Genomic DNA, 55,173 nt, shown 5'->3' on the forward strand with positions numbered 1-55,173 from the left:
CGGTTCCCGTTGACGCGGGACTCGCCTTCGATCGCCTTGCGCCCGATCGCGTTGCGCGGGGACGCCGCAGGCGTCAACCAGCCTGCGTAAACCGCCCCGGCGTGATCCCGAACTGGCGCGCGAACGCACGCGTCAGGTGGCTCTGGTCGGCAAAGCCGGCTTCGGCCGCGGCATCGGCGATCGGCAGGCCGCTGGCGAGCAGCGTGCGCGCCAGCCGCGCACGCGACTGGATCAGGTAGGCGTGCGGTGTGATGCCGAGTTCGCGGGCAAACCCGCGCAGCAACTGAAAGCGGCTGACACCGCTCAGGTCGGCCAGCTCGGCGAGCGAAACGGGGGCGGCCGGTGCAGCGTCGAGCCGCTCCCGGGCGATGCGGATCGCAGGTGCAACGCCTGCCGCCGGCAGTGCGCGGTTCGCGTGCCGGGCGAGCAGCCCGGCGACGAGCATCACGAGCGCCTCGTCGCGGGCGAGCGGCTGGGATTCCCCCGCGACGATGCGCGCATGCAGCCGGCCGACGGCGGCCGAGAGCCGCGCGTCGCGCACCGCCGGATGCGCCAGTTCGACGCCGCCGAGGCCTTCTTCCGCCGCGACGCCCGCGACCAGCGCGGGCGCGAGGTACAGCATCCGCCAGCGCCGGCCTGTGCCGGCCTCGATCGGCGAGCCGTCGTGCACCTCGCCCGGGTTGACCATGATCGCGTCGCCGGCCAGTGCGTCGACCTGCCCGCGGCCGCTCCACGACCGGTGCGCGCCGCTGACGATCACGCCGACCCCGAATTCGTCGTGCGCGTGGCGCGGAAACGCGCGGTCGGATTCGAGGCTGATTGCCTCGATGCCTTCGCCGGTTCGTCGGTAGTGGGTGACGTGGTGCATGTGCGCTCCTCGCGCCGGTCGGGGCGCGGATTTCGTGCACTTTAGCGCGTTCCGGCGCCGCGCGCCCTTCATCCTTTTGGCCGATACCGCGCGTCGCGTGCAGCCCGCACCATGTGCACATGAGCAGCGTACACGGCCCGCCGGGCCTGAAGCTGCGCGGGAGACGGCAGGTGGAACAACAGGATCCGGTATTCATTCAGGTTGGCGCGCTCGCGGACGGCTTCGCGCCGGAAGCGAACATCCTCGCATCCGTCGACGCGCTCGCCGGGCATACGCTTGCGCTCGGCGACGCGTCGGGGGCGTGGCGGGTCTACACGTTCGAGCCGGGCGCGCTGCAGTGGCGCGACGCGGCGACCGATACAGGCGGCCGCGAGCCGTGCCGCGTGACGCGGTTGCGCAACGGGCTGTACTTCGTCGACTACATCGACTCGGCCGCCCGCGCGACGTCGGTCAGTCTCGTGATCGATCTCGACAACGGTGTATGGACGTCGGTCGTCGGGACGCTGCCGACCGAAGCCGACACGCGCATCGACGCATTCACGCGGGTTGCGCGCGGGCTGCCGCTGACGGGCGTCGATGCGAGTTTCCGGCATGGCACGCTCGGCGACCACACGCAGCCGGGGCTGCTGCATGGGCCCACGCACGAGCTGATCGGCAAGCGGACGATGTACCGCTACAGCCCGACTGAATGCTATGAGCACATCTACCTGAACGAGAACTTCTACGCGTGGCAGTGCGTGCAGGGTGTCGAAGGGGGGCTGGCCGATGTCGACCGCTGTCATTACTTCAGGATTGCAGACGAGCTGTATCTGTTCGTGTGGCGCGAAAAGGTGGTGCCGACGCTTGGCGTCGTGCTGATCGACCTCGCACAGCGCAAGACCGACGGCAAGATCTTCGGCTACCAGGGCGGCGATTTCGGCACGCTGTCGAACTTCCCGATCGGCGCGCATGCGCAGGTGCTGAACGACACCGTGCATCCGCTCGACGGCGAGGCGCAGCGATGAAGGCCGTGCCGGGCAGCGGCCGCCTGCGGGCGGATTTCAGCGGGCGCGTCGTGCTTGTCACGGGCGCCGCGCAGGGGATCGGCGCGGCGATCGCGCGCCGTTTCGCGGAATCCGACGCGTTCGTCGCGCTCGCCGACCTGAACGGTGAGGCCGCCGCCGCGCAGGCCGACGCGCTCGCGAGCACGGGCGGCGAGGCGCGCGCCTATCGGGTGGATGCGGCCAGCCGCGACGAACTGGGCGCCCTGGTCGCCGCAGTCGAGCGCGACGGCGGCCGGCTCGATGTCGTCGTCCACAATGCCGCGTATTTTCCGCTGACGCCGTTCACGCAGATCGACGAGGCGACACTCGACCGGACGCTGTCGGTCAACCTGTCGGCGCTGTTCTGGCTCGCGCAGGCCGCGTTGCCAGCCTTCGGGCGTGCGGGCGCGGGGCGGCTGCTCGTCACGTCGTCGGTGACGGGGCCGCGTGTAGCGTATCCGGGGCTCGCGCATTACGCGGCGTCGAAGGCCGGCGTGAACGGCTTCATTCGTGCGGCGGCGCTGGAGCTCGCGCGCCGCAACGTGACGGTGAACGGTGTCGAGCCGGGCATGATCCGCACGCCGGCGGCCGGTAATCTCGGCGACGCGTCAGTCGCGGCGCAGATCGCGCGCGACATTCCGCTCGCGCGGATGGGCGAGCCGGAAGATATCGCGAACGCGATGCTGTTTCTCGCATCGGCCGATGCCGCGTACATCACGGGGCAGACGATCGTCGTCGATGGTGGTGCGACGTTGCCCGAGAGCGGGGCGGTGCTTGGTGGCGAGTGACGGTAGACCGGCTAACGAGCCGCAGAACGGGGCGGCCACGGCGCCCGCTGCGAACTCGTGCTGCAGGCTCGGTATGTTCCGTCGGGGGCATCTTCGCGAGCGTCAGTCCGGCATCCCGTCATGGTCCCCGAGCGGCCTGGCGGGCCAGTCCACCCAGCGATCCGCGCGGGTGAACTCGTACGCTTCGTTCTTCGGGTAGCGGATGCGGTTGTCGTCGCGTGGGCGTTCACCGATCACCATCAGCCTGACTTCGTCCTTCGTGTTGTTGATGAAGGTGTGACAGATGCCGGTGCCCGCCGGAAAGGCGACGGAATCGCCTTCGGCAACGGGGTGAAGCACGCCGTCGATCCAGACATCGGGCTTGCCCTCTAGCACGTACACAAACTCCTGTTCGGTGCTTTCGGCATGCGGATATGACGTCCGCCGACCCGGCAGGAGCCTCACGTGGTGAATGCCGATACGCGTGATGCCGAGTTCGGCGGAAAGCGGTGCGTCCAGCGCCATCGGCTCGGTGTCGCCGCGATAGCAATGCGCTTCCGGTTCTTCGAGCTCGGTCCAGTGCTTGATGAAATCGGGGCGGGTCATCGGATGCTCTCCTTTCGGGGGGGTGTCGAGGGTCGTGGTTCAGGCACCGACGTCAGCAGTGATTCGCGCCCCATCTCGGCGAATGGACCTCGGCCGATAACTTACCAGCCAATACGAGATGACGGTTGCTCGTTGCGGCTTCCGGGCGGTGGGATGCATGCCCGGAAGCCGCAGTCGAAGCGATCGGTGACATCCACGGCATTTCGCGACGAACCTTTTTGCGCTGCGCAAATGCCGTGCGCGACGCGCGCGTGCCGACCGCCGCGTATCGCCGCGACTACAGCCAGCCGTTGCGGATGAACTCGACGATCGAATAACGGCGGTGCTCGAGATCGTGCTGCCGGACGGCGTCGACGATGCGCGATACGCCGTCCGCGTAAGGTGTTGTGCCCACCACGCGCGATTCGAACTGCAGGCTGCACGCACCGTCGTCGATGCGGATCCGGTGAATCGCGTGGCGGCCGAGCTGATCGTCGGCGACAGCGAATTCGCTGCGCTGCACGTCCGGGTCGCGCACGGAGCGGATGTCTTCCGGCCGCACGCCGAGCGACTGGCCGATCCCGACGGCCGTGCCCGGGACGGACGTCTTGCCCGCCTGGTGCGACTCCGTCAGGCTGATCCGGCAGTCGTGAAACAGGTGGCCGCTGGTTTCCAGCATGCTCATGAACTTGAGCATCAGGATGTTCGTGTTCGGACACAGCACGATCGGGAAAGCATGCGAGCCGGTTTCGAGCTCGGAGCCGGTCGACAGCTCGACGAGCGGCGATGCGGTGGCCTCGCAGAAGGCGATTACGTCAGCGAGTTCGCGGCCGGAACCGGCATGCACGACGATCGAGCGGGCGTCGATACATCGGGCGTCGTTACGCTGGGCGTCACCACGCCGTGTGTCGTCACGCTGCGCATCGTTGTGCGCGCTGTCCGACCACGCCATCACGCGACAGGTTGACGGGTCGAGCCGGTGCGCGCCGAGCAGTTCGCTGGCCAGCTTGCCGGTTCCTACGACGAGTACTTGCATGGAATTCACGGGTTCAGGATTCGGGACGGGAAATGCGCCGGCCTTCGGGTTGCCCGGCACGGTCGCGGCGCGTGGCGCCGCGGCGGCTGCACGCATTATGCCCGGCCGCCCGCCTGCGCGCCCGCGCGGGCCGCGTGGGGCGCGGGTGGCGATGCGATGCGATGTAATGCGGTGCGATGTAATGCGGTGCGGTGCGGTGCGGTGCGGTGCGTCAGCTCGCCGACACCGTCGGCAGCCACGCGTTCGCCGCGTTCTGCGTGGCGAGCTGCTTTGCGATCGAGCGCGCGAGGCGGTCCGTATCGGAGGCCACCGTGTCGTGCTTCGCTTCCGATACGCCATGCAGGCCGGCGCCGACCGCTGCCGACGTCGCGAGGCGGCCGGCCGCCGCGCCGACCCCGGCGGTTTCCACCATGCCGGGCAGGTGGCCGCTGTTCGCGCTCGACGAGAACGTGCCGAGCGGCTGCGGCGTGCCATGCGCCGGCTGGAACAGCACGGTGACCGATGCCTTCACTTCGCTCTTGCCCGCACCGAGCCCGATCAGGGTGCGGCGGCGGCGGTTGCCCGCGTCGATCGACTCGAACCGGCCTTCGACCACCAGCGCGTCGCGGCCGTCGGGCACCGGGCCCCGCAGCGCGGGGATGCCTTGCGAGCGGAGTTCGCGCACGAGCGCGTCGGCGAGCTGCTCACGGGTCTTCAGCGCGCTCTGCTGGCGCTGCACGTCGGCGGACGAACCGCTCGCGAGGGTCGCGAGCTTGCTGATCATCCCGCCGTCGACCTTGACGTCGGTCGTGTCCACGTCGAACGGGGACACGTAGACGACGTCCGCATGAACCTGCGGCTGCGTGCGGGCCGCGGGCGCGGTGTTCATGGTCGTGGTCGCGGTCGATGCGCAGCCGCCCATCGCGAGCGCGCTGGCGATCAGCGCGGCGCTGGTCAGACGTTTGGTGTGGGTGGCAAGTGCGTGAAGGGAAGTGAACATGTCGATCTCCGTGGCCTGGATGAAGTTGCCGATACTGTCGCGGCATTCAGGAACGCGAACGATCGGAAGCGGGGCGTGATCGCTGGCGAGGGAGAGGTTTCATGCCGTTGCGCAACACGCAGGCGCAAGTATGCGGAGGTCGGGTGTGATGCGCCACGCAGGAATTATGTCGGCGCATGTCACGTGCCGCTGCGCGCGGACACGCTGGGCCGTCGGAGCGCCAGGCAGCAAGTCAGCAAGTCAGCAAGGCAGCAAGGCAGCAAGGCAGCAAGGCAGCAAGGCAGCAAGGCAGCAAGGCAGCAAGGCAACAAGGCAACAAGGCAACAAGGCAACAAGGCAACAAGGCAACAAGGCAACAAGGCAACAAGGCAACAAGGCAACAAGGCAACAAGGCAACAAGGCAACAAGGCAGACGGACAGACGGACAGACGGACAGACGGACAGACGGACAGACGGACAGACGGACAGTCCGTCACCCCGATAGCGCCCGCCGCGCCTGCCCGGACGAATCGAGCGGCAGCGCGACGACGGCCTCCAGCCCGCCGCCATCGCGGTCGCGGAACGTCAGCGAGCCACCGTGCAGGCGGGCGATCCGCTCGACGATCGCAAGGCCCAAGCCCGTGCCGCCCGCGTGGCTGCGTGCGTTCGCTCCCCGGCTGAATGGCGCCTTGAGCCGTTCGAGTTCGGCTGCGCCGATGCCGTTGCCGCGATCGCTGACCACCGCATACGCGATCCCGCGTTCGGTCCAGGTGCGCACACCAAGACCCGTGCGGCCATAGACGACCGCGTTCTGCATCAGGTTCATCAGCAGCCGCATCAGGCTGATCGGACGAAACGCGAACATGGGCACCTCGCCTTCGTCGAATTCGAATTCGTGGCCGAGCCCCGCGAAATCCGCGACGAGCTGGCCGATCAGCGCATTCAGGTCGCCGGTTTGCGGCGTTTCGCGCTCGCCGCTGCCGGCGTAGTCCATGAATTGCTGCAGGATCGTATCGATCTGGTCCAGGTAGTGCTCGGCCGATGCGGTGAGCGCGTCGTGCGTGCCGCGCGGCAGCGCCATCGCGATCGCCAGGCGAAGCTTGGTGAGCGGCGTGCGGATGTCGTGCGACACGCCGGCCAGCATCAGCGAGCGGGTCGCTTCCGCCTGTTGCAGCGCGTCGGCCATCTGGTTGAACGCGCGGCTCACGTCGGCGATTTCGGTCGGGCCGTCGGTGGGCAGCGGCGGCGGGCGCTCGCCCGCGCTCACGCGCTGCGCCGCACGCGCCAGCGCGTCGAGCGGCCGGTTCAGGTGGAGCTGGATCAGGTAGCCGGTCAGCGCCGCGAGCAACGCCAGCCCGACCGACAGCACGAGGGCCGTCGTGATGCCGCTCGCCTGTGCGTCGGCGGCCATCGGCAGCGGCACCCAGACGGGCGAGCCGGCCGCATGCAGCCGGATCCACAGGCGCTCGTCGTCGCCCGACTGCCAGCGCGCCGGGAGGTCCGGCGGCAGGTGGCGTTCGAGCGCCTGCATGAACACGTCGCGCTGCCAGGTGCGGAAGAAGGCCGCCAGGTTCGGCGCTTGCGGCGGTGCGGCGGGCGGCAGCGCGGCCTGGCCGCCGAACTGCGCGACGACCGTGCGGCCGGCGTCGGGCGGCAGGCCGGCGAGCGTGCGGTCGAGCAATTGCACGTAGTCGGAGAAGACGATCGAGGCCCGCTCGATGCGCGGGCGCTGCACGTAGTGCAGCAGCACGGTGAGCGAACAGGCGAGCGACAGCGCGACGAGCGCCACCAGCAGCGCGATGTTGCGCGCGAGCAGCGAGCGCGGCAGCGGGATGCGCATCACGGCTCGATGCCGGCCACCAGCATGTAGCCGATGCCCCAGACGGTCTTGATGAAACGCGGCTTGCCGGGATCGTCCTCGACGATCTGGCGCAGCCGCAGGATCTGTACGTCGACGCTGCGGTCGAGTGCGGCATGGTCGCGGCCGCGCGCACGGGCGAGCAGGTTCTCGCGGCTCACCGCGCGATTCGGCGACGAGCCGAGCGCGTGCAACAACAGCATTTGCGCCGAATGGATCTCGACGGGCGTGCCGTCGCGCATCAGCGCCTGCTGGCCGACGTCGAACGTGAACGCGCCGAAACGCAAGCGCTGTGAAGTGACCGTCGGTTCGCCGGCCGCCATCTTCTGCCGCCGCAGCAGCGCGCGTACGCGGGCCACGAGTTCGTCGGGGAGAAACGGCTTCGCCAGGTAATCGTCGGCGCCCGTCTCGAGGCCGACGACCTTGTCCGCGGCATCGCCTTTCGCGGTGAGCATCAGGATCGGCAGCGTCTGGCCTTCGGCACGCAGGCGCCGGCACACGCTCAGGCCGTCCTCGGGTTCCATCATCAGGTCGAGCACCAGGAGGTCGTACGGTTCGCGCTGCAGCAGGCGGTCGAGCCGCTTGCCGTCGGCGACCGCGCGGACCTGGAAGCCGTGGCCGGTCAGGAAGCGCTGCAGCATGTTGCGCAACTCGGCTTCGTCGTCGAGCACGACGATCCTGCAGGACTGTTCCATCGCTTGCCTCCCGGTGCGTGCGCGGCCGGATCGTCGCGCGGGCTCAACGGGCCGCCATGCGCTGGCGCATGAAGCCGGCGAGCTGCTCGAGCGTGACGTAGCCGTTGTGCTGCGTGTCGATTTCGTCGAAATGCTGCGCGACCATCGGCATGCCCGCGGCGGCCTGCTCGCGGGTGAGCCTGCCGTCATGCGTCGTGTTCGCGCTGGCGAAGCGGGCCTGCAGCTGCATCAGCGCACGTTCGACGCGTGCACCGCCGTTCGCCGCGCCGGGCGGCACCTGCTGGGCCGACGCTGCTGCTGAGACGATACACAAAACGACGACGGCAATCATCTTCTTGATGGACTTCATGGGGTTTCTCCTTGCGTGGCCGACGGTCTGCGCCGGCCGGGTGGTTGATGAAACGGATGGAAAACGAAACAAGACGGAGCGGTGCCGGATCATGCCCAGTGCGCGGGCACCCACATGCGGCCGGCCCAGTGGCCGGGCACCCAGACGACGGCGCGCGGCGGGTGAGCGACATACACGGCGCGCGGGGCGACGTACACGGAGCGCGGCAGCGGCGGCGCGAGGTACAGGACCTTCGGCGGCGGCGGCGCGACGTAGACGACGCGCGGCGCGGGTGCGACCACGACGGCCTTCGGCGGCGCAACATGCACGACCTTCGGCGGCGACGTGACGACGACGGCGGCAGGCGGGGGCGGTGGGGGCGTGACCACGACGGCGGCAGGTGCCGGCGCCGGTGCCACGACAGCGACCGTGGCGGCGGGCGGAGGCGGCACGACGGGCACGGGCACCGGTACAGGAACCGGCACCGCCGCGCCGGCCACGACGACCGCGCCGCCTGCCGCCGTGCTGCCGTGGATCACGGTCGTGCCGCCGGTCGAAACCGTGCCTCCGTGTACGACCGTCGAGCCCCCCGACGTCGTTACGACACCCGGCGCCACGCGCGTCGCGCTGCCGGAATGCGTGACGCTTGCGCCGTCGGTGCCCGTCACGGTGCCCGAGCGCGAGCAGGTCGAGCCCGCGCAATTCGTCGACGCCGTGTGGCTGGCCGTATTGCCGTTCGATCCCGTGATCGTGCCGCTCGACGAATACTGGCCCGCACCGTTGCGCGTCACGCTGCCCGACGTTGTTGCGCTGCGGCCGTCCGAGCCCGTCAGCGAACCGGTATGCGAGCAGGTGCCGTCGGCGCAGCTCGTGTCGCCGCTGTGTTCGACCGAGCGCCCGTTCGGGCCGACGGCCGTGCCGCTGTTCGAGAACTGGCCGGGCGCGGTGCGCGTGACGGTGCCGGTATTGGTCGCGATCCCGCCGCCGGGGCCGATCACGCCGCCTGCATGCGAGCAGCTGCCGCCGCCGCACGAACCGGCGTGTGCGCCGTTGTAGGTGCCGCGCGGCGTGTACGCGGTGCCGTGGCCGGACCAGCCGGCGAAGGCCGGCGTGCAGGTGAGGGCGAGTGCGGCGGCGGTGACGAGGAAGCGGGTTTTCATCGGGTGTCCTTGCGGTTCGTTTCGGTGCACGCAGTGGCGTGGCGACGGGACGAACTTTAGGGCGACGACACGCGCCCGTCGCGTCATAAAAGATGTCGCGGTGTTACACGTGTCGTGCTGTTTCGAGGTACGACGAATGCGTGTGCCGACCGCGCCGATCGCGGGCATGCCGCGCCGGGCAAGGTTTCCGGCGATGCGATCGCGTGAAGGTACGGTGCAGCGGTATCGGGCGGAACGTGTCGTGCGCAGCGCGAAAATGTGTCGAGGCGACACGCGGTGACATATTTGCCGGCCGATCCATGCGTGTGTCGTGTCGAGCCGCATCACGCGAATTGAACGCATCCAGTTGAACGCATGCGGTACGCCACGTGCGACCGGAACCGGCCTCTCCGTAACATGGCGCGGCGGTCGCATACCGTCCGAGGAATCGGTTTCCGGATACCTCCTGACGACCGTGTTCGTATGTCGCGCAGGCTTATCCGTCGGCCAATGTCATGTCATGTTGTGTGCACCGTCTACCGGCTTCATCACGACATGCGGCGACACATTTCCCGCCGGACATGCACATGCGCAGCCGCAAAACGTCCCGGCTTCCGTTCCTTGGAGCCTGTGGCCGCCACGCATCACCTGCATGCCCTTCAGCGCGACATACGGCGACATATTTCCCGCGTGGTCTTTCCATTCCACGCCCACTACAGTGCGTTTCATTCGACGCGATGGCAGCCCGTGCCGCCCGTGACGCGTCCGACTCAACCGAAGGAACGACCCATCATGCTCACGACCACCGGAAAGCTCGCGTACTACGTCACGCTCTTCATCGTCGCCGTCTCGCTCGTCGAGGCGGCCGTGCTCACCTGGCGCTGCGCCCGCGGGCCCGAACCGTTCAACTGGAACGAGGTGTGGCTGTCGCTCGCCGATCTCGCGGGCCGCAAGCTGCTCGCGCTGGTGCCGCTGTCGCTCGCCACGCCGCTGTTCGATTTCGCATGGGCGCACCGGCTCTTCACGATCCCGCTCCACAGCGTCGCGCTCGCGCTGCTCGTGTTCGTCGGCCAGGAGTTCTGCTACTACTGGTATCACCGCGCGTCGCACCGGGTGCGCTTCTTCTGGTCGACCCATGCGGTGCATCACTCGCCGAACCAGTTGACGCTGTCGTCCGCATTTCGCCTCGGCTGGACCGGCAAGATCGCCGGCGCCGCGATGTTCTTCACGCCGCTCGTGTGGCTCGGCGTGCGTCCGGAAGCCGTGCTCGCGATCCTGTCGTTCAACCTGATGTACCAGTTCTGGCTGCACAACACGTGGATGCCGAAGCTCGGCTGGCTCGAATACGTGTTCAACACGCCGTCCGCGCACCGCGTGCACCACGCGTCGAACCTCGACTATCTCGATGCGAACTACGGCGGCGTGCTGATCGTGTTCGACCGGATGTTCGGCACCTATGTCGCCGAACGCGCCGACGAGCCGTGCCGTTTCGGCCTCGTCACGCCGACCCGTTCGCGCAATCCGTTCGTCGTCGAGCTCGAGCACTGGGCGAGCCTCGCCCGCGACGTCGCGACGGCCCGCGACGTGTGGACGGCGATCCGCTTCGTGCTGCTGCCGCCGGGCTGGCGCCCGGACAACCAGGGCGAAACGACGGAGGAACTGCGCCGCCGCAGCCTCGTCGCCGTGCGCACGGATGCGTGAACGCGCTACGCTGTGTCGAATTGCCGGCCGCGCATGCGTGCTGCGGCCGGCATGACCCATGTAACTTGCATCATCAAGCAACCCTCGATCCAGGAGAAAACATCGATGGAACACGATCTCAAAGGCAAGGCAGTCGCAATCACCGGCGGATTCGGCCATCTGGGCGTCGCGACGGCCGCGTGGCTCGGCGAGCGCGGTGCACGCGTCGCGCTGATCGGCCGCGGCGCGGCGCCGGCGGCAGCGGCACTGCCCGGCGTGCCGGCCGACGCGCTGCGCATCGGCGGCATCGATCTCGTCGATCCGCAAGCCGCCGCGCAGGCGCTCGATACCGTGCAGCGCGAATTCGGCCGGGTCGACGCGCTGCTGAACATTGCAGGCGCGTTCGTGTGGCAGACGATCGCCGACGGCGACGCCGCCACCTGGGACCGCATGTACGAACTGAACGTGAAGACCGCGCTGAACGCATCGAAGGCCGCGCTGCCGCACCTGCTGGCGAGCCCGGCCGGGCGCGTCGTCAACATCGGCGCGGGCGCGGCGTTCAAGGCCGGCGCGGGGATGGGCGCCTATGCGGCCGCGAAGGCCGGCGTCGCGCGGCTCACCGAGGCACTGGCGGCCGAACTGCTCGACCGTGGCGTGACGGTGAACGCGATCCTGCCGAGCATCATCGATACGCCGCCGAACCGCGCGGACATGCCGGACGCGGATTTCACGCGCTGGGTGCGGCCGGAACAGATCGCGGCGACGATCGGGTTCCTGCTGTCGGCCGACGCGCAGGCGATCACCGGCGCATTGATTCCGGTGACCGGCCGCGTGGCGTAGCGCGACGGGCAGGGGCTCGCGCCGCGGCCGGCCGTGCGTACAATGTCGCACCGGACACGCGCGAGCCCAGCCTGAGACCATGCATCAACCCAATATCCTGATCGTCGAAGATGAAGTGGCGATCGCGGACACGATCGTCTACGCCCTCGGTACCGACGGCATGCAGACCGTCCACTGCACCCTTGGGCAGGCGGCGCTCGACAGCCTGCGCGATGCGCGCTTCGATCTCGTCGTGCTCGACGTCGGCCTGCCGGACCTCAGCGGCTTCGAAGTGTGCCGGCGGCTGCGCACGTTCTCTGACGTGCCGGTGATCTTCCTCACTGCGCGGCACGATGAAATCGACCGGATCGTCGGGCTCGAAATCGGCGCCGACGATTACGTGGTCAAGCCGTTTTCGCCGCGCGAGCTGGCGGCGCGGGTGCGCGTGATCTTGCGGCGTTTCTACCGGACGGCCGCACCCGAATCGACGCCCGCGCCCGCGCCCGCGCCTGCATCGGCATCGACACCCGCATCGACACCCGCACCGGCACCCGCACCGGCACCGGCCGAGACAACCGCACCGGGCTTCACGCTCGATACCGCTGGCGCGCGCGTGTCGTGGCTCGGCCACGCACTGGATCTCACGCGCTACGAATTCGGGCTGCTGGCGCTGCTGGTCCGGCATCCCGGGCGCATCTATTCGCGCGAGCAGTTGATGGATCTCGTGTGGCACGAGGCATTCGATTCGGCCGACCGTACGGTTGACACGCACATCAAGACGCTGCGCGCCAAGCTGCGCGCGATCGATCCCGAGCGCGACCCGATCCGCACGCATCGCGGGATGGGTTATTCGCTGCAACCGTAACGACCGGCACCGCCCATGCATATCGGCCTGCGCATCTTCTTCGGCTTTTTCCTGATCGTCGGCCTGGCCGCGCTGATCACGCTGCGCGTGTTCGTGCAGGAGGTGAAGCCCGGCGTGCGCGAGGCGATGGAGGACACGCTCGTCGATACCGCGCAGGTGCTCGCGACGCTGGCCGCCGACGACATGGCGAACGGCCATATCGCCGACGGCGCTTTCGCGCGGCAGCTCGCGACGCTGCACGAACGCCCGGTGAGCGCGAACGTGTGGGGCGTGCAGAAGAACGTGATCGGCTACCGTCTCTACATCACCGATGCGCACGGCATCGTGCGCTACGACTCGACCGGCCGCGCGCTCGGGCAGGACTATTCGCGCTGGAACGACGTATACCGGACGCTGCGCGGCGAATACGGCGCGCGCAGCACGCGCAGCGATCCGAACGACGACAGCAGCACCGTGATGCACGTGGCGGCACCGATCCGGCGCGGCAACGAGATCATCGGCGTGCTGACGATCGCGAAGCCGAACCAGACGGTCGCGCCGTTCATCGCGCGCAGCCAGCGCAAGATCATGCTGTACGGCGCGTTGCTGATGGGCGGCGCGATCCTGATCGGCGTCGCGTGCACCTGGTGGCTGGTGGTCGGGCTGCGTCGCCTGCAGCGCTATGCGCGCGCGATTGCGGCGGGCGAGCGGGCCGACATGCCGCTGCAGGGCGCGAGCGAGCTGGCCGAGCTCGGGCGCGCGGTGGAAAGCATGCATCAGCGGCTGGAGGACCGGCAGTACGTCGAGACCTACATCCATACGCTCACGCACGAGATGAAAAGCCCGCTGGCGGCGATCAGCGGCGCGGCCGAACTGCTGCAGGAAGACATGCCGGTTGCGAACCGCCGGCGCTTCACCGAGAACATCCGCCGCCAGGCCGGCCGCCTCGAACAGATGATCCGCAAGCTGCTCGCACTCGCCGAAGTCGAGCAGAAGCAGCGGCTGTCGGTGCGCGAACCGGTCGCGCTGCGGCCGGTGCTCGACCAGCTCGTCGACGATATCGAGCCGCGCGCGCGGCAGCGCGGCGTGAACCTGGCGATCGACGCGAACGACACGGCCGACCCGGCGGTCGTCGAAGGCGATCCGTTCCTGCTGCGCCAGGCGCTCGGCAACCTGCTCGACAACGCGCTTGATTTCGCGCCGCGGGGCAGCACGATCCGCATCGCGCTCGAACGGCAGGCGGCGGGCAGGGCGCATGTCGCGATCGTGCGCGTGGCCGATGACGGCCCCGGCGTGCCCGACTACGCACTGGCGCGCGTGTTCGAGCGTTTCTATTCGCTGCCGCGCCCCGACGGGCAGGATCGCAGCACGGGCCTCGGGCTGTGTTTCGTCCGCGAGGTCGCGATGCTGCACCGCGGCCAGGTCGCGCTCGCGAACCGCGACGAAGGCGGCGCGTGCGCGACGCTCACGCTGCCGTCGGCGGCCTGAGCGCGCTTCACGTTCGCCACACATTCGCTTCACACCGGCTTCAATCGCCCTTCACCGGGCCCGCCCATGCTTGACGGTACTTTTACTCCGGTACCCGTCGGCCATGAATCGAGTCCTGTTGTTCAAATTCGCGATCACCGCGTTTCTCGCGCTGCTGATCCTGATCCCGCTGCACATGGTGCAAAGCATCGTGCAGGAACGCTCCGCGTATCGCATGGATGCGCTGCAGAGCATCTGGTCGAGCTATGCGGGGCCGCAGACGGTGTCGGGGCCCGTGCTCGTCGTGCATTACACGGAAGTCACGCGCGTGCGCGACGACACGCCGGCCGGCGGCGCGACGAAGACGAGCCTGAGAAGCGAGACGAAGCGCCTGCTCGTGTTTCCGAAGACGCTGAACGTCGACGGTACGCTGACGACCAGCGTCCGCTATCGCGGCATCCACAAGGCACTGGTGTACGAGCTGGCGAGCCGGTTGACCGGCACGCTGCCGTTGCCGGACCTGAAGAAGCTGCCGCAGGCGGACGGCCACGTGAGCTTCAAGGTCGACGACGCCTATGTCGCGATCGGCATCGGCGACATTCGCGGGCTGACCGCGCAACCCGACCTGCGCATCGGCGGCGCGCGTTTCGACGTCGAGCAGGGCACGCGGCTGGACAGCCTGCGCCAGGGTGTGCACGCGAACGTCGATCTCGCGGCGCTGGCGGAAGCAAGCGCGGGGGCGGTCGTGCCGTTCAGCATCGACCTGCCGCTGCGGGGCGCGGAGTCCGTCGCGTTCGCGCCGGTGGGCGACCAGAACGATTTCTCGCTGAAGTCGACGTGGCCGCATCCGAGTTTCGACGGCGCGTTCCTGCCGAGCAACCGCACGGTCGATGCGCACGGCTTCACCGGTAACTGGCGCGTGACGTCGTTCAACACGAAGGCGCGCGAGCAAATCGCGACCGGCAACGGGGAAGGCGCGATCGAAATGGCATCGGTGTCGGTGATCGAACCCGTGAACGTCTATCTGCAGGCTGAACGCGCAACGAAGTACGGCGCGCTGTTCGTGATGCTCACGTTCGCGAGCTTCTTCATGTACGAGCTCGTGAAGCGGCTGCGCATTCACCCGATCCAGTACGCGCTGGTCGGCCTGTCGCTCGCGTTGTTCTTCCTGCTGCTGCTGAGCCTGTCGGAACACATCGCGTTCGCGTATGCGTATCTCGCGGCGAGCAGTGCCTGCATCGGGTTGCTCGGCTTCTACCTGAGCTTCGTGCTGCACAGCGTGAAGCGCGGTGCGGTGTTCGCGGCGCTGCTCGCGGTGCTGTATGCGGCGCTCTACGGGCTGCTGCTGTCGGAAGACAACGCGCTGATGCTCGGTTCGCTGCTGCTGTTCGCGATCCTCGCCGGCATCATGACGCTCACGCGTCGCGTCGACTGGTATTCGCTCGGCGCCGCGTGGCAACCGCTGGCCGACAAGGCGGGCGCGGGCGCCGTGAAGCCGGGCGCGCAGGCGAAGTAAGCACGCGGGTGGCGAGAAAGCGCGCCGGTCGGGCATGCCACGGCCGGCGCGTCATGCGGTGCGGGACAGCTGCGATTCACACGCGCGGTGCGGGCCGGCGAAAACGCGCCAGCGGAATTTCGGCGACGGCGGTGATCTCGATCAGCAGATCGGGATGGTAGAGGCGCTCGACCTGGACGGTCGTCGTCACGGGATAGGGCTCGGCGAAATACGTCTTGCGGATGTCGCCGGCCTGCATGAAGGCATCGATGTCGGTCGCGTAGTGGACGAGCGAAATCACGTCCTGCATCTGCCCGCCCATCGTGGCGAGCACGGCGCGGATGTTGTCGAGCGTCTGCCGCACCTGCGTGCGCATGTCGCCGTGGCCGACCACCTGGCCGTCACGGTCGAGCGCCACTTGCCCCTTCAGATGCACGATCCGGCCGTCGCCCTGGATCACGGCCATCGAGAACGCGCCGAACGGCGCCCAGACTTCCGGCGGATTCACTGCTTCGGCCATGACGCAACTCCTGTCGGTCGGTGGGGAAGACGCGGCTGCGCGGTTTGCGGCGAGCGGGCGTGCAACGGTCACGCGCCGTCGACAGCACCGCCCGCTTCGTCGACAATCGCGCCATTATGGATGAACGCGCGGCGACGCATGGGGCGTTGCATCGCGATTCCCGACTTCCCGACGACACACATGGACGACATCCGCGTCATCAAGGATCTTGCGGCGCTCGACGGCACCGCGTACGTCGAACTCATGGGCGGGCCGTATGCGCGCACCTGCTGGAATGCCGGGTCGCTGTTCTTCGACGAGGAAGTGTTCGGGCTGCTCGAGGCGGCCATCGCGCGGCAGATACCCGACTACGACCATTTCGCGTTCAACGGTATCGGCATGGCCGACTGGCTTGCGATCGTCGCCGAACTGGCCGACACGGGCAGGATGCTCGGCAACGCCGCGCAGCGCACCGATGCGCTCGACCGGCTCGGTTTCATTTTCAGCGGATCGCGGCAGGCTTTCGTTGATCGTCTCGACGCAAGCTGCGCCGCACTGGCCGGCGTGATCGCGGAAGTCGACGCGTGGACGCGCGAAGTTCGGCTTCGCCATGACCAGGTGACGATCCTGGGAATGTGACGCGGCGCGTGCCGGGTGTCACCACCGGCAGGCCGGGCGGCATCCCCTTATACTGAACGTTTCCCGCCATTCGATTTTCGCCGTGCCCACGCCTGCCCCCACCGATCCGTCCATCGACGATCCGCGTCCGACCCCGCCCGTACAGCCCGAACTGGAAGACTGCTGCAACAGCGGCTGCTCGCCGTGCGTCTTCGATCTCTACGATGAAGCACTGGCGCGCTATCGCGTCGAGCTGGCCGAGTGGGAAGCGCGGCACGCGCAACGCAAGCCATAACGACAAGGCCGATGCCGGCGAGCGGTGCGCATTGACTGCGCGCGTTTCGAGCCGAGCCGGCGGCGCGCGTCCGGTCCCGCTTCACGCGCCTGCATGCAGCCGCCGATGCAACGGCCCGAGCATGGCCGACAGCGCGACGCACACGAGCAGCACGGCCGTCAGCGCGAACATCGACGTTCTGAAGCCCTGCACGTAATCGAGCGCGGCCGGATGCGCGCCGAGCCGGGCGAAGAACACGCCGCCGAGCGTGGCTGCGCCAACCGCCGCGCCGATCTGCAGCATCGCGGTGACCATGCCGGATGCAACGCCCGCGCGCGCCGTATCGACTTCCGCGAGCACGATCCGCACGACCGACGGCAGCACGAGGCCCTGGCCGATGCCGATCGCTGCGATCCCCACGTAGAAGCCGGCGCCTGGCGCGGCTGCACCGGCAAGCGCGGCGGCCGTCGCGACGCCGGCTGCGAGCATCGCGAAACCGAGCGTGAGCACGCGATAGCCGCCGAACCGGCCGACGAGTCGCGGCATCAGCAGCGGGCTCGACAGGAAGCCGAGCCCGAGCGGCAGGATCGCGAGCCCCGACGCGAGCGGCGACCAGTTCAGGCAGCCCTGCAGGTAGATCCCGTAGCTCAGGAAGAACGCGCTCAGCGTATAAAACAGGAACGCCAGCACGAGCCCGAGCGCGACGACGGGGTTCCGGAACAGGCGCACGTCGAGCAGCGGATCGTGGCCGCTCGCGAGACGGCGCGCCTCGACCGCCAGCAGCGCGCCGAGCATCGGCAGCGCGCCGACGAGGCACGCGACCATCCACAGCGGCCAGCCGGCCTCGCGCCCGTGCGTGAGCGGGTAGACGAGCATCAGCAGGAACAGCGACAGCAGCGCCATGCCTGGCACGTCGATGCGCTGGCCGCGCGGCGGCCGGCTTTCCGGGATGAAGCGCCAGCTGCCGATCAGCGCCAGGATGCCGATCGGCAGATTGACGAGGAAGATTGCGCGCCAGCCGAGCCCGAACGGATGCAGGCTGATCAACGCACCGCCGCCGAGCTGGCCGATTACGGCCGCGAGGCCGAACACGAAACCGTAGAAGCCCATCACGCGTACCTGCTCCTGCGGGCTGAACACGTTGCGGATCGTCGCGAGCACCTGCGGCGCGAGGATCGCGGCGAACAGGCCCTGCAGCACGCGGCCGCCTACCAGCACCGCGCCGCTGCCGGCCAGCCCGCACAGCGTCGACGCGACGACGAAGCCGGCCATCCCGATCATGAACATGCGCTTGCGGCCGTACAGGTCGCCGAGTCGGCCGCCGGTGATCTGCACGACCGCGTTCGCGCACGCGTACGCCGACACGACCAGCTGCAGCTCGGCCGGGCGCGCGCCGATGCCGTCGCGGATGGCCGGTAGGGCGAGATTCACAATGAAGTAGTCGAGCGGCGGCAAAATCGCGCCAACCAGCAGGACCACCAGCGCCCAGCCGTGGTGGCTGCGTGGCGGCGCTGCGGCGGCCGAGCCGGCCGGTACGCAGGGGGCAAGGGTGTCGTGGGTCATGAAAGCAAGTCCGAAGGAATGAGGGCCGGATCCAGGCCGGACCCGCCGCCGGGCGCGCCGGTTCGACCGGGGGCGGGCGATTGACCGACATTCTGGGCGGCGGCAATGAATCGGAAAAGCGGGAATTGGTGGTAGCATCCATCGGGTTACTCGATGGATGGAGAATGGCGATGCGCGGTTTCGACCTGGATCAGTTGCGTACTTTCGCGGCGGTCGCGGACGCCGGCAGCCTGACGGCCGCCGCGCCGCTGCTGCACCTGTCGCAGTCGACGGTCAGTGAGCAGGTGCGCAAGCTCGAATCGCGCGCCGGCGTGCCGCTGTTCGTGCGCAGCAAGCGCGGGGTCGAGCCGACCCCGGCCGGCTCGCGGCTGCTGCAGCACGCGCGGCGCATCGTCGCGCTGAACGAGGCCGCGTTCGACGAAGTGCGCGGGCAGGCGATCAAGGGCGAGCTGCGCGTCGCGATCACCGATTACTACCGGACGAACGAAGTCGCGGGCCTGCTCGCCCGGCTGCGGGAGTGCTACCCGCAACTGAGCCTGCACGTCAGCGCGATGAAGAGCGCGGATATCGAGGCGGCGCACGCGCGGGGGCAGGTCGATCTCGGCGTGGTGATGCACCTGTCGAGCGGGCCGTTCCGGCCGGCGTCGGCCGATACGCGCTGGGTGCTGCGGCGTGAGCCGCTGTCGTGGGTCGCTTCACCCACGCTCGCCGAGCAGTTGCCCGAGCCGTTGCCGCTCGTGCTGCTGCCGGACGACTGCATGATGCATCAGGTCGCGGTGCGCTCGCTCGACGAGCAGCACACGCCGTACCGGCTCGTGCACAGCGCGTCGGGGGTCGCGGGGCTGCAGTCGATGCTGGCGGCGGGGCTCGGTGTGGGCTGTCTGTGCGCGTCTGCGATCGGCGAGGGCATGATGCGGCTCGGCGCGAAATACCGTCTGCCGCCGCTGCCCGACGCGGTGTTTTCTCTGACGCCGCCGATGCCGGGCGAACGCGAAACCGTCACGCAGGCGCGCGAGGTGCTGTCGCGGCAATTGCTGATGTGAAGCGGCTTCGAGCCGGACGACGGTTCAGGCGTGCCGGTTTGAAATGCGAAAGCCCGCACGTCTGGTCCGGCAGGCCGGACATCTACCGCACGCGTTCTTCTCAATGCGCGAGGCGTTGGCAGGGGCCGGTGGCCTGCCGGATTGGGCTGCAACTGCAGTCTGCCACCCGCGTCATTGTGTCTACCCACTCGTATCTTCCTCACCGGATTGACGGGCTACCCCTGAATACAGGGAGGCGAAGTCTGACCCAAGGTCACAATTAACCGGCGAAGATTGACGAATAAAGAAATATGAGATTGTCGAATTGGGTTAATCGCTCGAATGCGACACTGATCTACTCCCACACTTGAATCGACTGCATGTGACGTACGTCGGTCGCATCGACGCAACGGCCCGCACTGTCATTGGCTGCGACCTGATCGACGTCGATCGATTGGAGGCAGTGATCTCAGTCACATCATGTTGTCGAGCAATGCGGGTCCGAAAATTGTTCGAATCCGGATGTCCCATGTTTGCCGTGCCAACCGGTGCGATGCTGTGAGCTGCCGATCAGCTGCCGGTGCGCACCGATTGACACGGGCGGATTTCGAGCCGGAGCATGGCTTGCTTGTGAATATATTGTGATGATTTCACATTCTCCCCTCCATTCTGTCGCTACCTTGTCTTGGCAATATTGAGATGAATGGGAGTGGCGACATGGTAGTGTCGTGCGATTTGACTATTACGGATTTGTCGAATTTTGGGCGTTGCTGTGTCTGGAGGCGCCATGTCGGATATGTTTGTCAAGATTGACGGAATTTCCGGTGAATCGCAGGATGAGTTTCATCGGGACGAGATTCAAGTAGATGGATGGAGATGGAAGATATCTCAGTAATCATCGATGCTTTCCGGGTCGGGTGGTGGGGCTGGTAAAGCAACAATTAACGATCTGGAATTTATTCATCAAATCGATCGGGCAAGTCCTAATCTTATGCGCTATTGTCTGACGGGGCGGCATATTCCCAAGGTGGTGCTGACGGCCAGAAAGTCTGGTGGAACTCCGTTGGATTTCCTGAAAATCACAATGGAAGATGTTGTGATCACGGAGGTACAGTCGATTGTCGCTGAAAGCAGCTATTGTGAGCATGTGAGCCTTTCATTTTCGCGAGTCAAGCAAGAGTACACTTTGCAAGGCAGCTTGGGTGGAGGCGCCGGGACCGTCACGGCAAGCTTTGACATCAAAGAGAACCGAGATCGATGAGGCGACGAAATTATTTTGCGTTGTTGATTGGCGGTGTCCTCGCTCTCGTAACGGCCTACTGTGTAATCTCGAATATTCATTTCCTCTCGACCTCGGAAGTCGCTACCGGAAAGGTGGCTCATTTCGAATTCGGCAAGCACCATCCTGTGATCGCATTCGATGCGCAGGACGGACGGCATTACGAAACTTCAGTGAGCTCATGGTGGAATTTGGAGATCGGTCAATCCACGCAGGTGCGTTACTATCGCGACGACCCGGAAGGGTCGGTAACGATTGACACCTTTGCGGATCACTGGGATTACATATTGCTATTGACGTTTCTGGTGATGGTTACTTTGATCGCGGGATTTCGAGGTGTGCGGTTTAGAGAGGATTTGGGGCAATGATTTTAAGAAGGAGCCGATGGAGGTTCAATACAAGTGCTGGCTCCGGGGTTGGTTATGGTCCATTCAATTCCGAGGCCGGTATGTTTGCGCTCAGTGATGTTCAAGGTGAATCGCATCGATATGTTTACGCTGGATTCGGAATTGGAAGGTCCATTGTCTTGGCTTCACTTGTCAAATTTTCAAAATTATCTCTTCCGAGAATAGTGATAAAGAATAATTCCTTGGGCGGCACGGGGGCTACCACCGAATTTACAAGTGCTGGCGGACTTTTCCTGACGGATTCGTTCAAAGGTGTAGACCTGACGGACCCCAAGAGTCTCGAAGGAGGGACAGTCTACTTCCAAGGGGCCGGAGGTTACCTATTTGGCGGTGCGGGCTCGTTAATGCTGCTCGGCCTCAATCGATCCCTGCTCATGATGGGCATCGCAAAGCCGGGCTTCATTGGTATGGCGATCAGAAGTGCGCCAGCGGCGCTGTGGGTGGCCGGCTTTAATGAAGGGCTGCAAGATGCGGTGGGATATTCGTACATGTTTGGCCACCTTGATTACAAGGGCTTGTACAGCGCCGAATAAGGCAATCGTTGCGTTGACCGCGCACGCGTTCTGCTCAGGCAGCTATGGATTGTCCGAACCGGAGGACGGGGGCCAGTGACGCAGGCGAGAGAGGTGCTGGCGAGGCGGTCGCTGTTGTGCCCCCCCTTCCTGGCGCGCAACGGTCACACTTGCTCGCCGTCGACGTACTCAAGCAACCCCCGCACCAGCGCATCGAACGTCGCCCGGCAGCGCGGGCTCGTGCGCAAGTCCTCATGCATCACGACCCAGGTTTCCAGCTGCATCGCAGGCCCGTCCGGCAGCACGCGCACGAGCCGCGTATCCCGCTTCGCGAGCCCGGTCTGGCAGAAGCCGATCCCGTAGCCGGCGCGGATCATCGCGAGCTGCGCCAGGTTGCTGTCGGTGCGCAGCGCGAACGCCTCGCGCTTCCACAGCGGCATGCCGCGGCCCGCCGAGCGGATGAACGGCGTGACCGTGTCGAAGCCGATCAGCGCGTGATGCGCGAGTTCGTCGATCGTCGCGGGCGTACCGTTGCGTGCCAGGTAGTCGTCGCGCGCATACAGCGCGACATCGATTTCGCCGATGCGCCGCGCAACGAGCGCCTCCTGCGCGGGCGGCGCCATCCGGACCGCGATGTCGGCCTCGCGCTTGAGCACGTCCTGGATGCGGTCGGTCGGCACCAGTTCGATGACGAGCCCCGGATGGTGACGCCGCAATTGCGCGAGAATCGGCGGGAGCACTTCGACGGCGATCACGTCGCTGGCCGAAATCCGCACGATGCCGCGCACGCCGGCGCCGTGGCTCGCGGCCGCGCGCTCGAACGCGGCCGCCGCGCTGCGCAGCGCCTCCGCGTGGCCGCGCAGCGCGAGCGCCGCCTCGGTCGGCAGCAGGCCGGACGGCGAGCGCGTGAACAGTGTCTGGCCGAACCCGGCCTCGAGCGCCGCGACGTGGCGGCCGGCCGTCGGCTGCGTGATGCCGAGCGCGCGCGCCGCACCGGACAGCGAGCCTTCCGTCAGCACGGCAAGGAAGGTGCGGTAGCGTTCCCAGTTCAGATCGGTGGTCATGCATAAATGTATAGCTGATCCATTGGGTTCGGCAATTCCTTGGTAGCCAACGGCGCGCCAGAATGCGTGTCATGACGGTTCATTCAAGGAGAGCGGCAATGACGACCCACGCAGGCGGAACGCAACGACAGGCCCTCGTGCTCGGTGCGAGCGGCGGGATTGGCGGGGAAGTCGCGCGACAGCTGCGCGATGCGGGCTGGCAGGTACGCGCGCTGAAGCGCGGGCTCGACGCCGAGCTCGTGGAGCGCGACGGCATCACCTGGATGCGCGGCGACGCGATGGACCGCGACGCGGTGGTCCGGGCCGCGCGCGGTTGCAGCGTGATCGTGCACGCGGTGAATCCGCCCGGCTACCGGAACTGGGCCGGGCAGGTGCTGCCGATGATCGACAACACGATCGCGGCGGCGAAGGCGGAGCAGGCAACCGTCGTGCTGCCGGGCACGGTGTACAACTACGGCGCCGACGCGTTTCCGGTGCTGCACGAGGATGCGCCGCAGCATCCGTCGACGCGCAAGGGCGCGATCCGCGTCGAGCTGGAGCGCCGGCTGCAGGATGCGGCCGGGCATGGCGTTCGCACGATCATCGTGCGCGCCGGCGATTTCTTCGGGCCGAAGCTCACCGGCAACAGCTGGTTTGCGCAGGGGTTCGTCAAGGCCGGGCAGCCGGTCGCGGCCATCAGCGTGCCGGGGCGGGACGGCATCGGGCATCAATGGTCGTATGTGCCGGACGCCGCGCGCACGATGGTCGAGCTGATCGAGCGGCGCGACACGCTGGAACCGTTCGCGCGCTTTCACCTCGGCGGGCACTGGGACGCGGACGGCACGCAGATGGCGGAGGCCGTGCGCCGCGTCGCGCAGCGGCACGGGCTGCGTCCGACGGTGCGCAAGTTCCCGTGGTGGCTCGTGTGGGCCGCGGCGCCGTTCGTCACGACGCTGCGCGAATTGCTCGAGATGCGCTACCTGTGGCGCGAGCCGATCCGGCTGGACAACACGCGGGTGACCGCGGTGCTCGGCCGCGAGCCGGTCACGCCGCTCGATACCGCGATCGAGGCGACGCTGGCGGGGCTCGGGTGTCTCAAGTGAGCAACGGCGGCGCGCGAACGCAATCGCGTTCTGCTATGATCCGCGCTCCCTTCCTCGACGCTGCTGCAGGAAGGTACCCACGACCGCCGGAAAACCGGAGGTCGCGTCGTACCTTTTTCATTTTCAGCAGCGATGTCTACTTTTCCTCGCTTAAAAAAGGCCTTGCAACGGCAAGGCATCCGTGTCGACTATCACGCCGGCATCTATCACCTGCGCAATGAACTGACGCAGGCGTCCGTCCTGCTGCCCGATTCGCTCCCGCTCGAGGAGAAGGCCGTTCAGCAGTTGCTCGCGTTCGCGGCAGTCCGTTCGCCGGACGGCCATCAGGGCGTGTGCAAGGCGTGCGCGACGCCCGACTTTCATCCGGGCGGGGTCGCGCCCGTCGGCTCGATCGTCGCGACCGACGACGCGTTCGTGATTCCCGCCGCGATCGGCACCGATATCAATTGCGGGATGCGTCTCGTCACCACGGGCCTCAAGCGCTCGGCGCTCGCGCCGTTCGAGACGGCACTCGTCGAGCGGCTGACGCGCGCGATTCTCGCGGACCGGCGCGACGTGCCGGTCGCCAGCGACGCATTCCGCGCGCTGTTCGACGCGGGCCCGGCGGCCTTCGTCGATCGCGTCGCGCGGCAGGGGCTGTGGGCGCACGTCGACCGCGATCGGCTCATCGACGAACTGTCGTCGTGCATCGGCCTCGACCGGTTCGACGGCAGCGCGAAATATGCGCCGGACGCACACGTCGGGTCGCGCGAGGTATTCCGCGATCCTTGCCTCGGCACGCCTGGGTCGGGCAATCACTTCGTCGAACTGCAGGTGGTCGACGAAGTGTTCGATCGGCATGCGGCCTACCGGGCGGGACTCGCAAAGGACGATGTCGTCGTGATGATCCACAGCGGGTCGCGCGACGTCGGCTTCTACGTCGGGCGACGCTGGATGGACCGGGCGCGCGCGGCATGGCCGGCAGGCGTCAGGCATCCGGAAAGCGGCCTGTACGGCCTGTCCGGCGAGCTGGCACGCGAGTATCTCGTCGCGATGGGCACGGCCGCGCGCTATGCGTGGCTTAACCGTGTCGTGCTTGCCGAGATGGTTCGCAAGGAACTGGCGGAGCTCACCGGCGAAACCCGTTCGGCACTCGTGGTCGACGTGCCGCACAACGTCGTGCTGCGCGAAAACGGGATGAACATCCATCGCAAGGGGGCGACACCGGCCCGCGACGGCGATCTCGCGCTGATTCCCGGATCGATGGGCGATGCGTCGTTTCTCGCGACCGGGCTCGGCCATCCCGACTGGCTGTGGTCATGCAGCCACGGCGCCGGCCGCAGCGTGCGCCGGCAGGCGGTGCGGCGGATGCGCACCGAGCAGGCACCGGGCACGTGGCGCTGTGTCACGCTGCGCGACGAGCGCCGCATCGAGGAGGCGCCGGAAGCCTACAAGCCGATCGGGCCCGTGATCGATGCGCAGGAGCAGGCCGGCCTCATTCGCAGCGCGGTTCGGTTGAAGCCGTGGGTCACGTTCAAGGCATGACGGGCGGCGGCGTGGGCCCTGGCCGCCGCCGTGGCTTGCGCCACGGCCGGCGGTACGTCGTCCGTTTTCGCGTGACTTGGGCTGCGCCCGGGCACCGGAAAGCGTCCTGGCGAACCGAAGAACCCGCGGGACAACAATTTTCCACATACCCGGGCGCGTCCGATGAGCATCATGGCGGTCAACGTCGATAAAGCAAAAGCGGGGGCGCAATGTTGCATTTCGGATGGAAAGTGTCGGTTGCGGGGGCAATCATGTTCGGATTGAGCGGGTGCACCAACCTGGTCGGTCTTCTGTATTGCGACAACTCGCAGTTCAACTTCCCGGACTATCACTGCTTTCAGCCGTACTAGCAGGAGCCGGCGCGGCTACAGAAAGCCGTCGCACCCGTGTGCCCCACGATGCCTCATGGCCCGTCACGCGACGACCGGCAACACCTCCACCGCATAGTGGTGCCGAAGGCTGCGCCCGAGCAGCGGATCGTGCAGTTCCATTTCGAACGCATCGCCGTCGCCCATTGCCGCGATCGCGCCGTGCACGGCGACCGTGCCGCCATACATCGCGCAGCGCGCGGGCATCGTGCGGCGGTCGTCGAAGCGATGCCACAGCACGTCGGGCGCGAGCAGGCCGCTGACCGCGCCGTGCTGGTACGCCGTCCGCTCGCCATCGCGCGAGATCAGCCACGCACGCATCTCGATCGCATCCCAGTGATCCGCGACGTCCGCGTAAAGCCACGCGTCGCGGCCGAGCGGCTTTGCGCACACCTGCTTCGACACCGCGACGCCGTATGCCTCGACTTCGCGATCCGTATGATCGGAGCCGACGGTCACGAGCGTGCCGGCCGGGCTGTCGACCAGCACGCATTCGATCTCGCCACCCGAGCGCGCGCCGAGCACGCTTATCGACGGCGCCTGCGTGAGCAGCGCGGCCGACACGCGATAGAAGCAGGGCGTGGTCGACGGCGGCGCAACGCCGAGCGCCGCGAGTTCGTCGATATGCGCGCGGATCGCGGCCGGATCACGCCCGGCCCAGCCGGCGATCACGACGCGCTCGATCTCGACGTCGACCGCGGCCGGTGCGTGTTGCCGGGAAATCACGTTGAACGACAGGGTTTGCATGCGGGTATCCGTTTGAAGTGCGAAGGAATGAAACGACTGACGGCGACGCTCAATCCGCGAGCGGCTGGTGCGCGGTTTCGCGTGCGGCAAGGAGCGCGATCGACGTGACGACGAGCGCGGCGGCGACGTATAGCGAGACGGCCGTCGTTGTGCCGGTCTGCCGGAACAGCGCGGCGATCACGAGCGGCGCGAAGCCGCCGCCGACGATGCCGGCGAGCGTGTACGCGAGCGACGAGCCCGCATAGCGCACGCGGGTCGGAAACTGTTCGGTCACGAACGCGCCCTGCGGGCCGTACATCACCGCGTGGATCACGAGGCCGATCGCGACGGCCGCGACGATCGCGCCCGGGCGTGCCGAATCGAGCATCGCGAAGAACACGAACGCCCACACGATGCCGGCGAGCGCGCCGGCGAGATAGACGGGCCGGCGGCCGAAGCGGTCCGATAGCGCGCCGAAGAACGGCACTGCGAGCGCGTTGCAGGCCGTGCCGATCATCACGGCCGTCAGTGCGACGGGGCGCGACAGGTGCAGCACGGTCGTCACATAGGTCAGCGTGAACACGACGATCAGCGCATACAGCACGTCCGAGCCGATTCGCGAACCGCCCGCGATCAGCAGGCGTTTCCAGTGGTACTTCAGCACGTCCGCGACGGGCACCTCGGCGGTCGCGTGCGATTCGGCGAGCTGTTCGAACTGCGGCGTTTCGTCAACACCGCGCCGCAGCCAGAAACCGAACACGACGAGCAGCGCGCTGGCCGCGAACGGCACGCGCCAGCCCCACGACAGGAAGTCCCCCGACGTGGTCGACAGCGTCACGAGCGCGATGCAGCCGGTGCCGAGCAGCGTGCCGAACGACGGGCCGATCTGCGTCCACGATGCGGACAGCCCGCGCCGCTTCTGGTCGCCGTGCTCGACCGACAGCAGCACCGCGCCCGCCCATTCGCCGCCGAGCGCGACACCCTGGACGAAGCGCAGCGCGACGAGCAGGATCGGGCTCAGGATGCCGGCCTGCGCGTAGGTCGGCAGCGCGCCCATCAGCGCGGTCGTCACGCCCATCAGCACGAGCGTGAGCATCAGCACCGCGCGGCGGCCGATGCGGTCGCCGAGATTGCCGAACACAAAGCCGCCGAGCGGTCGCGATACGTAGCCGACCGCATAGGTCGAGAACGCGAGGATCGTGCCGGCCAGCGGATCGACCGACGGGAAAAACAGGTGGTTGAAGACGAGTGCGGCGAGCGTGTTGTAGATCGTGAAGTCGTACCACTCGAGCGACGTGCCGATCATGCTCGCGGTCGCGAGTCGGCTGTTGCGGACGCGGCGGGGCGCGTGGGCGGCGGGCTGGGCGAGAGTGCTCATGGTGTCGGGCCTGTCGTGACGGGGAACGGGATGAAGTGCCGGGCCGATGCGCGGATATGCATCGCGCAGGCGGTGCGGCCGGTGCGGGCGATCAGGCCGGCAATGCGGCGACGGCGGCGGGCTCGGCGTCGACGTCGCCGCGTGCAGCATGCAGCGGTGCGGCGGCGCGCCACAGCAGGTCGAAGGTGCGCACGTCGTCGTGCCCGGCGAGCGTGGCCGCCACGCGGCGCGTCGTGGCCGCATCGCTGCCTTCGATCAGCACGAGCGCATCGGCGGCCGGGCGGGCGGCCGCGTCGGCGCCGATCGGTGCGGACAGCTCGGGCGCGGTGCGAAAGAGCCGCGCGGCGTGGATGCCCGGTTCGTGCAGCACCTCGTCGAAACGCTCGCGCAGGTGCGGCACGTCGATGCGATCCGGCGGCAGCACGAACAGCGCGAGATGCACGCCTTCGCCGTCGCCGGCCTCGATCGTCAGTTCGCCGACGCGCCGCTGCGTGCCCGTCATGCGCTCGAAGTTCGCGAGCGACCAGGCGGTCTGCTGCGTGAACGCGCGCCGGTAAGCGTCGCCATGGAACACGTCGAGCGCGTCCGTCACGTACAGCGCGAGGTACTTGCGCGGGCCGCCGTCGGTCGCGCGAAAGCGCCGCGCATGCGTGAAGCCCGGAATCGCGACACGTTCCTGCATGTGCTCGCGGTCGTACCACGCGTTGAAATCGACTTCGTGCGCGGGGTCGATATCCGTCCAGACGCAAAGCTGGCCGTGCGGAAGGGGGAAGCGGGTCATTGCGGGTTCCTCGTGACGGGGGTGTCAGGAACCGCAGTGTCCCGAAGACGGGCCGCGCCCGTCCAACAAGAAAACAAATTCGTGGTGAACAGGTTTTCTTATGAGCGGCGCGGGCGGCGTTTCGCGGGGGAGGTGGCGGGCGGTGCGGATTGCGCCGTGCGCTTCGTTTTCGCAGGCGCTTTGGCTTTTGCTTTCGTCGCGGGACGGGCGGGTGTGTCGTCCACGCGATCGGGCGTGACCGCTGCCGCCGGCCTGGCGTGGCTTGCGGCGGCCGACATCGCGCGCGCGACTTCGCTGGCCAGTTCCGCGATGCGCGCGGCCACCGGCAGGCCCTGGCTGCGGTACGTCGCGACGAGCGGCAGCGCGGGGAACTCGGGTTCGACGTCGAGCAGTTCGAGCGCGCCTTCGTGCAGTTCGCGCCCGATGATCGCGGGCGGCAGCGCGGCCACGCCGAAGCCGTCGGCGACGAGGCGGATCATCGCGGCGACCGACGTGATGCAGTTGATGCTGGCCGGCCGCTCGACGGCCGCGAACAGCCGCTCGATCGTCGCGTGCGGCCCCGAGTGGCGCGAGAAGCTGATGATCGGGAATTCGGCCAGGCGCGCGACGTCGAGCGGCTGGCCGCCGAGCCCGAGGCGCGGGCTGGCCGCCCAGCGCACCGGGAATTCGCACAGCGGCAGGTTCGTGAAGTCGGGGCCCGGCACCGGGTCGGTCTGCAGGATCAGGTCGACGCCGTCGGTGCTGAGCAGGCGGATCAGATGCAGCGTGGTGTCGCTCGTGATCTCGACGTCGAGGCGCGGATAGCGCTCGCGCAGTTGCGCCATCAGCGCGGGGAACCAGCTGTGCACGATCGATTCGATCACGCCGATCCGGATCAGGCCCGCGTCGCTCGCCGCGTCGATGTCGCGCCGCATTTCGCCGTCGAGCCGCACGATCCGCTCCGCATAGGCCAGCATGCGCCGGCCCGCGGGCGTGAGCGTGGCCGAGCGCGTGTTGCGGTCGAACAGGCGCACGTCGAACGCTTCCTCGAGCGACGCGATGCGGCTCGACACGGCGGCCTGCGTCGTGTGCAGCTTTTCGGCCGTGAGCCGGAAGTTTTCCAGCTTCGCGAGCCAGACGAAGGTTTCAAGAAACCGGATGTTCATCGAAGTCCGAAACGTGAGGCGGTGCCGGGCGGGGCGGCGGGATCGGTCGATGGTAGCGGATTTTCGGGGCGGGGAAACGAGCGGGCGGCGCGGTGTGTGTCGTGGGTGGGGGGGACGGGCGGCCGCGTGCCGGCGAGCGTGCAGGACACGCCGGGTGTCACGACGCGTTACGCGGGTGGTGTGCCCGCGTGCTTTAGAGCGTGTCGAACTTTTCGGGGCGGGAAACGAGCGGGCGGTGCGGTGCGCGCGTCGTGAGGCCCTGACGGGCGGCGGCGTGCCGGCGAGCGTGCACGACACGCCGGGTGCAACGAAGCGTCACGCGGGCGGTGTGCCCGCGTGCTTCAGAGCGTGTCGAACGCGAGCGTCGGCACGTCGACGACCATCGCGCCGCCGTCCGCGACGAGCGTCGCACCGGTCACGAACGACGCGTCCGGCGACGCGAGGAACGCGCAGACGGCCGCGATCTCGTCCGGATCGGCCGCGCGGCGCAGCGGCACGTCGGCGCTGACGCGCGCATACGCGCCGTCGAGCGTGTCGCCGTGCGCCGCCATCAGCGGTTCCATCTCCGCATCGGCCATCGGCGTGCGGACCCAGCCCGGGCACACCGCATTCGCCCGTACGCCGTGCGGTCCGTAGTCGCGCGCGAGCGACCGCGCGAGCCCGAGCAGCGCGTGCTTGCCGACCGTGTAGCCGCACACGCCGGGCCCGGCCGCGAGCGCCGCGATCGACGCGACCAGCACGATGCTGCCGCGCTGCGCGATCAGGTCGGGCAGGCACGCGCGCGCGCTGACGAACGCGGTGTCGAGGTTCGCGTGCATCGCGTCGCGCCACTGCGCGTCGTCGGTTTCGTCCGCGCGGCCGAGCCCGTGGCCGCCCGCGCATGTGACGAGCGCGTCGACGCGTCCGAAGCGTTCGGCGATATGCGGCAGGAAACGTGCCCAGTCGGTGGCGCTCGCGGCATCGCCGGCAAGCGCGAGGCCGCCCGTTTCGGCGGCCAGCGCGTCGAGCGGCGCCTGACGCCGCCCGATCAGCACGACGCGGTCGCCGCGGCTGGCGAAGCGGCGCGCACACGCGGCGCCGATACCGGTGCCCGCGCCGGTGATCGCGATCGTGCGGGGTTGCGGGTATGTCATGTCGTGCTCCGGAAGGGTGTCGTTCCCGGCCACTTTAGGCGGCGCCGGCGAGCGCCGGTATCAGCCGAAAGGATGAACGCGGGTGGCATCCGGCCGGCAACGTCGGTCGCCGCCAATTTTGCAAAGGCTGACGATGTCCGGCACCGAATCGCTCTATCCTCCACATTTTTGCGATAAGTCACGAAAGCCCGGCAGAATAGCGCGGGCGGGCCGCGTATCGACGCGCGGCGCATCGGTTGTCCGATTCCGTCGTGCGAGCGGAGCGGCGGGCTGGTGGTCTCGGCACGAGCGCACCCCCCATGCGCGGCCCTTGCATCGGCCGAGGATCGTGCCACGACAACATATCGCCCGGTTGCGCGCTCGCGCGCCGGACCATCGACAAGAACAGGGAGGGCCGGCAATGAGGCTGGACGACGAAAGGGAAAGCACGAACGTCGAGGATCGCCGTGGCGCCGGCGGGTTCGGCGGCGGGCGTGGAGCGACGATCGGCATCGGCACGATCGTGGTCGCGTTCGCCGCGTCGTATTTCTTCGGGATCGACCCGCGCGTGATACTCGAAGGCGCATCGGCGCTGCAGGGCCGCCAGCAGCAGGCGCAGCCCGCGCCCGCGCAGCGGCAGGGCGTGCCGTCGAACGAGCCGGGCGTGGTGTTCACGCGCAAGGTGCTCGGCAATATCGAGCGCACGTGGACGGGCGTGTTCAATACCCAGCTGCATGCGCAGTACCAGCCGCCGACGCTCGTGATGTTCACGAATTCGACGCCCACGGCGTGCGGCACGGGCCAGACGGCGATGGGGCCGTTCTATTGCCCGGCCGACCGCAAGGTGTACATCGATCTCGGTTTCTACGACGAGTTGCGCAAGCGTTTCGGCGCGGGCGGCGATTTCGCGCAGGCTTACGTGATCGCGCACGAAGTCGGCCATCACGTGCAGAACCTGCTCGGCATTTCCGACAAGGTCGACGCCGCGCGCCGGCGCGCGAGCCAGGCGCACTCGAACGCGCTGTCGGTACGGATGGAGCTGCAGGCCGACTGCTTTGCCGGCGTGTGGGCGAACAACGCGCAGCGCGCGAACCAGCGCCTGATGGAACCCGGCGATTTCGAGCAGGGGCTGAAGGCGGCCGCCGCGATCGGCGACGACCGGCTGCAGCAGCAAGGGCAGGGCTACGTCGTGCCGGAAAGCTTCACGCACGGCACCAGCGACCAGCGCGTGTACTGGCTGCGGCGCGGGATGGAATCGGGCGAGTTGAGCGCCTGCGATACGTTCGCCGCGAACGCGCGTTGACGCGAGGCGCGCGCGTCAGCGCGCCTGTGTCGTCCTGGTCAAACCGGCCGCACGGGCGGCACGGGTGGCGTTGCGCGTTGCGCAACGTGAACGGGCGGCACCAGCCGCACCAGCCGCACCAGCCGCACCAGCCACACCAGCCACACCAGCCACACCAGCCACACCAGCCACACCAGCCACACCAGCCACACCAGCCACACCAGCCACACCAGCCACACCAGCCACACCAGCCACACCAGCCACACCAGCTCCACCAGCTCCACCAGCTCCACCAGCTCCACCAGCTCCACCAGCTCCACCAGCTCCACCAGCTCCACGGGCCCCACCGGCCCCACCGGCCCCACCGGGACGATTTGCCGATTTGTGCTCACCGGCGCTTTTCGGCGCCGGTAGGCTGGCCCGAACTTCAATATTCGATGCGTTCGCCCGCCAGCCGATTCCACCATGCCGACCCCATCCGTTCCCGCCGACCCGGCCGCCGCCGACTGGCTGCGCGCGCTGCGCGCGTGCGTGGACGCGTTCGATGCGTTCGCGAGCCCGTCCGCGATCGTGTTCTACCGGCTCGACCAGAGCGGGGAACCAGCGGATTTCGAGCTGTTCGGGATGCCGGAATCGATGCATCGCACCTATGTCGCGCGCTACCGGATGCTCGATCCGCTGCATCCGTCGCGTTGCGCGGCCGGCGAACGTGCGGTCGTCACGCTTGCTTCCCAATTGCCTGATGAAAGACGCGATGCGTCCGCGTACTGGACCCGTTTCCTGCGGCGGCACGACGTGGCCGACGTCGTCGAGATCTGGCTGCGCGACGCGGGCCGGACGGTCGGCGCGTTCTCGCTGCTGCGCTTCGGGGCGGGAGAAACGTGCGGCGCCTTGCCCGGCAACAGCACGGCCGGGCGGTTCGCACCTGGCGAGATCGACGCACTCGCGCGGCTGCAGCCGGTTGTCGAAGCCGCGCTGAGCCCGCTGCTGCGGGCCCGGCGCGGGATCCACCGGATCGGCTGCGAAGAGCGGCTGACCTACCGCGAGGAGCAGATCGCGCGCCTCGTGCGCGACGGCCGCTCGAACAAGGAGATCGCCCGCGATCTCGCGCTCGGGCAACCGACCGTCAAGACGCACCTGATGCGCATGTACCGCAAGCTCGGCGTGTCGAACCGCACCGAACTGGTGGGGGCGCTGTTCCTGTAATTCATCGGATAATTGCGGTCCGGACTTCGAACCATCGCGATCGCCGATTCATGAATACCCAAGCCAAAGCGCTGCTGGCATTGCTGGTCGTCTCGCTGGGTGCCTCCACCCCGGCCTTCGCACACGAGGGCGAGCCCGATACGTGTCTCGTGCTGCAACCGACCCGGATTGCCCCGGAGGACGTCGGCGAGGCCGGCAACTATTCAGGCACCGGGTGGCTAGGACTGGTACCCGACGGGAACCACTGGAAGCTCGCGCCGGCACGCGTCCGGTTCGAACCGGTGCAGCCGGCAGGCGACATCGTCGACATCCAGTCCGACCTGAAAAAAGCCGTGGCGCTGTTTCGTTGCAAGTCGCTCAGGCAGGGCAAGGTCGATGCGGCGAGCCTGGTGTTCACGAAGGACGGAAGGGCGATCGAGCCCGGCGCCGGCCCGCTGCGCTTCGGTTTTCACGGCCGTCGGTACGAACTGCGCCACACGGTATCCGGTGCGGTGATCGTCGAAGGCGGCGGCAAGCGGTCGATCCTGCATGATTTCGGCGGCAGCTCGCCGCCGTTCAGCGCATCGCTGATCTGGGCCGGCGATCTCGATCGCGACGGCCGGCTGGATGTCCTGATGGAATTCGAAAGCGACCTCGGTGCGAGCTTTTGCCTGTTCACGTCGGGCAGTGCGAAGGAAAACGAACTGGTCGGTCCCGCGGGCTGCATGGAAGTCAGCGGCTGACCGGTGTCGCTCCCGGGCCGGCTTTCTGCGTCGGCCGCCAGTCATCCCACGGGGTTCGAACCCGCCACCCTCGGCGCTCACGCGCTGCCAATTTGCGCTCACCGGGCGCGATCCCTCGTCGATACAGTGGTCCGACGCCCGCGTGCCCTCACGCACGCGGCTAGCCACGACAATCTAACGAGACGCCCATGAGCACCACGAACTACGTCGCCGTCAGCGACACCGTGCGCACTTTCGTTGCGCGCGATTTCGGCCTCTTCATCGACGGTGAAATGCAGCCCGCGCACGCGGCCGCGCGACTCGACGTGTACGACCCGGCGACGGGCGAGCGGCTCGCGACAGTCGCGGATGCCGACGAACGCGACGTCGACCGCGCGGTCGCCAGCGCGAAGCGCGCGTTCGACGCGCGCGTGTGGAGCGGCCTGCGCCCGGCCGACCGCGAACGCATCCTGCTGAAACTCGCCGACCTGATCGAGGCCGACGCCGAAACGCTCGCGCAGCTCGAAACGCTGAACCAGGGCAAGTCGATTCACGTGTCGCGCGCGATCGAGGTCGGCGCGAGCGTCGAATACGTGCGCTACATGGCCGGCTGGGCGACCAAGATAACCGGCCAGACGCTCGACGTGTCGATCCCGTTCCCGCCCGGCGCGTGCTATACGGCCTATACGCGCAAGGAACCCGTCGGCGTGGTCGCGGCGATCGTGCCGTGGAATTTCCCGCTGATGATCGCGGTGTGGAAGCTGATTCCCGCGCTCGCGGCCGGCTGCACGATCGTGCTGAAGCCGTCGCCGGAAACGCCGCTCACCGCGCTGCGCCTGGCCGAGCTCGCACGCGAAGCGGGCGTGCCGCCCGGCGTGTTCAACGTTGTCACGGGCGGCCGCACCTGCGGCGCCGCGCTCGCGAGCCACCCGTCGATCGCGAAGATCTCGTTCACGGGCTCGACCGCGACCGGCAAGCTGGTCGGCGCGGCGGCCGTGCAGAACATGACGCGCTTCTCGCTCGAGCTCGGCGGCAAGAACCCGATCGTGATGCTCGACGACATCGACGTCGCGCAGGCGCTCGACGGTGTCGCAGCCGGCGCGTTCTTCAACCAGGGGCAGGTGTGCGCGGCCGCGTCGCGCATCTACGTGCATCGCAGCAAGTTCGCGCAACTGGCCGACGGCCTCGCGGGCGTCGCGCAGTCGATGAAGCTCGGCGCGGGCCTCGACACGACCGCGCAGATCAACCCGCTGGTATCCGCGCACCATCGCGACAAGGTCGTCCAGCACATCGAAGGCGCGCGCCGCGCGGGCCTCACGTTCCTCGCGGGCGGTACGCCGGCCGACGACCTGCCCGGCTACTACGTGAAGCCGGCGGTGATCGCCGATCCGCATCCGGACAGCGCGATCGTGCGCGACGAAGTGTTCGGCCCGGTGATCGTCGTCGTGCCGTTCGACGACGCGGCCGACGCGGTGCGCCTCGCGAACGCGTCGCCGTACGGCCTCGCCGCGAGCATCTGGAGCAACGACCTGAAGCGCGTGATGAATCTCGTGCCGCAGATCGAGGCCGGCACCGTGTGGGTGAATTGCCATATCCCGCTCGATCCGTCGATGCCGTTCGGCGGCTACAAGCAATCGGGCATCGGCCGCGAATTCGGCCAGTACGCGATCGAAGGCTTCACCGAAACCAAATCCGTCTGCATCGCGCACTGACGCGCGGCATCAACCTCGAACCCTGAACCCGAACGACCCAGGTTCAAACGATCCGACAGTGGAGACTGCAATGAGCTACAACGAAGCAAAATTCTGGCATCCGATGGTGCACCCGAACGAGATGAAGCAGCGCAAGCCGATCCGTATCGTGCGCGGCGACGGCTGCTACGTGTTCGACGAAGAGGGGCGCAAGCTCGTCGACGGCGTCGCGGGCCTGTGGAACGTGAACGTCGGCCACAACCGCCAGGAAGTGAAGGACGCGATCGTGCGCCAGCTCGACGAGCTCGAATACTTCCAGCTGTTCGACGGCATTTCGCATCCGCGCGCGGAAGAACTGTCGAAGAAGGTGATCGACATGCTCGAACTGGAAGGAATGCGCCGCGTGCTGTACAGCTCGGGCGGCTCCGATTCGATCGAGACCGCGCTGAAGATCGCGCGCCAGTACTGGAAGGTGCGCGGCCAGGCCGATCGCACGAAGTTCATCTCGCTGAAGCAGGGCTATCACGGCACGCATTTCGGCGGCGCGTCGGTGAACGGCAACACGGTGTTCCGCCGCAACTACGAGCCGAACCTGCCCGGCTGCTTCCACGTCGAGACGCCGTGGCTGTACCGCAACCCGTTCACGCAGGACCCGGAGGAGCTCGGCCGGATCTGCGCGGAAATGCTGGAACGCGAGATCCAGTTCCAGAGCCCGGACACGGTGGCCGCGTTCATCGCGGAGCCGATCCAGGGCGCGGGCGGCGTGATCGTGCCGCCGGCCAACTACTGGCCGCTCGTGCGCGAGGTGTGCGACCGCTACGGTGTGCTGCTGATCGCCGACGAGGTCGTGACGGGCTTCGGCCGCAGCGGCAGCATGTTCGGCAGCCGCGGCTGGGGCGTGCGCCCGGACATCATGTGTCTCGCGAAGGGGATCTCGTCGGGCTACGTGCCGCTCGGCGCGACGGTCGTGAACGCGCGGATCGAGGACGCGTTCGCCGCGAACGCCGATTTTGGCGGTGCGATCATGCACGGCTACACGTATGCGGGCCACCCGGTCGCATGCGCGGCCGCGATCGCGAGCCTCGACATCGTCGTGAAGGAAGACCTTCCGGCGAACGCGGCGAAGCAGGGCGCGTATCTGCTCGAAGCGCTGCAGTCGTTCCCGGAACGCTTCGCGGCGGTCGGCGAGGTGCGCGGCAAGGGGCTGATGCTCGCGCTCGACCTCGTCGCGAACAAGGCAACGCGCGAGCCGATCGATCCGCTGTCCGGCTATGCGAACGCGGTCGCGGAAGTCGCGCGCGAGAACGGCGTGCTGGTGCGTCCGGTCGGCACGAAGATCATCCTGTCGCCGCCGCTCGTGATCCAGCGCGAGCAGCTCGACCGGATCGTCGACGCGCTCGCGGCGGGCTTCGAGGCCGTGCCGTTCGCGTGATGGCGTGATCGCGTGACGGCATACCGGCGGCGCGCAGCGCGGCTGCCGCCGGTTTGCCGATTTGCGCTATGACCGGATTATTTTGCCTGCGTATTTTTTCGACATCGGATCAAGGTGTGATCGACAGGGGGCCCGGGAATCGAAGCGCTGAAGCGCCGCCCCGGGCCGACCGCAAAGCATGGGGCCTCAATAGCTGCCGGAGCGCAGGTTCGGGCCCACTCAGGAAGGAGACGAAGATGTCGGGATGGTCAGGAATTACCGGCGCCGCAGGCGACACGCCCGCCGGCACGCCGGATGAAGCGGGTGGCGGCACGGCCCTGAAGGCGGGGGCGGTCGGCTTTCCGACCGCGCTGGCGAGCGCCGTCGGCCTCATCATGGCAAGCCCGGTGATCCTCACCGCGACGTCGGGCTTCGGGATGGGCGGTTGGGCGTTCGCGGTCGCGATGATCATCGCGTTCGTGATGATGCAGGCGCAGGCGACCACCTTCTCCGAAGCCGCCGCGATGCTGCCCACCGCCGGCTCGGTTTACGATTACCTGTCGTGCGGGCTGGGCCGCTTCTGGGCAATCACCGGCACGATCTCCGCGTATTTCCTCGTGCACGTGTTCGCCGGCACGGCGGAAACGATCCTGAGCGGCATCATGGCGCTCGTCAATTTCGAATCGCTGAACGCGGCATTCGAGAAGCACAACAGCTCGTGGCTCGTCGGCGTCGGCCTCGTCGTCACGTTCGCGATCACCAACATCATCGGCATCAAGGTATTCAGCAAGCTCGAGATCGTGCTGACGGCCGGCATGTGGCTGTCGCTGATGATCTTCGGGATCCTCGGGCTCGCGGCCGCACCGGCTGTCCACCTCGACGGATGGTTCGGCGGCTCGGAAGTCGGCACGTCGGTGCCGGCCGTGCTCTCGCTGGTCGGGATGGCGATGTTCATGTTCGTCGGCTGCGAGTTCGTCACGCCGCTCGCGCCGGAGATGAAGTCGCCGGGCCGCACGATCCCGCGCGCGATGGCGCTGGGCCTCGTCGGCGTCGCGATCTGCATGTTCCTGTACGGCGCGGCGATCCGCCGCCAGGTCGCGAACGTGCCCGTGAGCCCCGACGGCCTCACGCACCTGCTCGACACGCCGGGCGCGATTCCCGCGTTCGCGCTGCAGGTGCTTGGGCCCTTCGGTCGCATCTGGTTCGGCATCGCGTTCCTGTGCGCGGGCGCCGCGACGATCAACACGCTGATGGCCGGGCTGCCGCGCATCCTGTACGGGATGGCGATCGACGGTGCGCTGCCGCGCTGCTTCGCGTACCTGCATCCGCGCTTCAAGACGCCGGTGGTCGGCATCGTCGCGGCGGCGATCGTGCCGATCTTCCACGCGTGGCTGATCAACGGCAATCTCGACAGCATCCTGCACCTCGTGCTCGCGGCGACCTGCGCGTGGGGCACCGCGTACCTGCTCGTCACCGCGTCGGTCGTGATGCTGCGGATTCGCCGCCCGGACCTGCCGCGCCCGTACCGTTCGCCGCTGTTCCCGCTGCCGCAGATCGTGTCGAGCGTCGGCATCGTGCTCGCGATCTGGTACATCACGCCGCCGGGCATGAACGCGCGCGACATCTACGTGCCGTTCGGCGCGATGCTCGGGCTCACCGCGCTGTACGCGCTGTTCTGGACGCTCGTCGTGCAGCGCCGGCATCCGTTCAAGCCGGTGCCGGTCGAGGAAGTGCTGCGCAACGAGCACGTCGCATCGTGAAGGCCGCGCTTGCCCGCTGGCGCGCGGCGCCCGCTGCGCCGCCGCCCGGCCATCGGCCCGGCGCGATCGCCGCGCGTGTGCTGGCCGATCTGGGCGCCGCACGTGATGTCGACGGGGGCGGCAGCCTGACGGCCAGGCTGCCGAATGGCATGCGCGTGAGCGTCGACGAGCGTGTCGACCGCCAGTTCCTGATGCACACGGTCAGCGTGAAGGTGGCGGCAGCCGCGTGCGGACCGGCCGCGCAGGGCAGCGCGCGGGTGACGCAGACCGGCTGGCTGCGCCGCACGGGCATCGACGCGGTAGCCGAGCCGGGATGCGACCCCGGATTCGCCGATACGGTGGCCGCGCTGGTCGCCGAGCCGTCGCTGGCCGACGCGCTGCGGCCGCTGCACCTGACCGACGCGACGATCGATGCGCGCGATGGCCGCTGGACGCTCACGATCGTGCCGTTCGGCGGCAGCGAGGTCGTGAACCGGATGCCGTCGTTCCGCCGCTACGTCCGCCTGACGGGTGAGCAGGCTGCCGCACTGTCGGCGGCTTGTCTTGCGTTCGAAACCGCACTACGCAGGATTTTGCACGGGTAAGCTGTGGCGTTGCGCGCCGGGGGGAATCCGGCGGCCGCGTTTAGGGGTTTCACCGGAGATGCCGATGCTGTTCCAGTCACGCTCACACGAAGACGTGCACGATCACGGGCTCGCGATCGCGGGCTGGCATCAGGTCTACCGCCAGATGACGCCGGGCCGCTTCAAGGGCACCGTCACGCAGGTGCTGTACGACGATTTTCACTTCTTCCGCGAGACGACCAACCGGCGCGTCGCGCAAACGGGGCTCGCGCCGGCCGGGCGCACGTCGCTCGCGGTGCCGCTGTCGGTGCCGCTCGCGGGCACGTTCCAGGGCCAGCCCGTCGACGGCTATGCGCTGCTCGCGCTGCGCGCCGGCGAGGATTTCGAATTCCACACGCCGGAAGGGATGGGGCTCGTCGGGATCAGCGCGGCGTCCGACATGGTCGACGACCTGTGCGAAGCCGAATTCGGCGCATCCGGCGCGCGCAAGCTGCGCCACGTGACGCGCCTGTCCGACGCGCAGGGCGTCGCGCTCGGCCTGCGGCTGTCGGCGCTGATCGACGATGCGCAGCGCAATCCGGGCCACCTCGAATATGCGGCCACCCGCAAGATGTTTCGCGACGCGATGCTCGGCATGTTCCTCGATGCGCTCGAGCAGGGTATCGGCGTCGAACGCCGCGACATCACGCACGCCACTTACAGCGACATCGTGAGCCGCTGCGAGAAGCATCTGCGCGACCGCCCCGAGGAACCCGTCACCGTGCTCGAACTGTGCCGCGCGCTGCGTTGCAGCCGCCGCACGCTGCAAACGAGTTTTCAACGCGTGGCCGACGTCACGCCGGTCGGCTATCTGCGCACGATCCGGCTGAACGCGGTGCGCCGCATGCTGCGCACGACATCCGTGCAGCAGCTCGGCGTCGGCGAGGCTGCCGCGAGCTGGGGTTTTACGCATCTCGGCTATTTCGCGCGCGAGTATCGCGACCTGTTCGGCGAGCTGCCTTCCCAGACGACGCGTCCCGACTGACGCACGCGCACCGCGACGGCGCCGTCGGGCAACGTCGCGGGCAATGCGTGCCACTGTTTGCCGATTTGCGATAGAGGTCCTGAATTTTCGCTGGATAGAGTCCTGTCACCCATATCGATAACCCAATCGATTTGCACTGCGAATCGATGACAACAGAGGGGCGGGACATGAAGATCGGACGACGACTGGCCGCGGCCGCGGCCACGCTGGGATGCATGCACGCACACGCGCAGACTTCGGGCAGCGTGACGCTGTACGGCACCGTGGATACCGGCATCATCTACTCGACGAACCAGCAGTTCACGCGCGCCGACGGCAGTACGGGCGGCGGCCATGCGTGGCAGATGGGCGGCGGCAACCTCGTGCCGTCGCGCTTCGGCTTCCAGGGTGCCGAGCCGCTTGGCGGCGGGCTCAACGCGGTGTTCACGCTCGAGCAGCAGTTCCTGTCGGCGAACGGGCAGGCGCTGCAGGGCGGCACGGCCTTCAGCCGGCAGGCGTGGGTCGGGCTGCGCCAGGACGGGATCGGCACGCTCGGCCTCGGCCGCCAATACGACTCGTACACGGACATGCTCGGCGCGTACGTGTCGAGCAACAACTGGGCGACACCGTACGGTTCGCACCTCGGCGACGTCGACAACCTGAACGCCGCATTCAACTTCAACAACGCAGTGAAGTTCACCAGCGCCGATTTCAACGGCCTCACGTTCGGCGGCACGTTCAGCTTCGGCGGGCAGGCCGGCGACTTTTCAGCGAAGCGCGGCTACGCGGTGGCCGCGACGTATACGCGCGCGCCGGTCGCGTTCTCGGTCGGCTACCTCGATTTGCACCAGCCGCTCGATGCGGCGCTCGGCGGCGCAAACGGCTATATCGGCGATTTCGCATGCAGCAACCCGGGCGCGATGTACTGCCTGCTGCAGGACGCCGGCTCGATGCGCGCGTTTGGTGCGGGCGGGTCGGTCACGTTCGGCGATGCGACGATCGCGCTCACCTATACGCATACGCGCCTCGGCGACAGCCGTTACTTCTCGACCACGGTGCAGCCGCGCACACAGGCGTTCACGTTCGACATCGGCGAGCTGAACGCCACGTACATGTTCACGCCCGCGCTGCAGGGCGGCGTCGCGTATATCTTCAACGCAGCGCATACCGACGGACGCGGCACGACGCGGTTCCACCAGGTGAACGTCGGCACGAACTACAGCCTGTCGAAGCGCACGGCGCTGTATGCGGTTGCGATCGGCCAGATCGCGAGCGGGACGGGGCTCGGCACCGACGCGAGCGGCAACGCGGTGAACTACGCGCAGATTCCGGTGCTCGCGAACAGCAACTCGAGCCGGCAGCTGGCCGTGATGGCCGGGATCCGCGTGAACTTCTGACCCGGCCGGGGAGGTCCGGCCGGGGAGGTCTGGCTCGGGAGGTCCAGCCGGGGAGGCCGGGCCTGGGCAGCCAGGCGGGCGGGGCGGCCAGGTACGGCGGCAGCCTCTCTCGCCGGGTGCCATAAATTCTTAACGATCGGCGTGAACAATGGCGTTCGCATCAGGCGGCCCGAAGCGCCGCCCGCGTTGCACACGTGTGCAACGCCTGGCCGTCCCGCCACCACGCCGAACGAGAGAGACCTCATGACCCTGCTGAGCCGCCTGCGCGCGCTGTCCGCCGCCCTTGCGTTGTCCTTCGCCGCCACGCACGCCGGTGCCGCTGATCTCGTCATCGCAGGCCGCGACGACATCTACGGCAAGGGGCTGGCCGACGCCGTCGCCGGCTTCAACAAGCTGCACCCGGGCACCGAGATCGAGTTGCTCAAGCTACCGAACGCGAATCTGTACCAGAAGCTCAAGCTGTCGATGCGTGAAGGCACCGGCGCGTACGACCTCGTGATGATGGACGACACGTGGGCCCCCGAATTCATCGGCAACGGCTGGCTGAAGCCGCTGCCCGCGTCGCTTGCCGACGCCGATCTCGTGCCGTCCACCGTCGCGCTCGGCCGCAACGCGGCCGGTGCGCTGTACGCGCTGCCGATCGTCGGCAACGTCGAGATGTTCGCGTACCGCAAGGACCTGCTCGCGAAATACAAGCTGCAGCCGCCGCGCAACTGGGACGACGTGTTGAAGATCGCGCAGACCGTCGGCGGCGCGGACAAGAGCGTATCGGGCGTCGTGTTCCGCGGCACCAAGGGCAACCCGGTCGTGACGGGCTTCCTGCCGATCCTGTGGGCGTACGGCGGCGACGTGTTCGACCACGCCGGCAACGTGACGATCGATTCGCGCGAGGCGCAGGCCGCGCTGAAGACCTTCCTCGCGCTGAAGGCATCCGCGCCGAAGGACGTCGACGTGTACGGCGCGGCGGAAGTGCGCGACGCCCTGCAGCGCGGCACGGCCGCGCAGTCGATCGAAGTGTGGCCGGCGTGGGTGCCGGCGCTCGACGATCCGAAGCAGTCGCGCGTGGTCGGGCAGATCGCGCTGCAGGCGCCGCCCGGGCAGACCGCGGGCCCGGCGCCGATGCTCGGCATCTGGCAGATGGGCATTCCGAAGGACGCGCCGCATGCGAAGGTCGCGCAGGACTTCCTGGCCTACCTGACCAACCGCGACACGCAGACGCGCCTCGCCGGCATCGGCATTCCGCCGACCCGCCGCAGCGTGTTCAACGATCCGGCGCTGGTGCGCCAGTACCGCTGGTATCCGGATCAACTGAAGGCGCTCGAGGCCGGCCGTGCGCGGCCGCGCGTGAAGGACTGGCAGCAGGTCGAGAGCATTCTCGGCGACCAGCTGCAACTCGCGTTGACCGGGCAGGCTGCGCCCGACGCCGCGCTGCGCCAGGCGCAGCAGAAGATCGCGCAGGCGACGGCCGCGGCCGGCAAGTGACGGCCCGCCTCGACCCATCGCCGGGGCACAGCGCATGAAAGCCTTCGGCCGCAGCCTGCCGTTCGTCGCGCTGCTCGGGCCCGCGCTGCTGGTGCTCGCCGCGCTCGCGCTGTATCCGGTCGCGCAGGTGCTGATCGATTCGTTCTGCCAGGTCGACTACTCGGCCGGGCGCCGCGCGTTCGCGGGGCTCGCGAACTATCGCGCGGTGCTCGGCGACGACGCGTTCACGGCCGGCTTCGGCAACACGCTGCGCTTCACGATCGTCGCGTCGCTCGCCGAAGTCGCGCTGGGCTTCGGCCTCGCGCTGCTGTTCGTGCGCGCGTTTCCGGGGCGGCGCATCGCGCTGCCGCTCGCGATCCTGCCGATGATGCTGTCCACGCTCGTGTGCTCGGCGATCTGGCGCAACTGGCTCAACTTCGACGGCTTCCTGAACGCGCTGCTCGCGGCGTTCGGCGTCGAAGGCGTGCGCTGGCTGTCAGACCCGCATCTCGCGCTCTGGTCGCTCGCGCTCGTCGACGTGTGGCAGTGGACGCCGATGGCGTTCCTGATCGTGCTGGCCGGGTTGCAGTCGATCCCGCAGGAACTGTACGAGGCCGCGCGCACCGACGGCGCGAGCGAGTGGCAGTGCCTGCGCGACATCACGCTGCCGCTCGCGGCGCCGCAGATCGGCCTCGCGCTGCTGCTGCGCTCGATCGACACGTTCAAGCTGTTCGACAAGGTCTATGCGCTGACGGGCGGCGGCCCCGGCAACGCGACGCAGACACTGTCGACCTATATCTACGACACGGGCTTCCGCTTCTTCAACGTCGGGCCGGCGAGCGCCGCGTCGGTGCTGATGCTCGCGGCGTCCGCGGTGCTGGTTTCGGGGTACGTATGGCAGACGGTTCGCAAGCGGCGCGCATGACGGCGCATCCCGCAGGCATCACGGGCGCGCGAACGGGCGCCGCATTCGGTCGCGCGATGCCGTGGGTGTTGCGCATCGTCGCGCTCGCCCTGTTGCTGCTGCCATGCCTGTGGATGGCCGGCGCGGCCTTCATGCCGACGCTCGAACGCCTCGATCATCCGATGCGGATCTGGCCGGCCGCGCCGACCTTCGAGCATTTCGCATCGGTATGGTCCAACGGCATCGGCGCGCCGCTCTTCAATTCGCTGCTGGTCGGCTTCGGCACGACGCTGCTCGCGCTGGCACTCGCGTTTCCGGCCGCGTACGCGCTCGTGCGGTTGCGGTTTCCGGCGCGGCTCGACCTGCTGTTCCTGGTGCTCGTGCTCGCGTTGAAGCTGATGCCGCCGATCACGATCGCGGTGCCGCTGTTCGCGCTCGCGAAGCGGCTGCACCTGCTCGATTCGACGCTCGGCCTGATGCTCGCGTACCAGATCTATGCGCTGCCGATGGCGATCTGGATGCTGCTCGCGTTCGTGCGCGAAGTGCCGATCGAGTACGAAGAGGCGGCCTGCATCGACGGTGCGGGGCTCGCGCGACGGCTCGTGCAGATCGTGCTGCCGCTGTGCGCGCCGGGCCTGATCGCGACCGCGATCTTCGTGTTCATCGCCGCGTGGAACGAATTCCTGATCGCGCTGCTGTTCGTATCGACGCCGAGCCGCTTCACGCTGCCGCTCGCGATTGCCGGCTACGTGACGGAAAACGGCATCGACTGGGGCGACCTGATGAGCGCGGGGCTGTTGGCGTCGCTGCCCACGCTGGCCGTGGCCGGCTATGTGCAGCGCTACCTGTTGCGCGGGTTCGCGGGCGGGCTGAAGTGACGCGGGCAGCACGCAGGCTGAACGGACCTGGCGGCCATGCGCATCGAATGGGCGTGCTGTTCGCGGAAACGACGCGACATGGGTGTGACTCGCATCGCGCATCCGGACGCCACGCGCCGCGACTGATCATGCGCAGCTATGCCGCACCACCTGCGTGACCGGCACGACGCGCGTGCGCGACGGGCCGTCGAACGCCTGCATCCGCTCGGCGAGCAGGTCGACTGCCGCGTGCGCGAGGCCGCGCGTGTCCTGCCGGAGCGTCGTCAGTCGATACGCGTCGTATTCGGCGGCCGGGATGTCGTCGAAGCCGATCACGCGCACGTCGTCCGGCACGCGCAACCCGAATTCGCTGCGCGCGACATCGATCACGCCGAGCGCGAGCAGGTCCGACGAGCAGAACACGCCGTCGGGCCGCTTGCCGTTCGCGAACAGTTGCCGCGCCGCTTCGATCCCGCTCGCATGAGTGTCGGACGGCGTGTCGAGCACGCAGGCGAGGGTTGCATCGAACGCGTCGCCGCGCCCGATCGCATGCTCGAACGCGGCGGCGCGCGACTGTGCGCTGTAGCTCGCGCTGCGCGGCCCGACAAACGCAAGCCGACGCGCGCCGGCCCGCACGAGCCGCTGCGCCGCATGCACGGCGCCCGCCGCGTTGTCGCTGACGACGATGTCGGCGCCCGGCAGGTTCGCCTCGCGGTTGATCATCACGACCGGGATCCGGTGTTCGAGATACTGCTGCGCGACCGACAGCGGCGGCGACGCGGACGTCATCACGAGGCCCGCGATCCGGTAGCTGAGCAACTGTTCGAGCGATTGACGGACCTGGCGCGGGTCTTCCGCATTGGTCACGAGCGGCGTGAGCGCGCGCTGCCCGAGCGCGGCCATCAGGTCCGACAGCAGCCTCGCGCGAAACGGATTCTCGAACCCGGCCGTCACGACGCCGATCATGCTGCTGCGCTGCGTGATCATGTCGCGGGCGATCAGGTTGACCTGGTAGCCGAGCGCGCGCGCGGCGACCATCACGCGCTCACGCGTTTGCGGTGCGATGCTTGCTGTCGGCGAGAACGCGCGTGACACCGCGGAGCGCGATACGCCGGCGCGCGCCGCGACATCCGACGCCGTTACCCACGGTTTTCTTTCCTTGTCATTCATCGATTCATGATCCCTTCGAGCCACGATACGTGCATGCCGCTCGCCGACTGGATGTCGGCGCTCGACGATGTGCGGCTGCTGCATACGCTGACCCTACCGGGCAGCCATGACACCTGTGCGTATACCGTCGACGATCGGCTGGTGCGCACCCAGCGTGCGCCGCTCGATACGCAGCTCGCGCATGGCGTGCGGCTGCTCGACATCCGCTGCCGGCACGTGCGCGATGCGTTCGACATCCATCATGGCGGCATCGCGCTCGGCATGACGTTCGACGACGTGCTGGCCGATTGCACGCGCTTTCTCGATGCGCATCCACGCGAATGCATCGTGATGTCGGTGAAGGACGAATGGCCGGCGCATGCGTGTACGCGCAGTTTCGACGCGACGTTCGACGCGCATCGTGCGCGGCATCCGCGGCTGCGCTGGCATGCGGGCGGCACGCTGCCCGCGCTCGGCGACGTGCGCGGCGCGATCGTGCTGCTGCGGCGCTTTCGCAGCAGCCGGCCGCTCGGCATCGACCTGACCGCGTGGCCCGACAACGCGACGTTCACGATCGATCATCCCGACGGCGCGTTCGTGATCCAGGACGAATACCGCGTGCCGGTGGCCGCGTCGATCGGCTGGAAGTGGCGTGCGATCGACGCGCTGCTGACGGACCTGCCGTCGCCGGACAGCGGCCGCTGGGCGATCAATTTCTGCAGCGGAACGGGGATGGGCGCGAATCCGTCGGTCGTTGCTCACGGCGACGGCAAGGTGCAGGGCATTCATGCGCGGCTGGTCGAACGATTGCGCGAGCAGCGCGGCCCGTGTGGCGCGATGCTGCTCGACTTCTGCGATGACGATGACTGGGCGCTCGTGCGCGCGCTGATCGCGTGCAACGACCATGCGCCTGCGCCGGGTGTCTGGCGCAAGACGTTTCGCTGTTAGTGAAGGTTCGCCGTGAAGAACGCGAGTGCGCCGGCGTCGAGCGTCTGGTGAAAGGCAACGCGATCGAATTCGCCGGTGTCGACGCACACGCGCGGCGATATTTTTTTCAATGCGTCGGAACACGGCGCGACGAACGCGAAATGCGCGGCATGCTGAACGACGTGGAATTCCGGCCGCTGCGGCAACAGGCCGGCCAGTGCGGGGAGGGTGGCCGGCTCGACGCCGTCGCCGCCTTCCTCCGATGCCCAGAGCTGGATCGGCGCGTGGACATTCTTTACCGTGTCGGCGCTCGGAAATTCGTCGAGCGGATCGGCCAGCACGTAGGCCTTGATTCGCGGGTCGTGGGTCAGCGGTGGCAGGACAAGGTCGCGGTCGCGAATCTGCCGGCAGATGAGCCAGGTCGGGTCCGTGCACGCGACCGGCGCATGCACGTAATCGGGATTGCCGCCGGCCAGCACCAGCCCGGTGTACCCGCCGCGCGAGAAACCGAAGAAGCCGATCCGTGCGGGATCGATTCGAGCGGCGTCGGATGCATTGCCCAGCATGTAGTCGACCAGGCGCTTGATGTCGATGGGGCGTTCGACGAACTCTTGAATGTCGGCCGCGTGGCTCATGTCGGAGAACGTGTCGCCCGGATGATTGATCGCCGCGACCACGAAGCCCGCGTCGGCGAGCGTTTCCGGAAGATCGTGGTGGTCGAGGAACGTGCCGCCGTGGCCGTGCGAGATCACGACGAGCGGCAGCTTGTCGCCGACGGTCGGGCAGTCGCGTTGCCCTTTCAATTCGTAAGGGCCGATCGTGAGCGTCTGAGGAGCGTCCGCGCAGGGCGTCCACACGACTGCCTTCAGCTCGGGGCCGCCGGCATCGGCCGGAATCCGGACGAGCTTGACGCCGGCCGCGTGCGCGACCGTGGCGGACAGGCAGAGGAGGACAGCCGATACAGTCGATAGCCAGGTCTTCACGGTGAAACCCTCCGGAGCAACGATCGGACTACGGTTGCGGGGTGCCGGTCGCGCGCCGGCATGCGATAGCACGGACACGACGATCAGCGCGCGTCGCCGATCGTGATGCAGAAATGGAGCCGGTCAGTCGTTTCGGGGTACTCGTCATGCCACGCCTGTGCGTCGGACACCATCGTGCGGTGGCAGAACGCGGCGGCTTCTTCGAGCGGCAAGTCTTCAAGACTTACGGTGCCCTGCGGCGCACTGCCGTGTCCGACCCGTCCGTCGGCAGTCAGCACCCAGCCTTCCCACCCGTAGATCGGAATGCGATGACGCACGCAATGATCGATGCATTCGAGCGCGGCGTCGAGCGGAAGCACGATCTCGCGACGGGAAATCGATTGTGCGGCGAGTGCGGCAGGAATGTTCCCGAGTTGCGACATGACAGGTGGCAGGCGGTGGTGTGGCGCGCGACCGGCGGGCTAGCGCGTCGCAATCGCCACCGCCGCACCGGCCATCGCAGTTGCGCTCGTGCGGTTGGCGATCCGCTTGGCGCGCGCCGACGTCAGGAACGCGCGTGCGCGTGATGCGAGCAGCGACCAGGCGCAGTCGGTGGCGATCAGGATCGCGAGCATCGTACCTACCAGCTCGGCCCAGGCCGTCACGCCGACATGCGTGAGGTCGACGATGGTCGGCAGCAGCGCAAGATAGAACACCATGATCTTCGGATTGCCGAGCGTCACCAGCATGCCGGCGACGAACATGCGCCACGGCGACTGGCCGCGCGGCAGGTCGTCCGCACGCGTGTCGGTCGGCGCGGTCCACATCTTCCACGCGAGGAACAGCAGGTACGCGACGCCGAGCAGCTTCAGCACGATCAGGCCCGCCGCGAACGTGCGCGTGAACGCGGACAGCCCGGCGACCGCGACCGTGAGCCACAGCGCTTCGCCGAGCCACATGGCCGCGAGGAACGGCAGCACGTCTCGCACGCCGTTCGTCAGCACGCGCGAGACGAGCGCGGCGACGCTCGGGCCGGGCGTGCCGGAGGTAACGAGCAGGGCGAAGGCGAAGACGGCGAGTGCGGACAACGTCATGACGGACCTCGTGGGTGGCGCGTTCGAAACGTATGAAGTTTCGATTATAGTGACGGCCGTTCCAGACTGCCTGCCTGAATTGTCGTCATGACTGCATCGATCCTGATCCGTCCCGCCACGCGGGAAGACGCGGCCGCGATGGCCGCCGTGGAAGTTGCCGCCGCGCAGCGGTTTCGCGCAATCGGCATGACCCACATCGCCGAAGCGGAGCCGACCGATACCACCGCCGTGCTCGTGCGCATCGACGGTGGCCGTGCGTATGTGGCAGTGGATACGCAAGGGGTGTGCGTCGGGTTCGCGTTCTACCGGCTGCTGGATGCGCGGCGGCTCTACCTGGAAGAACTCGATGTCGCGCCGTCACATGCCGGACAGCGGATCGGCGCGCGCCTGATCGAACAGGTGACCGCGTGCGCCGCGCAGGCAGGCATCGCAGAGGTCGTGCTGTCGACGTTTCGCGATGCGCCGTGGAATGCGCCGTACTACGCGCGCCTGGGTTTCGGCATCGTCGACGACGCCACGCTCGACGACACGCTGCGTGCGATCCGCGCGCACCACGTCGCGCTCGGCCTCGATGAAACGCAGCGCGTGTTCATGCGCGCGGACGTGCGCAACTGAACACGCGCTGCCCGGCCGTCAGGCCGCGTCGCTCAGCGCCGGGTAGTCGGTATAACCCGTTTCGCCTTCCGCGTAGAACGTCTCCGGCACCGGCTTGTTGAGCGGTGCGCCGAGCTCGAGGCGGCGCGGCAGGTCGGGGTTCGCGATGAACAGCTTGCCCCATGCGATCGCGTCGGCGTTGCCGCTCGCGAGCGCGGCTTGTGCCGAGTCGAGCGTGAACTGCTCGTTCGCGATCAGCGGGCCGCCGAACGCTTCCTTCAGGCGCGGACTCAGGTGGTCGCCCGAATACGACTCGCGCGTGAAAATGAACGCGATCTTGCGCCGGCCGAGTTCGCGCGCGACATAGCCGAACGTTGCCGCCGGATCGGAATCGCCCATCGTGTGCGCGTCGCCGCGAGGTGCGAGGTGCACGCCGACGCGGCCGGCGCCCCACACGTCGATCGCCGCGTCGACCACTTCGAGCAGCAGGCGTGCGCGGTTCTCGATCGGGCCGCCGTACGCGTCGGTGCGGCGATTGGTGCTGTCCTGCAGGAACTGGTCGAGCAGGTAGCCGTTCGCGCCATGGATCTCGACGCCGTCGAAGCCGGCGGCCTTCGCATTCTCGGCACCCTTGCGGTACGCGGCGACGATGCCGGGGATTTCGTCGAGTTCGAGTGCGCGCGGCGTCACGTACGGGCGCTGCGGACGCACGAGGCTCACGTGGCCGCCTGCGGCGATCGCGCTCGGCGCGACCGGCAGGTCGCCGTTCAGGAACACCGGGTCGGAGATCCGGCCGACGTGCCAGAGTTGCAGCACGATGCGCCCGCCGGCCGCGTGCACGGCCTGCGTCACCTGTTTCCAGCCTTCGACCTGTTCGTCGGACCAGATGCCGGGCGTGTCGGCATAACCGACGCCCTGCGGCGTGACCGACGTCGCTTCGGTAATGATCAGGCCGGCCGATGCGCGCTCGCGGTAATAGCGCGCCATCAGTGCGTTCGGCACGCGCGCCGCGCCCGCACGGGAGCGGGTGAGCGGCGCCATCACGATGCGGTTCGGCAGGTTCAGGTCGCCGAGGGTAACGGGATCGAACAGTGTGGGCATGGCAGATAACCTCTTCACGAAAGGCGGGAACCCCGTCGCGTCATGTGCGGCGGCGGCCCGCATGGCCGGTTTGGCCGTTGGCTAGAGTTCGCGGCGCAGGGCGTCGTGAAATGCGTCGATGACGGCCTCGTTGCGCCGGAAGAACGCCCACTGGCCGATCCGCGTCGACGTCACGAGCCCCGCGCGTTGCAGCGTCGCGAGGTGCGCGGAGACGGTCGATTGCGACAGCCCGCAGCGCGCGTCGATCTGGCCCGCGCAGACGCCGTGTTCGTACGGCAGCGTCTGGTTCGGGAAATGCACGTCCGGCGTTTTCAGCCAGGCGAGGATTTCCCGGCGCACGGGGTTCGAGAGCGCTTTCAGGATCGCTTCGATGTCGAGTTCGGTCGGCATGGACGGGTTTGGCGTTTCGGTCGGGCAACGAGGTATCGTCGATGGGCGAATCTTATATCGTAACTTGACGATATGTTTGAAAGCATTGCCGGCAATAGGGTTGATAGCGAAACGCGATCGAGGGGACATAGCGGGGCAAACGCAGGGGATGCGGGGCGGAACCGCCCCGCATCGCGCCATCCGGCACTCAGTCGGACACGCCGAGGATCTTGTACCGTCCCTGCGTCGCATCGACGTGCGCGAGCGTATCGAGCACGCGTATCACGGGCGGAAAGCCGTACACCCGCTCGACCATCGCCTTGTATTCGTCGCCGTGCCAGCGCGCGGCGGCTTCGCGCGTGCGCCACACGTACACGCCGCCGCCTTCGTGCGTTGCCGGATCGTAGAAGTACCACTTGTGCAGCAGGTCCGGGTTCAGAGCCCACTTCACGGCAGTCTCTTCATAGCGGTTACGCAGCGTAGGCATGTCGACGTCGGGCTTGAGCTTGAAGAAGACGATTTCGGTGATCATGGCAGTGCCTCTCTTCGCGATTCGTGGGGATACGGCGAGGATGCCTCCGGAGCGCGACGTCGGGCGACGCGCCCCCGGATGGCCGGGCCGATCAGTACGGTGACGGACGGTTCTCCGTGCGCCACTTGAGATCGGCCGGCGTGCCCGGCCGCGGCGGGCGCAGCCCCTCGATCGTCCACAGCCCGAACGGCGTTTCGCCGATGTGGATTTCCCAGCGCAAGCCGCGCTCGCCGATGAACGGCGCCAGCCGCTGGCCCACGTGATGCATGAACCGCGCCTGTTCGCCGGGATCGTCGATCTGCCGCGCGATGTGGTCGACCCGGATGCGCACGAAGTCGTCGGTCGGCTTGCCGCCGATCAGGAACGACGCGGGCGGCAACGGCTGGAACAGCACGTTCACGTAGAAGCGCGGCAGAAACCCGTCGTAGAAGCCGACGATGCGCTCGGCGATCTCCAGCTTGTCGGCGTCGGTATAGGTGTGTTCGGGATGGTAGATGTTCCAGAGCGGCATGTGTGTTCCCCGGTTCGTGAGAGAGAGCAGGCGTCGCGTCAGATTGCGCTGTAACGCGCGGCGGGCTGGCCGTCCCGCGTGACGGCGTGCAGGAGGTTGCCGCGTGCACCGTCGAACTGCTGCCATGCGCCGAGATCGTGGAGCGTCGGAAAGCACACGAATTCCTCGTGATCCAGTGCGTGCAGTGCGGTGTCGACGAGCGTTTCCGGCGTCATGAACAGCGAATCCGGGAACGGCGCGCTTGCGTTGCCGAAAAACTCCGTGCGCACCGGCCCCGGCATCACGGCTTGCACCGCGACGCCGCGCGGCGCAAGCTCGGCGTGCAGCGAACGCGTGAAATTGAGCACATACGCTTTCGAGCCGCTGTATCCACCCGCGCCGGGCACGGGCATCAGCGTGACGATCGACCCGATGTTCACGATCATGCCGCGTCCGGCTGCGCCGCAGCGGCGCGCGGCTGCGAGCGAGAGCCGGGTCAGCGCGAGCACGTTGACCCGGATCATTGCGTCGACGGCGGCCGGGTCGACCGAAGCCGACAGGCCCAGCGCGCCGAGGCCGGCGGCATTGACGATGCCGGTGATTCCGACGGTGCCGTCGATCAGCGCCTCGATTCGCGCGACGCCGTCGGGGCTCGACAGGTCTGCGACGACGGCTCGCGCATCGCAGCCGTATGCGGACTGGAGCCGGTCGGCGAGTGCGGCGAGTCGCTCGCGCCGGCGCGCAACCAGGATCAGGTCGTATCCGCGAGCGGCGAGACGATCCGCGTAGACGGCACCGATACCCGACGACGCACCGGTCACGACGATCACGCCTCGATCTTCCTGCTTCATGTTCGAACCTCCAAAGGGGTGGGCTGACAAGGTTTCTTGTAACTCTTATTATTAGAGTAAGTGGCGCGCGATACGCCGTCAAGCGTTGCCGGATGCGATACGATTACCGCCGCGCGCACCGCCATGTGCTGCGCATCGAAGTCAGGAAAGGTGATTCGCGATGAAATCCAAAAGTTTTGACGGCATGACCTGCTCGATCGCCAGCGTGCTCGACGCGCTTGGCGATCGATGGAGCACGCTGATCGTGCGCGATCTGGCGCTGGGGCTGGCGCGTTACGACGATCTGCGCCAGTCGACGGGCGTGACCCATGCGACGCTGTCGGACCGGCTGAAGGCGCTCGAAGGCAGCGGGCTGATCGAGCGCCGGCTGTATCAGTCGCGCCCCGACCGGTACGAATACCATCTGACGCCGCGTGGCCGCGACATCGGCATCGTGCTGATGGCGCTCGCGCAGGTCGGCGATGCGTGGGGGCAGGCAGAGTCGAAGGCGCCGCCGCTCCGTTTCACGGAGGCGCGCTCGGGGCATGCGGTGCGGCTGGCGGTGGTCGACGCCGAGACGGGCAGCCCGATCGGCCTGCCGGATCTGCGCGTGGAGGCAGGGCCCGGCGCGGACGAGATCATGCACTGGCGGCTCGAGAAGACGCACGCGCGGCGCGGCGAATCGTGATGGGCGAATCGCCGCCGCGCGGCCGGTTCGCGGCTCATGCCGGAAATCGCGCGGCGCCCGCTTCCGGCGGCAGGCGCAGCCCGTTCGTGAGGTAGCTGACGGTCCGGTAGAAGCCCGCGAGCATCAGCAGCTCGAGCAGCGCCTCATCGCTGAAATGCGGGCGCAGCGCCTGCCACAGGTCGTCGTCGATGTCGCAGTGCCGATGCAGCGTGTCGCACAGCCGGATCAGCAACCGGTCCTCGTCGCTCCAGCATGCGTCGTCGGCCGAGCCGCGGGCCAGCGAGCGAATCTGTGCGGCGGTCAACTCCGCGGCCGGCGAAAACACGGACACATGCACGCCCCATTCGTATTCGGAGCGGCAAAGCGCGGTGGTGCGGTCGATCACGATTTCGCGTTGCCGGATGGTGAGGTGGCCTTTGTCCAGCAGGCCGCCGGCGAAGAACTTCGTGAACAGGCGCGCGTCGCGCGCCAGCGTGGTGAAGAGGCGCAACGGCGGGCGGCCCCGCATGATCCGGTCGATCGACGCGGCGATGTCGGGGGCGAACGGCGGCACTGCGCATGCGATACGCTGAGTCATGTGAACTCCTTCGTGCTCGTGGCGGGTGCGCGTGAACGCTCGCGTTCGCCGATGGCTGAGTCGGTAGCGTAGGTTGGGTGCTTTAAAAAGTAAAGCATGGGGGGAGGAAAAACGTCGACATTGCGGTGTGGCTTGGGCCTGACATCGCATCGATTCGTTGACGCCGCGTGATGTTTGCTTTAGAAAGTACAGCATGACCACACCAAAAATCGGACAACGTGTTCGCGGATCGAAGACAGGGCGGCCCATCATGGTCGTGCTGGATCTGCTCGGGCGGCGCACCACGCTGCGCATCCTGTGGGAGCTGCGCGGCGAGCCGCTCACCTTCCGCGCGTTGCAGGAAGCCTGCGAGACGAACGCGCGCTTGCTCAACACCCGGCTGGCCGAACTCAAGGCGTCGGGCCTCGTCGAGCATGGCGAAGGCGGCTACTGCATGACCGCCGAAGGCCGGCGGCTCGAGGCGGCACTGCAGCCGTTGCTGGGGTGGGCGAAACAATGGGCGAAGCGCGACCCGGTGGGGTTCGACGCGGCCGATCGCGAGCAATCCGGTCAGGAACGCTGATCGATCGATACGCGGGTGCGTATCGCAACGTCATACCGGTTCGCCCGTCACGCGCGAGCCGATTTTTTGCGGAGTCATTTCATGTCTGTTCGGGCCGTCATCTTCGATTTCGATCTGACGCTGGCGGATTCGTCCGCCGCGATCATC

58 protein-coding genes and 1 pseudogene (1 of these 59 only partly in view) are annotated in these 55,173 nt (G+C 67.9%); 32 read left to right on the forward strand and 27 right to left on the reverse strand.

The window, feature by feature from the left end; all coding sequences use genetic code 11:
• Nucleotides 1-73 precede the first annotated feature (73 nt).
• Nucleotides 74-868, reverse strand: coding sequence for an AraC family transcriptional regulator (locus HAV18_RS00005; protein WP_166950859.1), 795 nt, complete (start codon nt 866-868; stop codon nt 74-76).
• Nucleotides 869-1,038: 170 nt separating this feature from the next.
• On the opposite strand from HAV18_RS00005, the gene HAV18_RS00010 reads away from it, so the two are divergent.
• Nucleotides 1,039-1,872 carry a molybdenum cofactor biosynthesis F family protein gene (locus tag HAV18_RS00010; RefSeq protein WP_166954044.1) on the forward strand — a complete coding sequence of 278 codons (834 nt, stop codon included), beginning with the start codon at nt 1,039-1,041 and terminating at the stop codon, nt 1,870-1,872.
• Nucleotides 1,869-2,678: an SDR family oxidoreductase gene (locus HAV18_RS00015; protein ID WP_166950862.1), complete on the forward strand. Its 810-nt coding sequence runs from the start codon at nt 1,869-1,871 to the stop codon at nt 2,676-2,678. The genes HAV18_RS00010 and HAV18_RS00015 overlap by 4 nt, the downstream gene beginning before the upstream one ends.
• Nucleotides 2,679-2,780: 102 nt before the next feature.
• On the opposite strand, the gene HAV18_RS00020 is transcribed toward HAV18_RS00015, so the two are convergent.
• The 7 genes from HAV18_RS00020 to HAV18_RS00050 all read right to left on the reverse strand — a co-directional run bounded on the left by HAV18_RS00020 (nt 2,781) and on the right by HAV18_RS00050 (nt 9,277).
• Nucleotides 2,781-3,263 carry a cupin domain-containing protein gene (locus HAV18_RS00020; protein WP_166950865.1) on the reverse strand — a complete coding sequence of 161 codons (483 nt, stop codon included), beginning with the start codon at nt 3,261-3,263 and terminating at the stop codon, nt 2,781-2,783.
• Nucleotides 3,264-3,540: 277 nt separating this feature from the next.
• Nucleotides 3,541-4,278: a dihydrodipicolinate reductase gene (locus HAV18_RS00025; protein WP_166950868.1), complete on the reverse strand. Its 738-nt coding sequence runs from the start codon at nt 4,276-4,278 to the stop codon at nt 3,541-3,543.
• Between the two features lie 211 nt (nt 4,279-4,489).
• A complete protein-coding gene (locus HAV18_RS00030) occupies nt 4,490-5,257 on the reverse strand; it encodes a DUF4410 domain-containing protein (RefSeq protein ID WP_166950871.1) in 768 nt (255 codons plus the stop codon).
• A gap of 472 nt (nt 5,258-5,729) precedes the next feature.
• Nucleotides 5,730-7,076, reverse strand: a complete 1,347-nt coding sequence (locus HAV18_RS00035) for an ATP-binding protein (protein WP_166950874.1) — start codon at nt 7,074-7,076, stop codon at nt 5,730-5,732.
• Nucleotides 7,076-7,789, reverse strand: a complete 714-nt coding sequence (locus HAV18_RS00040; RefSeq protein ID WP_166950877.1) for a response regulator — start codon at nt 7,787-7,789, stop codon at nt 7,076-7,078. The genes HAV18_RS00035 and HAV18_RS00040 overlap by 1 nt, the downstream gene beginning before the upstream one ends.
• A gap of 43 nt (nt 7,790-7,832) precedes the next feature.
• Nucleotides 7,833-8,138, reverse strand: a complete 306-nt coding sequence (locus HAV18_RS00045; RefSeq protein ID WP_081058806.1) for an EF-hand domain-containing protein — start codon at nt 8,136-8,138, stop codon at nt 7,833-7,835.
• 89 nt (nt 8,139-8,227) lie between these two features.
• The gene (locus tag HAV18_RS00050) at nt 8,228-9,277 is read right to left on the reverse strand and encodes a hypothetical protein (RefSeq protein ID WP_166950880.1); all 1,050 of its coding nucleotides are present in this window, start codon (nt 9,275-9,277) and stop codon (nt 8,228-8,230) included.
• A 771-nt stretch (nt 9,278-10,048) separates the two neighbouring features.
• On the opposite strand from HAV18_RS00050, the gene HAV18_RS00055 reads away from it, so the two are divergent.
• The 5 genes from HAV18_RS00055 (at nt 10,049) to creD (ending at nt 15,582) form a co-directional block, all read left to right on the forward strand.
• Nucleotides 10,049-10,957 carry a sterol desaturase family protein gene (locus tag HAV18_RS00055; RefSeq protein WP_166950883.1) on the forward strand — a complete coding sequence of 303 codons (909 nt, stop codon included), beginning with the start codon at nt 10,049-10,051 and terminating at the stop codon, nt 10,955-10,957.
• 105 nt (nt 10,958-11,062) lie between these two features.
• Nucleotides 11,063-11,776, forward strand: coding sequence for an SDR family NAD(P)-dependent oxidoreductase (locus HAV18_RS00060; RefSeq protein WP_166950886.1), 714 nt, complete (start codon nt 11,063-11,065; stop codon nt 11,774-11,776).
• A gap of 79 nt (nt 11,777-11,855) precedes the next feature.
• Nucleotides 11,856-12,620, forward strand: coding sequence for a two-component system response regulator CreB (gene creB / locus HAV18_RS00065; RefSeq protein WP_166950889.1), 765 nt, complete (start codon nt 11,856-11,858; stop codon nt 12,618-12,620).
• A gap of 15 nt (nt 12,621-12,635) precedes the next feature.
• Nucleotides 12,636-14,087: a two-component system sensor histidine kinase CreC gene (gene creC, locus HAV18_RS00070; protein WP_166950892.1), complete on the forward strand. Its 1,452-nt coding sequence runs from the start codon at nt 12,636-12,638 to the stop codon at nt 14,085-14,087.
• 103 nt (nt 14,088-14,190) lie between these two features.
• On the forward strand, nt 14,191-15,582 hold the full coding sequence (creD, locus tag HAV18_RS00075; RefSeq protein WP_166950895.1) for a cell envelope integrity protein CreD: 1,392 nt from the start codon (nt 14,191-14,193) through the stop codon (nt 15,580-15,582).
• 76 nt (nt 15,583-15,658) lie between these two features.
• Here the strand turns inward: creD and HAV18_RS00080 are convergent, their stop codons facing one another.
• The gene (locus HAV18_RS00080) at nt 15,659-16,081 is read right to left on the reverse strand and encodes a RidA family protein (protein WP_166950898.1); all 423 of its coding nucleotides are present in this window, start codon (nt 16,079-16,081) and stop codon (nt 15,659-15,661) included.
• Between the two features lie 180 nt (nt 16,082-16,261).
• Here HAV18_RS00080 and HAV18_RS00085 point away from each other — a divergent pair, with 180 nt between their 5' ends.
• Both HAV18_RS00085 and HAV18_RS40140 read left to right on the forward strand, forming a co-directional pair.
• Entirely contained in the window at nt 16,262-16,699 is a 438-nt protein-coding gene (locus HAV18_RS00085) for a hypothetical protein (RefSeq protein WP_243771505.1), read from the forward strand.
• Between the two features lie 82 nt (nt 16,700-16,781).
• Nucleotides 16,782-16,973, forward strand: coding sequence for an oxidoreductase-like domain-containing protein (locus HAV18_RS40140; RefSeq protein ID WP_021158182.1), 192 nt, complete (start codon nt 16,782-16,784; stop codon nt 16,971-16,973).
• Nucleotides 16,974-17,054: 81 nt separating this feature from the next.
• Here HAV18_RS40140 and HAV18_RS00095 read toward each other — a convergent pair whose 3' ends face one another.
• On the reverse strand, nt 17,055-18,515 hold the full coding sequence (locus HAV18_RS00095; protein WP_166950901.1) for an MFS transporter: 1,461 nt from the start codon (nt 18,513-18,515) through the stop codon (nt 17,055-17,057).
• Nucleotides 18,516-18,685: 170 nt separating this feature from the next.
• On the opposite strand from HAV18_RS00095, the gene HAV18_RS00100 reads away from it, so the two are divergent.
• The 4 genes and pseudogenes from HAV18_RS00100 to HAV18_RS00115 all read left to right on the forward strand — a co-directional run bounded on the left by HAV18_RS00100 (nt 18,686) and on the right by HAV18_RS00115 (nt 21,756).
• Nucleotides 18,686-19,558, forward strand: coding sequence for a LysR family transcriptional regulator (locus HAV18_RS00100; RefSeq protein ID WP_166950904.1), 873 nt, complete (start codon nt 18,686-18,688; stop codon nt 19,556-19,558).
• Nucleotides 19,559-20,324: 766 nt separating this feature from the next.
• Nucleotides 20,325-20,798, forward strand: a pseudogene (locus HAV18_RS00105) (Hcp family type VI secretion system effector).
• Nucleotides 20,795-21,184, forward strand: coding sequence for a DUF3592 domain-containing protein (locus HAV18_RS00110; RefSeq protein WP_166950907.1), 390 nt, complete (start codon nt 20,795-20,797; stop codon nt 21,182-21,184). The pseudogene HAV18_RS00105 and the gene HAV18_RS00110 overlap by 4 nt, the downstream one beginning before the upstream one ends.
• 80 nt (nt 21,185-21,264) lie before the next feature.
• Entirely contained in the window at nt 21,265-21,756 is a 492-nt protein-coding gene (locus HAV18_RS00115; RefSeq protein WP_166950909.1) for a hypothetical protein, read from the forward strand.
• A 143-nt stretch (nt 21,757-21,899) separates the two neighbouring features.
• Here HAV18_RS00115 and HAV18_RS00120 read toward each other — a convergent pair whose 3' ends face one another.
• Nucleotides 21,900-22,799 carry a LysR family transcriptional regulator gene (locus tag HAV18_RS00120; RefSeq protein ID WP_166950912.1) on the reverse strand — a complete coding sequence of 300 codons (900 nt, stop codon included), beginning with the start codon at nt 22,797-22,799 and terminating at the stop codon, nt 21,900-21,902.
• 98 nt (nt 22,800-22,897) lie between these two features.
• Here HAV18_RS00120 and HAV18_RS00125 point away from each other — a divergent pair, with 98 nt between their 5' ends.
• Together HAV18_RS00125 and HAV18_RS00130 are read left to right on the forward strand one after the other, a co-directional pair.
• Nucleotides 22,898-23,881: an NAD-dependent epimerase/dehydratase family protein gene (locus HAV18_RS00125; RefSeq protein WP_166950915.1), complete on the forward strand. Its 984-nt coding sequence runs from the start codon at nt 22,898-22,900 to the stop codon at nt 23,879-23,881.
• A gap of 132 nt (nt 23,882-24,013) precedes the next feature.
• Nucleotides 24,014-25,405, forward strand: coding sequence for an RtcB family protein (locus tag HAV18_RS00130; RefSeq protein ID WP_166950918.1), 1,392 nt, complete (start codon nt 24,014-24,016; stop codon nt 25,403-25,405).
• A 413-nt stretch (nt 25,406-25,818) separates the two neighbouring features.
• On the opposite strand, the gene HAV18_RS00135 is transcribed toward HAV18_RS00130, so the two are convergent.
• The 5 genes from HAV18_RS00135 to HAV18_RS00155 form a co-directional block, all read right to left on the reverse strand.
• Entirely contained in the window at nt 25,819-26,520 is a 702-nt protein-coding gene (locus HAV18_RS00135; protein WP_166950921.1) for a DUF2848 domain-containing protein, read from the reverse strand.
• A gap of 49 nt (nt 26,521-26,569) precedes the next feature.
• Nucleotides 26,570-27,877, reverse strand: a complete 1,308-nt coding sequence (locus HAV18_RS00140) for an MFS transporter (protein ID WP_166950924.1) — start codon at nt 27,875-27,877, stop codon at nt 26,570-26,572.
• A gap of 91 nt (nt 27,878-27,968) precedes the next feature.
• A complete protein-coding gene (locus tag HAV18_RS00145) occupies nt 27,969-28,658 on the reverse strand; it encodes a DUF4286 family protein (RefSeq protein WP_166950927.1) in 690 nt (229 codons plus the stop codon).
• Nucleotides 28,659-28,756: 98 nt separating this feature from the next.
• Nucleotides 28,757-29,803 carry a LysR family transcriptional regulator gene (locus tag HAV18_RS00150; RefSeq protein WP_166950930.1) on the reverse strand — a complete coding sequence of 349 codons (1,047 nt, stop codon included), beginning with the start codon at nt 29,801-29,803 and terminating at the stop codon, nt 28,757-28,759.
• Nucleotides 29,804-30,144: 341 nt separating this feature from the next.
• The gene (locus HAV18_RS00155) at nt 30,145-30,936 is read right to left on the reverse strand and encodes an SDR family NAD(P)-dependent oxidoreductase (protein ID WP_166950933.1); all 792 of its coding nucleotides are present in this window, start codon (nt 30,934-30,936) and stop codon (nt 30,145-30,147) included.
• A gap of 400 nt (nt 30,937-31,336) precedes the next feature.
• Here HAV18_RS00155 and HAV18_RS00160 point away from each other — a divergent pair, with 400 nt between their 5' ends.
• Nucleotides 31,337-32,218: a neutral zinc metallopeptidase gene (locus tag HAV18_RS00160; RefSeq protein ID WP_166950936.1), complete on the forward strand. Its 882-nt coding sequence runs from the start codon at nt 31,337-31,339 to the stop codon at nt 32,216-32,218.
• 38 nt (nt 32,219-32,256) lie between these two features.
• Here HAV18_RS00160 and HAV18_RS00165 read toward each other — a convergent pair whose 3' ends face one another.
• Nucleotides 32,257-32,535, reverse strand: a complete 279-nt coding sequence (locus HAV18_RS00165; RefSeq protein WP_166950846.1) for a hypothetical protein — start codon at nt 32,533-32,535, stop codon at nt 32,257-32,259.
• A gap of 127 nt (nt 32,536-32,662) precedes the next feature.
• Between HAV18_RS00165 and HAV18_RS00170 the strand changes: the two genes are divergently transcribed.
• The 11 genes from HAV18_RS00170 to HAV18_RS00220 all read left to right on the forward strand — a co-directional run bounded on the left by HAV18_RS00170 (nt 32,663) and on the right by HAV18_RS00220 (nt 45,172).
• A complete protein-coding gene (locus tag HAV18_RS00170) occupies nt 32,663-33,403 on the forward strand; it encodes a LuxR C-terminal-related transcriptional regulator (RefSeq protein WP_166950941.1) in 741 nt (246 codons plus the stop codon).
• 50 nt (nt 33,404-33,453) lie between these two features.
• Nucleotides 33,454-34,125, forward strand: coding sequence for a hypothetical protein (locus HAV18_RS00175; protein ID WP_166950944.1), 672 nt, complete (start codon nt 33,454-33,456; stop codon nt 34,123-34,125).
• Nucleotides 34,126-34,313: 188 nt separating this feature from the next.
• Nucleotides 34,314-35,816 (forward strand): aldehyde dehydrogenase family protein, encoded by a 1,503-nt coding sequence (locus HAV18_RS00180; protein ID WP_166950948.1) that lies wholly within the window; start codon nt 34,314-34,316, stop codon nt 35,814-35,816.
• A 70-nt stretch (nt 35,817-35,886) separates the two neighbouring features.
• A complete protein-coding gene (locus HAV18_RS00185) occupies nt 35,887-37,227 on the forward strand; it encodes an aspartate aminotransferase family protein (protein WP_166950952.1) in 1,341 nt (446 codons plus the stop codon).
• A 236-nt stretch (nt 37,228-37,463) separates the two neighbouring features.
• Entirely contained in the window at nt 37,464-38,966 is a 1,503-nt protein-coding gene (locus tag HAV18_RS00190; protein WP_166950955.1) for an APC family permease, read from the forward strand.
• Entirely contained in the window at nt 38,963-39,550 is a 588-nt protein-coding gene (locus HAV18_RS00195; protein WP_166950959.1) for a DUF3156 family protein, read from the forward strand. Before HAV18_RS00190 ends, HAV18_RS00195 begins: the two co-directional genes overlap by 4 nt.
• Nucleotides 39,551-39,614: 64 nt before the next feature.
• A complete protein-coding gene (locus HAV18_RS00200; RefSeq protein ID WP_166950962.1) occupies nt 39,615-40,553 on the forward strand; it encodes a helix-turn-helix domain-containing protein in 939 nt (312 codons plus the stop codon).
• A gap of 167 nt (nt 40,554-40,720) precedes the next feature.
• A complete protein-coding gene (locus HAV18_RS00205; protein WP_166950966.1) occupies nt 40,721-41,929 on the forward strand; it encodes a porin in 1,209 nt (402 codons plus the stop codon).
• Nucleotides 41,930-42,172: 243 nt separating this feature from the next.
• Complete coding sequence (locus HAV18_RS00210; protein WP_166950968.1) at nt 42,173-43,411, forward strand: ABC transporter substrate-binding protein; 1,239 nt, start codon at nt 42,173-42,175, stop codon at nt 43,409-43,411.
• Between the two features lie 34 nt (nt 43,412-43,445).
• Nucleotides 43,446-44,315, forward strand: coding sequence for a carbohydrate ABC transporter permease (locus HAV18_RS00215; protein WP_166950971.1), 870 nt, complete (start codon nt 43,446-43,448; stop codon nt 44,313-44,315).
• A complete protein-coding gene (locus HAV18_RS00220) occupies nt 44,312-45,172 on the forward strand; it encodes a carbohydrate ABC transporter permease (RefSeq protein WP_166950974.1) in 861 nt (286 codons plus the stop codon). Before HAV18_RS00215 ends, HAV18_RS00220 begins: the two co-directional genes overlap by 4 nt.
• 126 nt (nt 45,173-45,298) lie before the next feature.
• On the opposite strand, the gene HAV18_RS00225 is transcribed toward HAV18_RS00220, so the two are convergent.
• Complete coding sequence (locus HAV18_RS00225; RefSeq protein WP_166950976.1) at nt 45,299-46,321, reverse strand: LacI family DNA-binding transcriptional regulator; 1,023 nt, start codon at nt 46,319-46,321, stop codon at nt 45,299-45,301.
• A gap of 6 nt (nt 46,322-46,327) precedes the next feature.
• On the opposite strand from HAV18_RS00225, the gene HAV18_RS00230 reads away from it, so the two are divergent.
• A complete protein-coding gene (locus tag HAV18_RS00230) occupies nt 46,328-47,248 on the forward strand; it encodes a phosphatidylinositol-specific phospholipase C (RefSeq protein WP_166950979.1) in 921 nt (306 codons plus the stop codon).
• On the opposite strand, the gene HAV18_RS00235 is transcribed toward HAV18_RS00230, so the two are convergent.
• The 3 genes from HAV18_RS00235 to HAV18_RS00245 form a co-directional block, all read right to left on the reverse strand.
• Nucleotides 47,245-48,210: an alpha/beta fold hydrolase gene (locus HAV18_RS00235; RefSeq protein ID WP_166950981.1), complete on the reverse strand. Its 966-nt coding sequence runs from the start codon at nt 48,208-48,210 to the stop codon at nt 47,245-47,247. The genes HAV18_RS00230 and HAV18_RS00235 overlap by 4 nt on opposite strands.
• Before the next feature lie 83 nt (nt 48,211-48,293).
• Nucleotides 48,294-48,632 carry a hypothetical protein gene (locus tag HAV18_RS00240; RefSeq protein ID WP_166950984.1) on the reverse strand — a complete coding sequence of 113 codons (339 nt, stop codon included), beginning with the start codon at nt 48,630-48,632 and terminating at the stop codon, nt 48,294-48,296.
• A gap of 39 nt (nt 48,633-48,671) precedes the next feature.
• Nucleotides 48,672-49,283 (reverse strand): LysE family translocator, encoded by a 612-nt coding sequence (locus tag HAV18_RS00245; protein WP_166950986.1) that lies wholly within the window; start codon nt 49,281-49,283, stop codon nt 48,672-48,674.
• An 87-nt stretch (nt 49,284-49,370) separates the two neighbouring features.
• Between HAV18_RS00245 and HAV18_RS00250 the strand changes: the two genes are divergently transcribed.
• Entirely contained in the window at nt 49,371-49,898 is a 528-nt protein-coding gene (locus tag HAV18_RS00250; protein WP_166950989.1) for a GNAT family N-acetyltransferase, read from the forward strand.
• Nucleotides 49,899-49,916: 18 nt separating this feature from the next.
• Here HAV18_RS00250 and HAV18_RS00255 read toward each other — a convergent pair whose 3' ends face one another.
• The 5 genes from HAV18_RS00255 to HAV18_RS00275 all read right to left on the reverse strand — a co-directional run bounded on the left by HAV18_RS00255 (nt 49,917) and on the right by HAV18_RS00275 (nt 53,220).
• Nucleotides 49,917-50,978, reverse strand: coding sequence for an alkene reductase (locus HAV18_RS00255; RefSeq protein WP_166950993.1), 1,062 nt, complete (start codon nt 50,976-50,978; stop codon nt 49,917-49,919).
• 81 nt (nt 50,979-51,059) lie between these two features.
• A complete protein-coding gene (locus HAV18_RS00260; RefSeq protein WP_166950996.1) occupies nt 51,060-51,368 on the reverse strand; it encodes a helix-turn-helix transcriptional regulator in 309 nt (102 codons plus the stop codon).
• 187 nt (nt 51,369-51,555) lie between these two features.
• Nucleotides 51,556-51,879, reverse strand: coding sequence for a YdhR family protein (locus HAV18_RS00265; protein ID WP_166951001.1), 324 nt, complete (start codon nt 51,877-51,879; stop codon nt 51,556-51,558).
• A 91-nt stretch (nt 51,880-51,970) separates the two neighbouring features.
• A complete protein-coding gene (locus HAV18_RS00270) occupies nt 51,971-52,390 on the reverse strand; it encodes a tautomerase family protein (protein WP_166951006.1) in 420 nt (139 codons plus the stop codon).
• 38 nt (nt 52,391-52,428) lie between these two features.
• A complete protein-coding gene (locus HAV18_RS00275) occupies nt 52,429-53,220 on the reverse strand; it encodes an SDR family oxidoreductase (RefSeq protein WP_166951022.1) in 792 nt (263 codons plus the stop codon).
• Between the two features lie 160 nt (nt 53,221-53,380).
• Between HAV18_RS00275 and HAV18_RS00280 the strand changes: the two genes are divergently transcribed.
• The gene (locus HAV18_RS00280) at nt 53,381-53,887 is read left to right on the forward strand and encodes a helix-turn-helix domain-containing protein (RefSeq protein ID WP_166951025.1); all 507 of its coding nucleotides are present in this window, start codon (nt 53,381-53,383) and stop codon (nt 53,885-53,887) included.
• Nucleotides 53,888-53,921: 34 nt separating this feature from the next.
• On the opposite strand, the gene HAV18_RS00285 is transcribed toward HAV18_RS00280, so the two are convergent.
• Nucleotides 53,922-54,659 (reverse strand): carboxymuconolactone decarboxylase family protein, encoded by a 738-nt coding sequence (locus HAV18_RS00285; protein WP_243771507.1) that lies wholly within the window; start codon nt 54,657-54,659, stop codon nt 53,922-53,924.
• Nucleotides 54,660-54,714: 55 nt separating this feature from the next.
• Here HAV18_RS00285 and HAV18_RS00290 point away from each other — a divergent pair, with 55 nt between their 5' ends.
• Entirely contained in the window at nt 54,715-55,026 is a 312-nt protein-coding gene (locus tag HAV18_RS00290; protein WP_243771508.1) for a winged helix-turn-helix transcriptional regulator, read from the forward strand.
• Nucleotides 55,027-55,107: 81 nt separating this feature from the next.
• Nucleotides 55,108-55,173: the 5' end (the start) of an HAD family hydrolase gene (locus HAV18_RS00295; RefSeq protein ID WP_166951035.1), read on the forward strand. 615 nt of this gene lie beyond the right edge of the window; the window shows 66 of its 681 coding nt (coding positions 1-66); it begins with the start codon at nt 55,108-55,110; its stop codon lies off the right edge, out of view.

Source organism: Burkholderia sp. D-99 (assembly GCF_011605345.1).
GTDB lineage: Bacteria > Pseudomonadota > Gammaproteobacteria > Burkholderiales > Burkholderiaceae > Burkholderia.

Coding starts and splice junctions, on each gene's coding strand:
- HAV18_RS00005 (WP_166950859.1), bottom strand. CDS start 868: ATGCACCACGTCACCCACTACCGACGAACCGGCGAAGGCATCGAGGCA.
- HAV18_RS00015 (WP_166950862.1), top strand. CDS start 1,869: ATGAAGGCCGTGCCGGGCAGCGGCCGCCTGCGGGCGGATTTCAGCGGG.
- HAV18_RS00020 (WP_166950865.1), bottom strand. CDS start 3,263: ATGACCCGCCCCGATTTCATCAAGCACTGGACCGAGCTCGAAGAACCG.
- HAV18_RS00025 (WP_166950868.1), bottom strand. CDS start 4,278: ATGCAAGTACTCGTCGTAGGAACCGGCAAGCTGGCCAGCGAACTGCTC.
- HAV18_RS00030 (WP_166950871.1), bottom strand. CDS start 5,257: ATGTTCACTTCCCTTCACGCACTTGCCACCCACACCAAACGTCTGACC.
- HAV18_RS00035 (WP_166950874.1), bottom strand. CDS start 7,076: ATGCGCATCCCGCTGCCGCGCTCGCTGCTCGCGCGCAACATCGCGCTG.
- HAV18_RS00040 (WP_166950877.1), bottom strand. CDS start 7,789: ATGGAACAGTCCTGCAGGATCGTCGTGCTCGACGACGAAGCCGAGTTG.
- HAV18_RS00045 (WP_081058806.1), bottom strand. CDS start 8,138: ATGAAGTCCATCAAGAAGATGATTGCCGTCGTCGTTTTGTGTATCGTC.
- HAV18_RS00050 (WP_166950880.1), bottom strand. CDS start 9,277: ATGAAAACCCGCTTCCTCGTCACCGCCGCCGCACTCGCCCTCACCTGC.
- HAV18_RS00055 (WP_166950883.1), top strand. CDS start 10,049: ATGCTCACGACCACCGGAAAGCTCGCGTACTACGTCACGCTCTTCATC.
- HAV18_RS00060 (WP_166950886.1), top strand. CDS start 11,063: ATGGAACACGATCTCAAAGGCAAGGCAGTCGCAATCACCGGCGGATTC.
- creB (WP_166950889.1), top strand. CDS start 11,856: ATGCATCAACCCAATATCCTGATCGTCGAAGATGAAGTGGCGATCGCG.
- creC (WP_166950892.1), top strand. CDS start 12,636: ATGCATATCGGCCTGCGCATCTTCTTCGGCTTTTTCCTGATCGTCGGC.
- creD (WP_166950895.1), top strand. CDS start 14,191: ATGAATCGAGTCCTGTTGTTCAAATTCGCGATCACCGCGTTTCTCGCG.
- HAV18_RS00080 (WP_166950898.1), bottom strand. CDS start 16,081: ATGGCCGAAGCAGTGAATCCGCCGGAAGTCTGGGCGCCGTTCGGCGCG.
- HAV18_RS00085 (WP_243771505.1), top strand. CDS start 16,262: ATGGACGACATCCGCGTCATCAAGGATCTTGCGGCGCTCGACGGCACC.
- HAV18_RS00095 (WP_166950901.1), bottom strand. CDS start 18,515: ATGACCCACGACACCCTTGCCCCCTGCGTACCGGCCGGCTCGGCCGCC.
- HAV18_RS00100 (WP_166950904.1), top strand. CDS start 18,686: ATGCGCGGTTTCGACCTGGATCAGTTGCGTACTTTCGCGGCGGTCGCG.
- HAV18_RS00110 (WP_166950907.1), top strand. CDS start 20,795: ATGAGGCGACGAAATTATTTTGCGTTGTTGATTGGCGGTGTCCTCGCT.
- HAV18_RS00115 (WP_166950909.1), top strand. CDS start 21,265: ATGTTTGCGCTCAGTGATGTTCAAGGTGAATCGCATCGATATGTTTAC.
- HAV18_RS00120 (WP_166950912.1), bottom strand. CDS start 22,799: ATGACCACCGATCTGAACTGGGAACGCTACCGCACCTTCCTTGCCGTG.
- HAV18_RS00125 (WP_166950915.1), top strand. CDS start 22,898: ATGACGACCCACGCAGGCGGAACGCAACGACAGGCCCTCGTGCTCGGT.
- HAV18_RS00130 (WP_166950918.1), top strand. CDS start 24,014: ATGTCTACTTTTCCTCGCTTAAAAAAGGCCTTGCAACGGCAAGGCATC.
- HAV18_RS00135 (WP_166950921.1), bottom strand. CDS start 26,520: ATGCAAACCCTGTCGTTCAACGTGATTTCCCGGCAACACGCACCGGCC.
- HAV18_RS00140 (WP_166950924.1), bottom strand. CDS start 27,877: ATGAGCACTCTCGCCCAGCCCGCCGCCCACGCGCCCCGCCGCGTCCGC.
- HAV18_RS00145 (WP_166950927.1), bottom strand. CDS start 28,658: ATGACCCGCTTCCCCCTTCCGCACGGCCAGCTTTGCGTCTGGACGGAT.
- HAV18_RS00150 (WP_166950930.1), bottom strand. CDS start 29,803: ATGAACATCCGGTTTCTTGAAACCTTCGTCTGGCTCGCGAAGCTGGAA.
- HAV18_RS00155 (WP_166950933.1), bottom strand. CDS start 30,936: ATGACATACCCGCAACCCCGCACGATCGCGATCACCGGCGCGGGCACC.
- HAV18_RS00160 (WP_166950936.1), top strand. CDS start 31,337: ATGAGGCTGGACGACGAAAGGGAAAGCACGAACGTCGAGGATCGCCGT.
- HAV18_RS00170 (WP_166950941.1), top strand. CDS start 32,663: ATGCCGACCCCATCCGTTCCCGCCGACCCGGCCGCCGCCGACTGGCTG.
- HAV18_RS00175 (WP_166950944.1), top strand. CDS start 33,454: ATGAATACCCAAGCCAAAGCGCTGCTGGCATTGCTGGTCGTCTCGCTG.
- HAV18_RS00180 (WP_166950948.1), top strand. CDS start 34,314: ATGAGCACCACGAACTACGTCGCCGTCAGCGACACCGTGCGCACTTTC.
- HAV18_RS00185 (WP_166950952.1), top strand. CDS start 35,887: ATGAGCTACAACGAAGCAAAATTCTGGCATCCGATGGTGCACCCGAAC.
- HAV18_RS00190 (WP_166950955.1), top strand. CDS start 37,464: ATGTCGGGATGGTCAGGAATTACCGGCGCCGCAGGCGACACGCCCGCC.
- HAV18_RS00200 (WP_166950962.1), top strand. CDS start 39,615: ATGCTGTTCCAGTCACGCTCACACGAAGACGTGCACGATCACGGGCTC.
- HAV18_RS00205 (WP_166950966.1), top strand. CDS start 40,721: ATGAAGATCGGACGACGACTGGCCGCGGCCGCGGCCACGCTGGGATGC.
- HAV18_RS00210 (WP_166950968.1), top strand. CDS start 42,173: ATGACCCTGCTGAGCCGCCTGCGCGCGCTGTCCGCCGCCCTTGCGTTG.
- HAV18_RS00215 (WP_166950971.1), top strand. CDS start 43,446: ATGAAAGCCTTCGGCCGCAGCCTGCCGTTCGTCGCGCTGCTCGGGCCC.
- HAV18_RS00220 (WP_166950974.1), top strand. CDS start 44,312: ATGACGGCGCATCCCGCAGGCATCACGGGCGCGCGAACGGGCGCCGCA.
- HAV18_RS00225 (WP_166950976.1), bottom strand. CDS start 46,321: ATGAATGACAAGGAAAGAAAACCGTGGGTAACGGCGTCGGATGTCGCG.
- HAV18_RS00230 (WP_166950979.1), top strand. CDS start 46,328: ATGATCCCTTCGAGCCACGATACGTGCATGCCGCTCGCCGACTGGATG.
- HAV18_RS00240 (WP_166950984.1), bottom strand. CDS start 48,632: ATGTCGCAACTCGGGAACATTCCTGCCGCACTCGCCGCACAATCGATT.
- HAV18_RS00245 (WP_166950986.1), bottom strand. CDS start 49,283: ATGACGTTGTCCGCACTCGCCGTCTTCGCCTTCGCCCTGCTCGTTACC.
- HAV18_RS00250 (WP_166950989.1), top strand. CDS start 49,371: ATGACTGCATCGATCCTGATCCGTCCCGCCACGCGGGAAGACGCGGCC.
- HAV18_RS00255 (WP_166950993.1), bottom strand. CDS start 50,978: ATGCCCACACTGTTCGATCCCGTTACCCTCGGCGACCTGAACCTGCCG.
- HAV18_RS00260 (WP_166950996.1), bottom strand. CDS start 51,368: ATGCCGACCGAACTCGACATCGAAGCGATCCTGAAAGCGCTCTCGAAC.
- HAV18_RS00265 (WP_166951001.1), bottom strand. CDS start 51,879: ATGATCACCGAAATCGTCTTCTTCAAGCTCAAGCCCGACGTCGACATG.
- HAV18_RS00270 (WP_166951006.1), bottom strand. CDS start 52,390: ATGCCGCTCTGGAACATCTACCATCCCGAACACACCTATACCGACGCC.
- HAV18_RS00275 (WP_166951022.1), bottom strand. CDS start 53,220: ATGAAGCAGGAAGATCGAGGCGTGATCGTCGTGACCGGTGCGTCGTCG.
- HAV18_RS00280 (WP_166951025.1), top strand. CDS start 53,381: ATGAAATCCAAAAGTTTTGACGGCATGACCTGCTCGATCGCCAGCGTG.
- HAV18_RS00285 (WP_243771507.1), bottom strand. CDS start 54,659: ATGCTGTACTTTCTAAAGCAAACATCACGCGGCGTCAACGAATCGATG.
- HAV18_RS00290 (WP_243771508.1), top strand. CDS start 54,715: ATGGTCGTGCTGGATCTGCTCGGGCGGCGCACCACGCTGCGCATCCTG.